The organism is Mangrovimonas yunxiaonensis (assembly GCF_000733475.1).
Lineage (GTDB): Bacteria > Bacteroidota > Bacteroidia > Flavobacteriales > Flavobacteriaceae > Mangrovimonas > Mangrovimonas yunxiaonensis.
In genome coordinates, this window is record NZ_JPFK01000008.1 from 1 (window position 1) to 57,671 (window position 57,671).

General features: G+C 37.9%; 50 protein-coding genes (1 of these 50 running past the window's edge). 20 read left to right on the forward strand and 30 right to left on the reverse strand.

The window, feature by feature from the left end:
- Window positions 1–1,713 (forward strand): T9SS type A sorting domain-containing protein (locus IA57_RS12650; RefSeq protein WP_036123467.1); only part of this gene is annotated, 1,713 nt, incomplete at its 5' end.
- 78 nt (window positions 1,714–1,791) lie between these two features.
- Here the strand turns inward: IA57_RS12650 and IA57_RS10905 are convergent.
- On the reverse strand, window positions 1,792–3,180 hold the full coding sequence (locus IA57_RS10905; protein WP_036123471.1) for a T9SS type A sorting domain-containing protein: 1,389 nt from the start codon (window positions 3,178–3,180) through the stop codon (window positions 1,792–1,794).
- A gap of 296 nt (window positions 3,181–3,476) precedes the next feature.
- Between IA57_RS10905 and IA57_RS10910 the strand changes: the two genes are divergently transcribed.
- From IA57_RS10910 to IA57_RS12665, 3 genes are all read left to right on the forward strand, one after another.
- Entirely contained in the window at window positions 3,477–4,700 is a 1,224-nt protein-coding gene (locus IA57_RS10910) for a class I SAM-dependent rRNA methyltransferase (RefSeq protein WP_036123474.1), read from the forward strand.
- Between the two features lie 94 nt (window positions 4,701–4,794).
- Complete coding sequence (locus IA57_RS10915; protein WP_036123478.1) at window positions 4,795–5,745, forward strand: NAD(P)H-dependent flavin oxidoreductase; 951 nt, start codon at window positions 4,795–4,797, stop codon at window positions 5,743–5,745.
- Window positions 5,746–5,843: 98 nt separating this feature from the next.
- A complete protein-coding gene (locus IA57_RS12665) occupies window positions 5,844–6,020 on the forward strand; it encodes a hypothetical protein (RefSeq protein WP_036123482.1) in 177 nt (58 codons plus the stop codon).
- 69 nt (window positions 6,021–6,089) lie between these two features.
- On the opposite strand, the gene IA57_RS10925 is transcribed toward IA57_RS12665, so the two are convergent.
- From IA57_RS10925 to prfB, 3 genes are all read right to left on the reverse strand, one after another.
- A complete protein-coding gene (locus tag IA57_RS10925) occupies window positions 6,090–8,567 on the reverse strand; it encodes an outer membrane beta-barrel family protein (RefSeq protein ID WP_036123485.1) in 2,478 nt (825 codons plus the stop codon).
- A gap of 107 nt (window positions 8,568–8,674) precedes the next feature.
- Complete coding sequence (gene arsC / locus IA57_RS10930; RefSeq protein ID WP_036123488.1) at window positions 8,675–9,016, reverse strand: arsenate reductase (glutaredoxin); 342 nt, start codon at window positions 9,014–9,016, stop codon at window positions 8,675–8,677.
- Between the two features lie 17 nt (window positions 9,017–9,033).
- Window positions 9,034–10,144, reverse strand: a protein-coding gene (prfB, locus tag IA57_RS10935) for a peptide chain release factor 2 (protein WP_117595851.1) whose coding sequence is annotated in 2 segments (ribosomal slippage) — window positions 9,034–10,080 and window positions 10,082–10,144 — 1,110 coding nt in all. Because the reading frame shifts where the segments join, the coding sequence is not laid out codon by codon here.
- Window positions 10,145–10,231: 87 nt separating this feature from the next.
- Here prfB and IA57_RS10940 point away from each other — a divergent pair.
- Entirely contained in the window at window positions 10,232–11,245 is a 1,014-nt protein-coding gene (locus IA57_RS10940) for a threonine aldolase family protein (RefSeq protein WP_036123494.1), read from the forward strand.
- Here IA57_RS10940 and IA57_RS10945 read toward each other — a convergent pair.
- Window positions 11,238–11,561 carry a YbaB/EbfC family nucleoid-associated protein gene (locus IA57_RS10945; RefSeq protein WP_036123497.1) on the reverse strand — a complete coding sequence of 108 codons (324 nt, stop codon included), beginning with the start codon at window positions 11,559–11,561 and terminating at the stop codon, window positions 11,238–11,240. The genes IA57_RS10940 and IA57_RS10945 overlap by 8 nt on opposite strands.
- An 84-nt stretch (window positions 11,562–11,645) precedes the next feature.
- On the opposite strand from IA57_RS10945, the gene IA57_RS10950 reads away from it, so the two are divergent.
- From IA57_RS10950 to IA57_RS10960, 3 genes are all read left to right on the forward strand, one after another.
- Window positions 11,646–13,709, forward strand: coding sequence for a S9 family peptidase (locus tag IA57_RS10950; protein WP_373283077.1), 2,064 nt, complete (start codon window positions 11,646–11,648; stop codon window positions 13,707–13,709).
- Window positions 13,710–13,772: 63 nt separating this feature from the next.
- Complete coding sequence (locus IA57_RS10955) at window positions 13,773–14,813, forward strand: PLP-dependent cysteine synthase family protein (protein WP_036123500.1); 1,041 nt, start codon at window positions 13,773–13,775, stop codon at window positions 14,811–14,813.
- A gap of 139 nt (window positions 14,814–14,952) precedes the next feature.
- A complete protein-coding gene (locus IA57_RS10960) occupies window positions 14,953–16,212 on the forward strand; it encodes an aminotransferase class I/II-fold pyridoxal phosphate-dependent enzyme (protein WP_036123503.1) in 1,260 nt (419 codons plus the stop codon).
- A 69-nt stretch (window positions 16,213–16,281) separates the two neighbouring features.
- Here the strand turns inward: IA57_RS10960 and IA57_RS10965 are convergent, their stop codons facing one another.
- Complete coding sequence (locus IA57_RS10965; protein ID WP_036123506.1) at window positions 16,282–17,409, reverse strand: hypothetical protein; 1,128 nt, start codon at window positions 17,407–17,409, stop codon at window positions 16,282–16,284.
- A 35-nt stretch (window positions 17,410–17,444) separates the two neighbouring features.
- Complete coding sequence (locus IA57_RS10970; RefSeq protein WP_036123508.1) at window positions 17,445–18,437, reverse strand: transporter; 993 nt, start codon at window positions 18,435–18,437, stop codon at window positions 17,445–17,447.
- A 102-nt stretch (window positions 18,438–18,539) separates the two neighbouring features.
- Here IA57_RS10970 and IA57_RS10975 point away from each other — a divergent pair, with 102 nt between their 5' ends.
- The 4 genes from IA57_RS10975 to IA57_RS10990 are packed head-to-tail and all read left to right on the forward strand — an operon-like array spanning window position 18,540 to window position 24,000.
- Window positions 18,540–18,815, forward strand: a complete 276-nt coding sequence (locus IA57_RS10975) for a DUF4834 family protein (protein ID WP_036123510.1) — start codon at window positions 18,540–18,542, stop codon at window positions 18,813–18,815.
- A 29-nt stretch (window positions 18,816–18,844) separates the two neighbouring features.
- Complete coding sequence (locus IA57_RS10980; protein WP_036123512.1) at window positions 18,845–21,265, forward strand: YfhO family protein; 2,421 nt, start codon at window positions 18,845–18,847, stop codon at window positions 21,263–21,265.
- A complete protein-coding gene (locus IA57_RS10985) occupies window positions 21,243–22,547 on the forward strand; it encodes a glycosyltransferase family protein (RefSeq protein ID WP_036123514.1) in 1,305 nt (434 codons plus the stop codon). The genes IA57_RS10980 and IA57_RS10985 overlap by 23 nt, the downstream gene beginning before the upstream one ends.
- A 1-nt stretch (window position 22,548) precedes the next feature.
- Window positions 22,549–24,000, forward strand: a complete 1,452-nt coding sequence (locus tag IA57_RS10990) for an oligosaccharide flippase family protein (RefSeq protein WP_036123517.1) — start codon at window positions 22,549–22,551, stop codon at window positions 23,998–24,000.
- 76 nt (window positions 24,001–24,076) lie between these two features.
- On the opposite strand, the gene IA57_RS12405 is transcribed toward IA57_RS10990, so the two are convergent.
- Complete coding sequence (locus tag IA57_RS12405) at window positions 24,077–25,102, reverse strand: hypothetical protein (protein ID WP_051881054.1); 1,026 nt, start codon at window positions 25,100–25,102, stop codon at window positions 24,077–24,079.
- A 231-nt stretch (window positions 25,103–25,333) separates the two neighbouring features.
- Window positions 25,334–25,978 (reverse strand): hypothetical protein, encoded by a 645-nt coding sequence (locus IA57_RS11000; RefSeq protein WP_036123520.1) that lies wholly within the window; start codon window positions 25,976–25,978, stop codon window positions 25,334–25,336.
- Between the two features lie 203 nt (window positions 25,979–26,181).
- Between IA57_RS11000 and IA57_RS11005 the strand changes: the two genes are divergently transcribed.
- Window positions 26,182–27,243, forward strand: coding sequence for a DUF3667 domain-containing protein (locus IA57_RS11005; RefSeq protein WP_036123523.1), 1,062 nt, complete (start codon window positions 26,182–26,184; stop codon window positions 27,241–27,243).
- A 9-nt stretch (window positions 27,244–27,252) separates the two neighbouring features.
- On the opposite strand, the gene uvrA is transcribed toward IA57_RS11005, so the two are convergent.
- On the reverse strand, window positions 27,253–30,036 hold the full coding sequence (gene uvrA / locus IA57_RS11010) for an excinuclease ABC subunit UvrA (protein WP_036123526.1): 2,784 nt from the start codon (window positions 30,034–30,036) through the stop codon (window positions 27,253–27,255).
- A 246-nt stretch (window positions 30,037–30,282) separates the two neighbouring features.
- On the opposite strand from uvrA, the gene IA57_RS11015 reads away from it, so the two are divergent.
- The gene (locus tag IA57_RS11015; RefSeq protein ID WP_036123653.1) at window positions 30,283–30,867 is read left to right on the forward strand and encodes an RNA polymerase sigma factor; all 585 of its coding nucleotides are present in this window, start codon (window positions 30,283–30,285) and stop codon (window positions 30,865–30,867) included.
- 230 nt (window positions 30,868–31,097) lie between these two features.
- Here the strand turns inward: IA57_RS11015 and IA57_RS11020 are convergent, their stop codons facing one another.
- A complete protein-coding gene (locus IA57_RS11020; protein ID WP_036123528.1) occupies window positions 31,098–31,757 on the reverse strand; it encodes an endonuclease III domain-containing protein in 660 nt (219 codons plus the stop codon).
- Between the two features lie 34 nt (window positions 31,758–31,791).
- Between IA57_RS11020 and bcp the strand changes: the two genes are divergently transcribed.
- Window positions 31,792–32,244: a thioredoxin-dependent thiol peroxidase gene (gene bcp / locus IA57_RS11025; protein WP_036123531.1), complete on the forward strand. Its 453-nt coding sequence runs from the start codon at window positions 31,792–31,794 to the stop codon at window positions 32,242–32,244.
- A gap of 50 nt (window positions 32,245–32,294) precedes the next feature.
- Here the strand turns inward: bcp and IA57_RS11030 are convergent, their stop codons facing one another.
- Window positions 32,295–33,746, reverse strand: coding sequence for a hypothetical protein (locus IA57_RS11030; protein ID WP_036123534.1), 1,452 nt, complete (start codon window positions 33,744–33,746; stop codon window positions 32,295–32,297).
- Between the two features lie 92 nt (window positions 33,747–33,838).
- Here IA57_RS11030 and IA57_RS11035 point away from each other — a divergent pair, with 92 nt between their 5' ends.
- Together IA57_RS11035 and IA57_RS11040 are read left to right on the forward strand one after the other, a co-directional pair.
- Window positions 33,839–34,600, forward strand: a complete 762-nt coding sequence (locus IA57_RS11035) for an MBL fold metallo-hydrolase (RefSeq protein WP_036123537.1) — start codon at window positions 33,839–33,841, stop codon at window positions 34,598–34,600.
- Window positions 34,600–35,136 (forward strand): hydrolase, encoded by a 537-nt coding sequence (locus IA57_RS11040; protein ID WP_229730280.1) that lies wholly within the window; start codon window positions 34,600–34,602, stop codon window positions 35,134–35,136. The genes IA57_RS11035 and IA57_RS11040 overlap by 1 nt, the downstream gene beginning before the upstream one ends.
- Window positions 35,137–35,141: 5 nt before the next feature.
- On the opposite strand, the gene IA57_RS11045 is transcribed toward IA57_RS11040, so the two are convergent.
- From IA57_RS11045 to IA57_RS11085, 9 genes are all read right to left on the reverse strand, one after another.
- On the reverse strand, window positions 35,142–36,863 hold the full coding sequence (locus tag IA57_RS11045; RefSeq protein WP_036123540.1) for a hypothetical protein: 1,722 nt from the start codon (window positions 36,861–36,863) through the stop codon (window positions 35,142–35,144).
- A 4-nt stretch (window positions 36,864–36,867) separates the two neighbouring features.
- Window positions 36,868–38,058: a DUF4249 domain-containing protein gene (locus tag IA57_RS11050; protein WP_036123543.1), complete on the reverse strand. Its 1,191-nt coding sequence runs from the start codon at window positions 38,056–38,058 to the stop codon at window positions 36,868–36,870.
- 1 nt (window position 38,059) lies between these two features.
- Window positions 38,060–40,810, reverse strand: a complete 2,751-nt coding sequence (locus IA57_RS11055; protein ID WP_117595852.1) for a TonB-dependent receptor — start codon at window positions 40,808–40,810, stop codon at window positions 38,060–38,062.
- Between the two features lie 14 nt (window positions 40,811–40,824).
- A complete protein-coding gene (locus IA57_RS11060; RefSeq protein WP_036123546.1) occupies window positions 40,825–41,556 on the reverse strand; it encodes a hypothetical protein in 732 nt (243 codons plus the stop codon).
- Window positions 41,557–41,617: 61 nt separating this feature from the next.
- Window positions 41,618–42,256, reverse strand: a complete 639-nt coding sequence (locus IA57_RS11065) for an alpha/beta hydrolase (RefSeq protein WP_036123549.1) — start codon at window positions 42,254–42,256, stop codon at window positions 41,618–41,620.
- An 18-nt stretch (window positions 42,257–42,274) separates the two neighbouring features.
- Complete coding sequence (locus IA57_RS11070) at window positions 42,275–42,601, reverse strand: DUF4870 domain-containing protein (protein ID WP_036123552.1); 327 nt, start codon at window positions 42,599–42,601, stop codon at window positions 42,275–42,277.
- A complete protein-coding gene (locus IA57_RS11075; RefSeq protein WP_036123556.1) occupies window positions 42,598–43,860 on the reverse strand; it encodes a dihydroorotase in 1,263 nt (420 codons plus the stop codon). Before IA57_RS11075 ends, IA57_RS11070 begins: the two co-directional genes overlap by 4 nt.
- Complete coding sequence (locus IA57_RS11080) at window positions 43,857–45,776, reverse strand: BatA domain-containing protein (RefSeq protein ID WP_036123558.1); 1,920 nt, start codon at window positions 45,774–45,776, stop codon at window positions 43,857–43,859. Before IA57_RS11080 ends, IA57_RS11075 begins: the two co-directional genes overlap by 4 nt.
- A 70-nt stretch (window positions 45,777–45,846) precedes the next feature.
- Window positions 45,847–46,857: a glycosyltransferase family 2 protein gene (locus IA57_RS11085; RefSeq protein WP_036123561.1), complete on the reverse strand. Its 1,011-nt coding sequence runs from the start codon at window positions 46,855–46,857 to the stop codon at window positions 45,847–45,849.
- 107 nt (window positions 46,858–46,964) lie between these two features.
- Between IA57_RS11085 and IA57_RS11090 the strand changes: the two genes are divergently transcribed.
- Window positions 46,965–48,854, forward strand: coding sequence for a M61 family metallopeptidase (locus tag IA57_RS11090; protein WP_036123564.1), 1,890 nt, complete (start codon window positions 46,965–46,967; stop codon window positions 48,852–48,854).
- Between the two features lie 50 nt (window positions 48,855–48,904).
- Here IA57_RS11090 and IA57_RS11095 read toward each other — a convergent pair whose 3' ends face one another.
- The 3 genes from IA57_RS11095 to IA57_RS11105 are packed head-to-tail and all read right to left on the reverse strand — an operon-like array spanning window position 48,905 to window position 51,908.
- A complete protein-coding gene (locus tag IA57_RS11095) occupies window positions 48,905–50,395 on the reverse strand; it encodes a S10 family peptidase (protein ID WP_036123569.1) in 1,491 nt (496 codons plus the stop codon).
- A 26-nt stretch (window positions 50,396–50,421) separates the two neighbouring features.
- Entirely contained in the window at window positions 50,422–51,186 is a 765-nt protein-coding gene (locus IA57_RS11100) for a TIGR02757 family protein (protein ID WP_036123572.1), read from the reverse strand.
- 56 nt (window positions 51,187–51,242) lie between these two features.
- The gene (locus IA57_RS11105; protein ID WP_036123574.1) at window positions 51,243–51,908 is read right to left on the reverse strand and encodes an ABC transporter ATP-binding protein; all 666 of its coding nucleotides are present in this window, start codon (window positions 51,906–51,908) and stop codon (window positions 51,243–51,245) included.
- 99 nt (window positions 51,909–52,007) lie between these two features.
- Between IA57_RS11105 and folE the strand changes: the two genes are divergently transcribed.
- Both folE and IA57_RS11115 read left to right on the forward strand, forming a co-directional pair.
- Complete coding sequence (gene folE / locus IA57_RS11110) at window positions 52,008–52,604, forward strand: GTP cyclohydrolase I FolE (protein ID WP_036123577.1); 597 nt, start codon at window positions 52,008–52,010, stop codon at window positions 52,602–52,604.
- 184 nt (window positions 52,605–52,788) lie between these two features.
- Entirely contained in the window at window positions 52,789–53,040 is a 252-nt protein-coding gene (locus tag IA57_RS11115) for a hypothetical protein (RefSeq protein WP_036123580.1), read from the forward strand.
- 52 nt (window positions 53,041–53,092) lie between these two features.
- Here IA57_RS11115 and IA57_RS11120 read toward each other — a convergent pair whose 3' ends face one another.
- From IA57_RS11120 to IA57_RS11145, 6 genes are all read right to left on the reverse strand, one after another.
- On the reverse strand, window positions 53,093–55,348 hold the full coding sequence (locus IA57_RS11120) for a TonB-dependent receptor (RefSeq protein WP_036123583.1): 2,256 nt from the start codon (window positions 55,346–55,348) through the stop codon (window positions 53,093–53,095).
- A 43-nt stretch (window positions 55,349–55,391) separates the two neighbouring features.
- Window positions 55,392–55,724 (reverse strand): hypothetical protein, encoded by a 333-nt coding sequence (locus tag IA57_RS11125; RefSeq protein WP_036123585.1) that lies wholly within the window; start codon window positions 55,722–55,724, stop codon window positions 55,392–55,394.
- Window positions 55,724–56,212, reverse strand: a complete 489-nt coding sequence (locus IA57_RS11130; protein WP_036123587.1) for a DUF6787 family protein — start codon at window positions 56,210–56,212, stop codon at window positions 55,724–55,726. The genes IA57_RS11125 and IA57_RS11130 overlap by 1 nt, the downstream gene beginning before the upstream one ends.
- Before the next feature lie 26 nt (window positions 56,213–56,238).
- Window positions 56,239–56,670 carry a DUF6146 family protein gene (locus IA57_RS11135; protein ID WP_036123591.1) on the reverse strand — a complete coding sequence of 144 codons (432 nt, stop codon included), beginning with the start codon at window positions 56,668–56,670 and terminating at the stop codon, window positions 56,239–56,241.
- Window positions 56,671–56,784: 114 nt separating this feature from the next.
- Complete coding sequence (locus IA57_RS11140; RefSeq protein ID WP_036123594.1) at window positions 56,785–57,426, reverse strand: DUF937 domain-containing protein; 642 nt, start codon at window positions 57,424–57,426, stop codon at window positions 56,785–56,787.
- Between the two features lie 87 nt (window positions 57,427–57,513).
- A protein-coding gene (locus IA57_RS11145; protein ID WP_036123596.1) for a D-2-hydroxyacid dehydrogenase crosses the window boundary here: on the reverse strand, window positions 57,514–57,671 show its 3' end. 793 nt of this gene lie beyond the right edge of the window; only the last 158 of its 951 coding nucleotides appear in the window; its start codon lies off the right edge, out of view; the stop codon is at window positions 57,514–57,516.

A 57,671-nucleotide genomic window follows, 5' to 3' on the forward strand; every position in this document is an offset into this window, starting at 1 on the left:
AGCGTAACGGATGATTGTGGCAACAGTGCTACCGAGACCGTGCGTGTATCTAGAATGTACGATGAGACCGATCCAACGATAGCCGATATAGACGACTATATGTTACCGGGTTGTAACACAGCGTGGCCAGATGATTTAACCACGAGCTGGAGTGACAACTGTTCCGATGGTGGTTCAATCGATTCTGATGGCGGTGTTGCCGATGGTTCAGATGGATGTATCCAGTACAGATTGTATACGTTCAGCGTAACGGATGATTGTGGCAACAGTGCTACCGAGACCGTGCGTGTATCTAGAATGTACGATGAGACCGATCCAACGATAGCCGATATAGACGACTATATGTTACCGGGTTGTAACACAGCGTGGCCAGATGATTTAACCACGAGCTGGAGTGACAACTGTTCCGATGGTGGTTCAATTGATTCTGATGGCGGTGTTGCCGATGGTTCAGATGGTTGTATCCAGTACCGCTTATATACGTTCAGCGTAACGGATGATTGTGGCAACAGTGCTACCGAGACCGTGCGTGTATCTAGAATGTACGATGAGACCGATCCTGTGATTACATGTCCAGAAGTGCCAAATGTGTGTAATGGCGAATTCCCTTCATTAACAGCAACTTGGTCAGACAATTGTTCTGCAGGAGGCACCTTAACCCTTGATGCGCCAAGTCGCATTGAAATGGGAGAAGATGGTTGTAGTGAAATTGGATACTACGATTTTGAAGTAACAGATGATTGTGGTAATACGGCAACTGAAACCTGTATTGTTGTTAGGGAGATTGATACCATTGATAACTGTGAAACAGCTTTTGCTAGAGCTGATGAAGGTGCTCAATGTTTTATTCCTGACTTTAGCAGATGGGGTTGGACAAATTATCTTCCATGTAAAGGGAAGTACACTATGGATCTGTGGGCCGGAGCAGCACATTGTAATGTAGATAACGGTGCCTTGGTAGGTACGGTTACGGTAAATTACTCTAATGAATCGGTTGTAGTGACGTATAACATAAATCAAGGTTATGTTATGAGCGAGGCTCACGTATATGTAGGTTGTGATCCTTATCCAATTCATAGAAATGGTAAGCCAACAGTTGCACCAGGACAGTTTCCATTTAATGCTTCGTACAGTGGTAACGTACAAAGTTACACTGTAGAGATTGATAATCTAGATGCAGATAACCATGGCGGTATTTATGTTATAGCACATGCTGTAGCTTGCGAAATAGCGTGTATGTGTAGCCCATCTGAAGATGATATGTGTTCTGATGACAATGGATATTCTACAACATATTCTGGAGAGTTCTATTGTGAGCCTGATTTAGATGGAGATCTGGTAGAAACTGCATGTGATGTTTGTCCAGAAGGTAATAACAATGATGATGCCGATGGTGATGGCACACCTGATGTGTGTGACGATACACCAGATGGCGGTGCCGGTCTAGTAGGCTTTACAGCTTATCCTGTACCATTTGAGTATGAAGTGAACATTGCTTATTACTTCGACTATAGTACAGATGTGACTATAGAGATATTCGATACAAAAGGTGCGTTAATCCGAAAAATTGTAAATCGTAGCTACATGCCTGGAACTAAAGGATTGGAGACGATAGACATGTCTAGAACAGATAATCAATTGTTCTTTGTAAGATTGAGCACAAATAAAGGCTCGTTGGTTAAGAAGATAATATCTTCTAAAACACAGCCGTAATATTTAATAACATTTTTAACTAAAAATAAAAGCCCAGCATTTGCTGGGCTTTTAATATTGGAGTGGTTAGTCTATCGTTTAATTTTTAATAAACTTAAAGGTATAGTTATAATCTTTCATGGTTAGCATGTACACCCCATTTTTTAAGTTAGATACATCTAACTTACCGTGGGTTGTAGTAATTTCTTTTGTAATGACTTGTTGCCCTAACACATTATAAACATTTACTGTAATAGGAGTAGTACTTGCAGTTTTTATGTTTAAAACGTCTTTGGTGGGATTAGGGAATATTGAAAAATCAGTTATGTTATGTGTTTCGTTTGATAGTGTTGAGCTATACGTATTATTTTCAAACCAATTTAAGTGATTTTCGCTAGAAGATATGGTAGCCATATCGAGATCACCATCGTTATCAAAGTCACTTAAAGTAAAGCTAAAAACATCATTCTGCGAATTGTCTATAACAATTTCGCTATTTGGATTGGAGTTTTCAAACCAAGTAACGGCATCTGTAGTATTGCTTCCAGAGTAACCAAAAGCAATATCATTTATCGAATTGTCATCTAAATCTGAAACTCTTGCAATTGCGGTGTATGATGAACTATTAGAGTTTGAATAGATGGTTTCGCTAAAGGTGCCATTACTTTGTTTATCGTAAACAGCAGCATTAGAATAAGCATCAACTTTTACAATTTCTAAATCGCCATTGTTATCTATATCACCAAAAGAAACATCTGTTAGGAAGTAATTTCCAGAGGATACATTATTGGTTTCCGATGTAAAGGTTGGGGTGTTTGTTTGCGCTAAATTATTGTTAAACAGTTTAACACTAGGTATTTGTCGGTAACCAATAACAATGTCTAAATCGCCGTCTTGATCATAATCACCAAGATCTAAACATGCTGGGGCCGAGTTGCTAATGTTGCTAATAATGTTTGCAGCACCAAAAAAACCAGAGCCATTGTTTGCATACCAAACAGCTTGATGGTTGTCTTGAACGGCAACGGCTAGATCAATATAACCATCGCCATTAATATCTCCAGCTTTTACTGATCCTGCTCTTGCTAGGCCATTGGCAATGATTTGTTCTGAACCAAAATTTCCATTACCTAAATTTTCAAACCATACTAGTTTATTCATGGTTTCAGAGCTAGCAACAATATCCTTGTCGTTGTCGCCATCTAAATCGGCTAAAACCAAGCCAGATATCATAGATAGGTTTGCGGTAATTAAAGGTTGTGCCGAAAACGTGCCATTACCGTTATTCTTGTACCACTCAATAGTATTGCCAATAGAAGTTCCTATAACAATATCAGGATACGAATCGTTGTCCATGTTTCCAGATTCAATTAATTTTGGAAAGGTTCCCGTATTTGTGGAAATGTTTTGTTTTGCTCCAAAGGGGCTTTGGCTAAAACCCACAAATACAGTTAATAAGTAGGCTAATGATAGTAGTATTTTTTTCATAACTAATTAAATTGTGTTGGGGTCAAACATAGATAAAAATGGTAATTACATCGAAAAAAAGTGTATTTAACCGATAAAATACATTGAAATGTAGTGCAAGACTTACTCCATAAAAAGTGTTTTCTTACAAAACGAATAATTTGATTATCAAAATGTTAATGGTAAAACCGATGCAGTTTTAAGTTAAATTAAGTAACATATTATGGCATTTTTTAGCAAAATGAGTTTTTTGTTTTAGGCTTTAGGGCATTAAAATCGTTAAAAAAGCAATATTTTTACCTTCCTAAACCCTTCACATGGATTTTTCACAAAAAATACAGCCCACCCATATTCCAAAACGATTAGCGGTAAAATTAACGGTTCAAGGCGAGCAATCGGTTGTTAAAGGGCATCCGTGGGTGTTTTCTAATAGTATTGTTAAAGTTGCAGATGAATCTAAAACCGGAGATCTAGCCATTATTTTTAGTAAAAACAAGAATAAATTAATTGGTTTGGGGCTATACGATCCATTTTCACCCATAAGAATTAAGGTGCTCACCAATACGCCCAATACCATTAACGAAGATTTTTTTAAGCAACAAATAGATTTAGCATTTCAAAAGCGAGCACCGTTGTTAGCAACCCAAACCAATAGTTACCGGTTAATTTTTGGAGAGAACGATGGGTTTCCTGGGTTTATTGCTGATGTATACAGCACAGTTTTGGTGGTGAAATTGTATTCGGAGATTTGGCAGCCTTATTTAACCCAAATACTACCATATTTAAGGCGTGTATCGAATGCCAAAACGGTTGTTATTCGGTTAAGTAGGCAGTTACAGAATTCTAAAACTATTCAATTAAAAGATGGTGATGTGGTATTTGGTGTATTGGAAGATGAAAATGTTGAATTTGAAGAGCATGCTGTAACGTTTTCTGCCAATGTTATTAAGGGCCATAAAACAGGGTACTTCTTAGATCATCGTGCTAACAGAAAGCAAGTAGGTGAGTGGAGCACAGGAAAAGATGTTTTAGATGTGTTTTCGTATGCTGGCGGGTTTTCGGTGCATGCTTTGTATAATGGCGCTAATAGCGTTACTAGTCTGGATATTAGTAAACAGGCTTTAGAAATTGCCCTTAAAAATGGCAAGTTAAACCCTTACACGGGTATTCATAAAACCATAGCCGGCGATGCTTTTGAAGAAATGCAAAAACTCATTGCCCATAACAAACGTTTTGATGTGGTGGTTATCGATCCGCCAAGTTTTGCTAAACAAGCTTCAGAAATTCCTTTGGCCAAAAAAAAGTATGCCCAATTAGCCGAACTAGGCGAGCAGTTAACCGCCAAAAATGGCCTTCTCGTTTTGGCTTCCTGCTCTTCTAGAGTTGCTGCCCAAGCGTTTTTCGATATAAATAAACGGGTTTTAAAAAACGCTAACAGACCCTTCGACATTATTTTAAAAACCGGTCATGATCTAGATCATGTTGTAAGTTTTACAGAAGGCCATTATTTAAAGTGTGGTTATTATCGGTTTAAGGCCTAGTATAACGTAAAAGCTAGTTTTTATGTTAAAACAGATGAAATTAATGTTATGCGTGCATACTAATTAAGTATATTTGTAGAACAAGCAATTTTATATGGTACAAACAGAACTTACCAAAATGTTAGGGATTAAACACCCCATAATTATGGCACCAATGTTTTTGGTCTCAAACACCGAAATGGTTAAACAAGCCATGCAAAATGGTATTGCAGGCTGTATTCCGGCATTAAACTACCGAACGTTAGATGAGTTGCGCACGGCAATAAAAGCATTAAAAGCGGCAAAACCAGAGGGCGGTTCGTTTGGCTTTAATTTAATAGTGAATAAGTCTAACCCCAAAGCATCAAAGCAGTTAGAGGTACTATGCGAAGAAGGTTGCGATTTTATTATTACATCGTTAGGAAACCCAAAAGAAACTATAGATAAAGCCCATGAAGTAGGCATAAAGGTGTTTTGCGACGTGACCGATTTAAAGTTTGCCAAAAAAGTGGAGCACTTAGGAGCCGATGCCGTTATTGCCGTTAATAGCAAAGCAGGGGGGCATAGAGGCAACCTCTCGCCAAAAGATTTAATTGCGTTACTAAAGGCCAATTGTAACATACCTATTATCTCGGCAGGAGGTGTAGGTAATAAAAACGAACTGGACGCGATGTTGGCTTACGGTGCCGTTGGAGTTTCTGTTGGGAGTCCGTTTATCGCATCAATAGAAGCCAGCGTTACAGACGAATATAAGCAAGCTTGTGTAGATTACGGCGCAGAAGATATTGTTGTTACCGAGCGTATTTCGGGGACGCCTTGTACCGTAATTAACACACCTTACCAACAAAAAATAGGGACTAAATCGCCGTGGATAGAACGTGTGTTGAATAAAAACAAAAGTTTAAAAAAATGGGTGAAAATGTTTCGGTTTTATATAGGCATGAAGGCCACCGAAAAGGCAGCTAAAAAGGCAACCTACAAAACGGTTTGGGTAGCGGGCCCAAGTATAGAACACACTAAGGATGTATTGCCAGTTAAAGAGATTGTAAAAAAACTCACGTCCTAAGTTTTAAAAAATGTTGATAAAGCGGTTAATAAAACCATATTTCATATTGTAAAACAGTTTGCTTTATACTATCTTTGCGATGTTATAAAAAATAAGCCATGTTTGAATTTGACCAATATTTAGGATTTTTAGCATTTTTAACCATTTTAACCATAGGGTTTTGGTTGATGATTTTTTTATTAACTTTCGTAGTACCTTACTGGATTTTTGGTTCAGCTATGGAGCGTTTAAAAGAAATTCGCGAAGAGAAAAAAGCTAAAAGAGCTCAAAAATAAATATTGTTTTTATAAAAAAATTAAAGGAAGCCATTGGCTTCCTTTTTTATTGTCTAGAAGTTAGAGGGACTAGCCCTCAAACTCCATATCCATGCCATTGCCATTTTCTCCTCGGCGTTGGCGTTGCTTTTGTTGATTGAATCTGTAGGTAAACGATAGGTTAAAACTACGTTCTCTCCATTGGAATTCGCTATAGCTATTAAACGTGTCTGTAAACGTGTCTGATTGACGTTTTCTGGTATTGAACAAATCGTTAACATTAAAGGCAATTGAAGCCCTTTCTGAAAATAAATCCTTACTAAAAGCTAAACTGGTCGAGAACATGCCTTTAGACTTGTTTTGAGCATCTTCTCTTGGTCCCATATAAAACAAACGGGTTTGCCAATCGATATTTCCAGGTAAGGTGTATTTGTTGTTTAACCTTACAAACCAACTTAGGTTTTCGTTGTCGTAAATAACATTGTTGTACGAGCCTTCGGTTTTAGAGTGGAAAAAGTTAAAGTTACCATTCATGTTCCACTTTTTAGTAGGTCTATACGTTAATGTAAACTCCAAGCCAAAGCGATCTTGCGAGGCTAGGTTAATTGGCCCACGTCTTACAACGGGAATGGGGTCCGGGTATTGGGACAGTAAGTTGTTAAAGTTAGGGTCGTTTTCGTTTACGGTAGCATTTATTTCTTCAAAATAGTAATTGTCTGTCTCTTGCGAAACAAAGTTGAAAATATCTGTTGCATGTTGAAAGTATACCGATGTGTTTAATGTAAGTTTACCAAACTTGTTTAAATACCCTAAATCGAAAATATTGGAGTAGGTAGGATCTAAATCTGGATCTCCATGAAACACACTTGTAGCACTACTTCTAGAAGGGAAAGGGTTAATAAACCTTGATCGTGGTCTTCTTATACGTCTGTTATAGCCTAAAGTAAAGCTTTGACCTTCCGAAACTTCATAGCCCAAATTAACGGTAGGGAAGAGTCCAGTATAATTTTTCTTGCCAAAATCGCCGCTTGTTTCTTGATCGATGGTAATACGTGTGTTTTCCATACGCAATCCTAAAAGGTAGGAGAACTTATTCTTTATTTTACTACCAAATTGGGCATAAACAGCGTTTATATGTTCTTTATAAATTAAATTGTTGCTAACCCCAGTATTTAGCTCAAAGCTACCATTTCTGTACTCTTCAAGTGCATAGTCGGTTTCCATGGTATTAAAGTTTCCTCTATAACCTAGCTCGAACTGGCTAGCTTCTCCTAAGGGGTGCACATAGTCTGTTTGAAGCAAGATTTGGTCTTGGTCTTCTAGAATAACCACCCTTTCAGAGTCTAAATTTCTTTGCTTTATTAACGCAAATTCGTTTTCGGTGCTGTTTTCGTATTGAAAATCTGCGGTTAATTTATGTTGGCTATTATCGTTAAACTGCTTATCAAAATTAAGGGCGTATTGTATGTTGGTATCTTCTTCTTCTTCAAACTCTAATCTGGTGTACTGGTCGTAAGCGGTTTCACTTATTTCCTTAATAGTATTTGTAGTTAAATCGTCGTCATTACTATCTCTATAAACCACAGATCCTGTAAGGGAAGCCGATTCTGTTACGTACCACTCAATACCAAAATTGGTTGTAAAGCTGTTTCTTTCTCTATCGAAATCCCGATCCTCAATTTGGAATAAGCTTGGTTGCCCATCTCTAAAATACTCGGTTTCGGTAAAGGAGTTTCCTGGCGCTTCCCGGTGGTTGTAACTGGTTGTGTTAAAGAAGTTAAAATTGCCTGTTCTGTAGTTAATATTACCAGAAACTCCAGCATTTTTTGGGTATCCAACGTTTGTGGTTATGGCTCCGTTAAGGCCTTGCAGTTTGCTTCGTCTTAGAATTATATTTAAAATACCGGCCGTTCCTTCGGCATCATAACGGGCAGAGGGCGAGGTAATAACTTCAACACGCTCTATAGATTCGGCTGGGAGCTGGCGCAGGGCATCTGTAGAGTTAAGCCCAACCAAGCCCGAAGGTTTGCCGTTAATAAGAATACGCACGTTGTCTTGGCCGCGCAGGGCGACATTGCCTTCAACATCTACAGAAACAGAAGGCACGTTATCCAGAACATCGCTTACGGTACCACCTCTTACCGTAAGGTCTTTCCCTACGTTGTATATTTTTTTGTCTAATTTCACTTCAACCGTAGTTCTTTCGGCAATAATTTCAACTTCATCTAGGGCTTCTGTACTAGCGGTAAGCGAAATGGTTCCTAAATTGGTATTTTTAGAGAGGTCTTGGTTCTCAAAAGTTTTTTTGTTAAATGAAATAAACTCTACCGATACATCGTAGATACCGCTTTTTACGGGAATACTAAAATTACCATCCATATCGGTAATCCCACCGGTTACGATGCGGTTTTCTGCTTTGCTAAAAAATGCTACGGTGGCATACTCTAAAGGCTGATTGGTGTTTTTTTCAATAATCTTTCCAGTTACTGTAACGTCCTTATTGTTTTGGGCTTGCATGCCTATTAAGGAAACAAAGACAGTAGCAATGGTAAAAAAGAGTTTATTCATGAGTTTTGGTTTCTATTTAAGACAACAAAACTATGCTAAGGTTTAGTAGGTATTGGTTAAATGTTTGTTAAATAAAAAAGCCCTGAGAACAGGGCTTTTTAAGGGGTTTACAAAATAGTTTTAATAGTTTCTGGCGGTCTTCCTATTACCGCTTTTTTGCCATTTATCACTATGGGGCGTTCAATTAGTTTTGGGTGTGAGACCATAGCTTGAATAATGGCTTCGTTAGACAGGTCTTTTCCTTTGAACTCTGTTTTCCAAATTGCTTCATTTTTTCTCACCAAATCTATTGGGGCAATACCCAGTGTATTAATTAAGGCCTCTAGTTCTGCCTTAGAAGGGGTGTTGTCTAGGTATTTTATAATTTCGAAATCTTTACCCGAATCTTCTAAGATGCCTAAGCCTTCTCTAGATTTGCTGCATCGTGGGTTGTGATATATTTTTATCATAACGTGTGTTTTAAAGGTTATAATGTTTCATTTTCTTCGGTCTGTTGACCCATCATCATAAGGTAGGCTTTTAAGAATTCTTGTAAGTGACCATCCATTACGGCATCTACATTTCCGGTTTCTTGGCCGGTTCTAACATCTTTTACCAGTTTATAGGGGTGCATAACATAATTTCTTATTTGGCTGCCCCATTCAATTTTCATTTTTTCGGCTTCGATATCTTCACGTTGTTCCATGCGTTTTTGGAGCTCGATTTCATAAAGCTGCGATTTAAGCATTTGCATGGCTCTAGCGCGGTTGTCGTGTTGCGACCGCGTTTCTGAACAGGAAATTTGAATGCCCGTAGGTTTGTGTGTTAGCTGAACCTTGGTTTCAACTTTATTTACGTTTTGCCCTCCAGCGCCACTAGAGCGTGCTGTGGTAATTTCGATATCGGCTGGGTTAATATCAATTTCTATACTGTCGTCTACCAGCGGATACACATAAACCGATGCAAAACTGGTATGGCGTTTGGCATTGCTGTCGAAGGGGGAGATGCGTACCAAACGGTGCACGCCATTTTCGCCTTTAAGCCAGCCAAAAGCGAAATCGCCCTCAATTTCGAGGGTAACGGTTTTTATGCCAGCAACATCGCCTTCCTGGAGGTTAAGTTCTTTAACCTTAAAGCCACTTTTTTCGGCATACATAAGGTACATGCGCATAAGCATACTGGCCCAATCGCAACTTTCTGTTCCTCCGGCACCGGCGGTTATTTGAAGTACAGCACTTAAGTCGTCGCCTTCGTCTGAAAGCATGTTTTTAAATTCTAAATCCTCAATTAAAGTAAGGGCCGAGCTGAACCTGGATTGCACATCCTCGGCGGTGGCTTCGTCTTCTTTGTAAAACTCGTAAATCACTTCTAAATCTTCTACAAGTGTTTTAGAAGCATTATAATCCTCGACCCATTTTTTCTTGGTTCGTAAGGATTTCATGATTTTTTCGGCAGCTTGCGAGTCGTTCCAGAAATTGGGATCGAAGGTTTGCTCTTCTTCGTTTTGAATTTCAATAAGTTTTCTATCTATGTCAAAGATAGTGCCTTAGTTTGTCAAGGCGGGTATTAAGATCTTTAATTTGATCTGAAGTAATCATAGGGTCTTCATTTTTCACAAAAATAACATTTAAAGTATGGGGAAAAAATAAAATCTTCCTATTAATTTAGTACTCAAAAACAAACCGATGATAGATTTACGAAGCGATACCGTTACTAAGCCAACACCAGAGATGTTGAATGTTATGATGCGAGCCAATGTTGGCGACGATGTTTATAAGGAAGATGAGACTGTTAATGCCTTGGAAGCTAGGGTAGCTAAGATGTTTGGTAAACCTAAGGCCTTGTTTTTTCCTACGGGAACTATGGCCAATCAAGTTGCTATAAAATTACACACAAACCCGGGAGAGCAGGTTATTTGCGATAAATATGCCCACATATATAATTTTGAAGGTGGTGGTATGTCGTTTAACAGTGGGGTGTCTGCTAAATTGTTAGATGGTAACCGCGGCATGTTTACGGCCAAACAGGTGGAAGACGCCATAAACCCACCAGATTTTTATCACAGTCCGTTAACCACGCTAGTGGCACTAGAGAACACCACAAACAAAGGCGGTGGTGCGTGTTGGGATTTGGAAGCAGTCAAAGCTATAAAGGCTGTTTGCGCTGCAAATCAGCTGGGGTTTCATTTAGATGGGGCGAGGCTATGGAATGCTTTAGTGGCAAAACAAGAAGATGCTAAAGTTTACGGGGCTATGTTCAATACCATTTCGGTGTGTTTAAGTAAGGGGTTAGGTTGCCCAATAGGTTCTGTATTAATAGGGGATGACGAGCTTATGCAACAGGCTATTAGAATGCGTAAGGTGTTAGGCGGTGGTATGCGGCAAGTAGGGTATTTGGCAGCTGCAGGTTTATATGCTTTAGACCATCATTTAGATAGATTAGCCGAAGACCATACAAAAGCCAAAGCGATAGGAGCGGTATTACAAACGTTAGCTGTAGTAAAAACCGTCGAGCCTATAGAGACCAACATTGTAATTTTTGAAGTAGATCCTTCACAGAACGAACGGTTTGTATCAACACTTAAAGAAAATAACATTTTAATAAGTAATATGGGGAGTGGTAAACTGCGTATGGTAACCCATTTAGATTATACCAATGCTATGCACGAAACCCTATTAAACACATTAAAAGCTATTTAAACATATCCATACCAGGAATGTTTGGCATGCCATCTTTGGCTACAGCAGCAAGTTCGGTTTCGTTTACTTTGGTTGCTTGTGCTATGGCTTTGTTTAAAGTTAGTACCAAATAATCTTCTAGCATGTCTTTGTCTTCTAGAAGTTCATCGTCTATTGCTATATTTTTAATGGTACGGTTGGCGGTTATGGTTACGTTTAACTTATTGTCGTTGCTAGACGCGTCAATAAGTACAGTATCTAAACGTTGTTTTGTCTCTTCAACTTTTTTTTGGGTTTCCTTTAATTTATTCATCATACCCATCATATCTCCAAACATAATCTTGTCTATTTTAAGTTAATCGGCTACAAAGCTATTTAAATTTTATATTTTTGCGCCTTTAAAGTTTTAAATTTCCCTTATTTGAAGATTAATAGCAACCAACCTCCAAAGGCAAAGAAAATACCTAAAGCGCTTGAAATACACGGCGATGTTAGGGTTGATGATTATTACTGGCTTAACGAGCGAGACAATCAGGACGTGCTAGATTACTTAAAAGCCGAAAACGACTATACAGAATTAAACCTAGCGCATACCAAAACTTTTCAGGAGAAGTTGTTTAATGAAATGAAGTCCAGAATTAAGGAGGACGACACTTCTGTACCTTATAAATTAAATGGCTATTGGTATATTACCCGTTTTGAAAAAGGAAAAGACTACCCCATTTACACAAGAAAAAAAGAAACCTTAGAAGCCGATGAAGAGTTACTTTTTGATTGTAACGAGATGGCTAAAGGCCTTTCGTACTTTAAGCTTGGCAGCATTTCTGTAAGCCCAGATAATACCTTGGCTGCTTTTTCTATAGACGAAGTAAGCAGGCGCCAATATGTTATTAAGGTTAAAAACTTAGTAACGGGAGAGGTGTATGAACCACAAATTAAAAACACCACCGGTAGTGTGTCTTGGGCCAATGATAATAAAACGCTATTTTATACCAAACGCGACGAGAAAACCTTGCGTGCGCACAAAATATTTAGGCACGAATTGCATACAGATGCCAGCCAAGATGTAGAAGTTTATCATGAAGAGGACGATACCTTTAACACCTTTGTGTATAAAACAAAGTCCAGAAAATATCTGGTTATTGGATCTTCAAGCACATTAACATCAGAGTATAGAATATTAAATGCCAATACCCCACAGGAAAATTTTAAGGTGTTTAACAAGCGCGAAAGAGGCGTAGAATATGCTATTGCCCATTATAACGACAGCTTTTACATTATAACCAATGGCGATGGCGCAAGTAATTTCAAACTTCAAAAAACAAGCGAAAACACCACAAGCAAAGCTTATTGGCAGGATTTAATTCCTCATAGAAAAGATGTGCTTTTAGAAGACATTGAAATATTTAAGGATTATTTGGTTTTATCAGAACGCAGCAATGGCTTAAACAAGTTGCGTATTTTAAGCTGGGATGGGGCAGAAGATTATTACATTCCTTTTGAAAGTGAAACCTATACGGCCTATACAGGCAACAACCCCGATTTTGACAGTGATGTTTTAAGGTACTCTTACAATGCCTTAACAACACCAACCTCAATAATTGATTACAACTTTAAAACCAAGACAAAAACCATAAAGAAGGAGCAAGTTGTCTTGGGTACGAATTTTAATAAGGACAACTATGCGTCCGAACGCATTTGGGCTACAGCAAGGGATGGCAAGCAAATCCCGATTTCTTTAGTCTATAAAAAAGACTTAAAATCGCCCGAAGGCAACCCGTTATTATTGTATGGGTACGGTTCATATGGCTCGACCATCGATCCGTATTTCTCCAGTATTAGATTAAGCCTTTTAGACAGAGGGTTTATTTTCGCCATTGCCCATGTGCGAGGTGGCGAATATTTAGGTAGAGATTGGTACGAGCAGGGTAAATTGCTGCAAAAGAAAAACACCTTTTCCGATTTTATTGACTGCTCCAAACATGTTATTAGCAAAGGGTATACCACCAAGGGGCATTTGTATGCCTATGGCGGATCGGCAGGAGGGCTACTTATGGGGGTAGTTATCAATGAAAATCCAGAATTGTATAATGGCGTTATTGCAGCCGTTCCTTTTGTAGATGTTGTTACCACCATGTTAGATGAATCCATTCCTTTAACAACTGGCGAGTTTGATGAGTGGGGTAACCCCAAGGAAAAAACGTATTACGAGTATATGAAATCCTATTCGCCATACGAAAATGTAACTGCTCAAAAGTACCCTAATTTACTTGTTACAACCGGATTGCACGATTCTCAAGTGCAATATTGGGAGCCTGCCAAATGGGTGGCTAAACTTAGAGAGTTAAAATCTGATACAAATTTATTATTACTGCATACCGACATGGATTCTGGTCATGGCGGTGCTTCGGGGCGTTTTGAGAGCCTAAAAGAGGTGGCTTTGGAGTATGTTTTTTTACTGGATTTGGAAGGAATTTCGGTATAGTTAAAAAAAATATGTATTTTTGCGAGGTTTTGAGCTGCTACTTGCGGCCTCTAAATAAAATTTATGGGACAAAAAAATCAAGTTTTTGATAGTGTACTAGAACTAGTAGGTAACACTCCATTAGTAAGATTAAGAAACGTAACCGCACCTTTTAAAGGGCAGTATTACGCAAAAGTAGAAGCCTTTAATCCAGGCCACTCTTCTAAAGACCGAATAGCCTTACATATTATAGAACAGGCTGAAAAACAAGGCATTTTAAAACCAGGAGATACTATTATTGAAACCACATCTGGAAATACTGGGTTTAGTATTGCCATGGTAAGTATTATTAAGGGTTATGAGTGCATTTTGGCTGTTAGCTCTAAATCTTCACCAGATAAAATTGATATGTTAAAGGCCATGGGAGCCAAGGTGTATGTGTGCCCAGCACACGTAAGCGCAGACGACCCTAGGTCTTACTACCAAGTAGCCAAGCGACTACATGAAGAAGTTAACGGCTCGGTATACATCAATCAGTACTTTAACGAATTAAATATCGATGCGCATTACGCTTCAACAGGCCCAGAAATATGGGAACAAACCGAAGGTAAAATAACGCATTTGGTAGCCTGTAGTGGTACGGGAGGAACCATTTCGGGAACCGCCAGATTTTTAAAAGAGCAAAATCCAAACGTAAAAGTAATAGGGGTTGATGCTTATGGCTCGGTAATTAAGAAATTTCACGAAACCAAAGAGTTTGATGAAAACGAAATCTATCCGTATAGAATTGAAGGACTAGGAAAAAACCTAATCCCTTCGGCAACAGATTTCGATGTTATTGATACGTTTGTTAAAGTAACCGACCAAGAAAGTGCCCATACCGCCAGAGAGATTTCACGATCAGAAGGTTTATTTGTAGGGTATACCTCTGGAGCCGCTATGCAAGCCATAAAACAACTTAATGACGAGGGTGTTTTTGGTGAAAACGATGTGGTGGTTGTGGTTTTTCCAGACCATGGATCACGCTACATGAGTAAAGTTTATAGCGATAAATGGATGGGCGAACAAGGCTTCTTTGATACCGTAAACAAAGAAGAAGCTCAAATAGTAGAGTACATTCAATAAATAAAGCATAAAAACACAAAAAGCTGACCCTAACAAGTCAGCTTTTTTTATTGTTGTTAACAATCAGGTATAAAATAATTATGTTGAGAACTTTTAAATACATAATTTTGCAAGATTGAATTGCGATTAATAGTAGAATATGAAGGATTTATTCGATAAAATTTATAGAGACAAAGGACCATTAGGAAAATGGGCTTCACAGGCAGAAGGATATTTTGTGTTTCCAAAGTTAGAAGGCCACATTTCCAATCGTATGAAGTTTCAAGGAAAAGATGTTATTACTTGGAGCATTAATGATTATTTAGGACTAGCCAATCACCCAGAGGTAAGAAAAGTAGATGCTGCTGCTGGCGAAATGTACGGCTCGGCCTATCCTATGGGCGCAAGAATGATGTCTGGACATACAGACCTCCATGAAAAACTACAAAACGAACTGGCTTCGTTTGTGAATAAAGAAGCGGCCTATTTGCTAAACTTTGGTTACCAAGGTATGGTGTCTACCATAGACGCTTTGGTTTCTAAAGACGATATTATTGTATACGATGTCGATGCGCATGCGTGTATAATTGATGGGGTTCGTTTACATATGGGAAAACGTTTTACCTATAAGCACAACGACGTAGAAAGTTTAGAGAAAAACCTAGAGCGCGCTACCAAGCTAGCAGAACAGACTGGTGGTGGGATTTTAGTAATCTCTGAAGGTGTTTTTGGTATGCGTGGCGAGCAAGGTAGACTAAAAGAGATTGTGGCGCTTAAAGAGAAATTTAAGTTCCGCTTTTTGGTTGATGATGCTCACGGTTTTGGTACTTTAGGAAAAACAGGTGCAGGCGCAGGAGAAGAGCAGGGTGTGCAAGACGGTATAGATGTTTATTTTGCCACTTTTGCAAAGTCTTTAGCCAGCACAGGAGCCTTTATTGCGGCAGACCAAGAAATTATAGACTACCTAAAATACAACCTGCGTTCACAAATGTTTGCCAAGTCGTTGCAAATGCAATTGGTGGTAGGCGCCTTAAAACGTTTGGATATGTTGCGTACCATGCCAGAGCTTAAAGACAAGCTTTGGGAGAATGTAAACGCGCTACAGAGTGGTTTAAAAGAACGTGGTTTCGATATAGGAACAACACAAAGTTGTGTGACACCAGTATATTTAAAAGGAAGCATTCCAGAGGCTATGGCCTTGGTTAAGGATTTACGTGAAAACTATGGAATTTTCTGTTCTATAGTGGTTTACCCTGTAATCCCTAAGGGGCTTATTTTATTGCGTATGATTCCAACGGCAACCCATACTTTAGACGATGTTAACGAAACGTTAGAAGCATTTTCGGCCATACGCGACCGTCTTGAGAACGGTACTTACAAGCGCTTATCTGCCGCTGTAGCAGCAGCTATGGATAAGTAGATAACGATATAAAGCAATACAAGAAAGCCCGATGGAAACATCGGGCTTTTTTATGCTTTTTTAGAGGCATTAGTTAATGATCTTTTTAAAAGTCTTTCGTCGCTTGATTACCTCGGCGTTAAAATCCTTCCATATTTGTAAGGAAGCTGTGTTGTTTATGAGTTCGGGAGTTCTATAACAGGTTTCTATCTTGTCTTTTTGGAACGTTTTATTGAATTCGTAAAAAATAACAGCAGGAACTCCTTTGTTGTGATATTTTGGGTCGACACCAATTAAATAAAAGAGCATGGTATTGCTGTGTTTTTTTGCTTTTAGGAGTTTTAAGAAACCAAACGGGAATAGTTTTCCTTTAACCTTTTGCAGCGCTTCCGAAAAGGATGGCAACACTACAGCAAAAGCAATCATTTTATCGTCTTTATCAAAAACAAACTTGATGTATTCTGGGTTGACAAAGTTGATAAACTTTTTCTTGAAATAAGCCTGTTGTTTTTTAGATATGGGAACAAAGGTCGATAGTTCTTTGTACGAGTGGTTAAACAGCTCGAACATTTCATCTAAATAGGGCATGAGCTCTTTGGTTGTGGTGTAGTTCCCGGCCTTGTACCCATAGCGTTTTACAACCAGGTCGTGAGCTTTCATAAAACGTAAATCACCAAGTTGGCTCATATAAAACCTGCTTTCTAGATATTCTTTTTCGGGAGCAAATCCTAAGGCTTCAAAATGCTTGGGGTAATAGGAGTAGTTGTACCAGGTTACCATGGTGCCAATTTCGTCAAACCCTTCGGTAAGAGCGCCCACCTTATCTAGGTTAGAAAACCCAACGGGGCCTTCAATAAACTCTAGGTTGTTTGCTTTGCCTATGTCTTCTACTTGCTTTAAAAGTGCTTTAGAAACCTCAAGATCATCAATGGTATCAAACCAACCAAAACGCATTTTCTTTAGGTTTTGTTGTTCGGTTTCAGATCGGTTTATAATGGCTGCCACACGTCCTACAATGGTATTCTCTTTATAGGCTAGAAAAAAGCGTGCTTCGGCATGCTCGAACACGGGGTTTTGATCTTTGCTAAGGGTTGCCATTTCATCGGCAATAATAGGAGGGACCCAGTATTTCGAATCTTTATATAAGTTAAACGGAAAGGTGACAAATTTTTTTAAGTCTTTTTTGCTATGAACTTCTCGAAGGGTAATGTTACTCATAAATGGATTAGTTAGTCTGCCTAGTGAAAACAACCTTAGTCGTTAAAATCGACATCGATATTTTTCTTTCTTTTGTTGCGCTGTTTTCTATTGTTGCCTTTGGCGTTTTCTTGTCGTTCTAGCTCGTCTTTGGCCGAGGTGCCATTGTCAATTTTCTTGTCGGTATGAAAATCCAGGCGATAAGAAGCTCCTAATGTAACGCCAAAAACAGAAGGCGTGTCTTTGGTGTTGAAGGTTAAAGCGGTATCCAACTGAAAGTTTTTGCTCCATAAATAGGCGCCTCCAAACCGAATTAAATTATCGGCATAAAAATCACTGCTAATACCTTGCGTTTCGCCAAAAAGCACCCATTGGTCAAAAATAGACTTGGTTAAGGTAAGAATGTAGCTAAAATCTGACTGGTCAGTTTCTATTCTATCCAGCATAAAATTGGTAACAAACACCCAGCCGCTAGCAAAATTATTTTGTGTTGCTAGCATTACTTTTGGGCTAAACCCTTCTACGTTGGGTGCAACAAAAGGATTGTCTTTAGTGTCGTAATTAACGCCAGCATATACAGAAACTGCCGGAATTAGGTCTTTCCATCTAAATCCATGATTGGCTTTCCAGCTATAGATGTTAGGTTTTTCTTCACCGGCATTTTTATAAGGATCGTAAACTAGATATTTAGCACCTAAGGTTAGCGATTTAAAGTTACTATAGTTGGTTTCGTAAGGGGTTAAGGCATTAACGTAGGTGCGTTTTGTAGATTGGTAGGCGCCTTCTAGATTAAGTTCTAGTTGTGGCCATAACAGGCCATATCTTACGGCAAAATCGGAGCCAAAACTTCTGTCTTCGGTATTTAACAGTGCATGGTCTTCGTTTAAAATGTATGGGCCAATCTCTAACTGAACGACATTGGTGCCAACAGCGAATGCACTTTTAGAGACACCTGGCCTATTGGAGTTTATAACTTCGGTATATTGTGAAAAAGCACTTATAGAGAAAAGAAAAATACCTATAAACAGATAAGTCGTTACGGTTTTCATATATCTTAATTTGGACTTCAAATATATTGATTTTATACTTTTTTTAAGTATTTAATGTTCTTTTTAAGGCGAAAGAGTTTTATTTTTGTAAAAAATATGACTATGCTTCAATACGCTTCATTAACTGGGGTCTTAAGGGTTATTTTAATTATTTTACTGGTTTATTACGGCCTGAAGATTCTATCACGAATTTTTGCACCTGTTTTGGTCAAGTATGTGGCAAAAAAGGCAGAAGAGCGTTTTGGCGCAGCAAATTCGCAATACCAAGGGCAGAAGCGTGAGGAACGAGAAGGGGAAGTTACAATCGATAAGGTGCCTAACACCAAAACTTCTAATAAAAATGTTGGCGAGTATGTAGATTACGAAGAAATTGATTAATTTTCGCAATCATTTTCTAAAACACATACATGCAACTTTCTTTTAAGAAATTCCTGCCACATATTGCAGTCCTTGTTGGTTTTATTGCCATATCCTTATTGTACTTTAGTCCTGTTTTACAGGGAAAAGCCATTTTTCAGAGTGATATTATGCATTACATTGGGATGGCCCAACAGCAAAACGATTTTCGAGCAGCTACAGGCGAAGAAACCTATTGGACCAACAGTGCTTTTGGCGGCATGCCAACCTATCAGCTAGGGGCAAAATACCCGCATAATTACATTAAAAAATTAGATTTAGCCCTGAGGTTTTTACCAAGACCAGCCGATTATCTGTTCTTATATTTTATAGGGTTTTACATTTTACTATTATCGCTTAAAGTCGATTTTAGACTTTCAGCACTTGGGGCTTTAGCCTTTGGATTTTCAACTTACTTGATTATTATTCTTGGCGTAGGGCATAATGCCAAAGCGCATGCTATTGCTTATATGCCGTTAGTGCTAAGCGGAATTATTCTAACCTTCAGGCAAAAATATATATTAGGGTTTTTAGTCACTGCCGTAGGAATGGCTTTGGAACTGGTTGCAAATCATTTTCAAATGACTTATTACTTACTGTTTTTAGTACTCGTTTTAGGTATTGCCTATTTGGTAGATGCCTATAAAAAAGAAATGATTCCTCAGTTTTTTAAATCGGTTGGGTTATTGGTATTAGCAGTCATTCTAGCCATTGGGTTAAACGCTACAAATATTATGGCAACCCAAGAGTATGCCAAAGAAAGTACCCGTGGGCAAAGTGAATTAACCATTGCCCCAGATGGCTCGCCAAAGGTGGCAACCTCAGGATTGGACAGAGACAAAATTACCGAGTATAGTTATGGTTTTTTAGAATCGCTTAACTTGTATATACCAAGACTTATGGGTGGCGGTAGTCTTGAAGATGTTGGGAAAAACTCAGCTTCTTACGATTTCTTTTTACGTTTAGGGGCTACGCCATTACAAGCTGCCGAGCAGGTTAAACGCGTGCCAACTTATTGGGGCGATCAGCCTATATTGGAAGCACCAGCTTATGTTGGGGCTGTTAGTCTCTTTTTATTTGTGTTTGCCTTATTCTTGGTAAAAGGGCGCTTAAAATGGTGGCTTGTTGGAGGAACTGTATTATCGCTATTGCTTTCTTATGGTTATAACTTAAGTGTCTTAACCAATTTCTTTATCGATTACGTGCCACTTTACGACAAGTTTAGAGCGGTAACCTCCATACAAGTTATTCTGGAACTGTGCATTCCTGTTTTGGCTATTTTTGGATTGGTTAGGCTATTTAATGATTTTGAAACGGATGATAAGAAGCTCAAAGCCTTAAAATATACGGTATTAATTACTGGTGGTTTAGCGTTACTGTTGCTTGTGTTTAAGTCGTCGTTTAGTTTTTCAGGTGGGAATGATGCGTTTTACCGTCAGAATTATGGCGAGCAATTTATTAATGCCATAAAAGAAGATAGAAAAGCATTTTTTACTCAAGATACCCTAAGAACCTTGGTGCTGGTCTTGCTTTCGGCAGGAGCAGTTTTTATGTTTTTAAAGCGAAAGCTATCTCAAAACATGACCATTGGTGTTTTTGCAGCATTAATTTTATTTGATTTGGTGGTTGTAGACAGGCGCTATGTTAATAACGAGAACTTTGTGCCAGCCATTAAAATGGAAAAGCCTTATCAGGCTTCTAAAATTGATAGCGAAATACAACAGGACACCTCAAATTACAGGGTGTTGGACATCCATTCAAGACAACCAGCTAGAGCGTCGTATTTTCACAATTCCGTTAGTGGTTATCATGCGGCAAAATTAAAACGCTATGATGAGTTATACGATTTTCATATAGCACGTAATAACATCGAGGTATTAAACATGCTTAATGCAAAATACATTATTGCAGAGGGCGAAAACCAGCAGCCGTTCTTGTATCCAAACCCAGAGGCTAATGGAAATGCGTGGTTTGTACAGCGTTTAAAGCCTGTTGAAACGGCTAATAAAGAAATCTTGGCCTTAGATAGTTTAAATACCAAAACAGAAGCTGTTTTTAATAGTGTAACGTTTGGAGATGTGGTTAAAACCAATTTTACGGTCGACTCTACAGCAACCATAAAAGTTAAAGAATACGAACCAAACTATATTAAGTACGAAACCTCTAACTCTAATGATGGTTTTGCGGTGTTTTCAGAAGTTTATTACAAGCAAGGATGGCAAGCTTTTTTAGACGGAAAAGCAGTGCCACATATACGGCTAAATTATGTTTTACGTGGCATGCAAATTCCAAAGGGTAATCATGTGGTCGAGTTTAGGTTCCAGCCATCTGTTGTTAAAACAGGCAGTATCATAGCCTTGGCAAGTTCTTTGCTTTTTGGGGTGGTGTTGTTAGGCGGACTGTTTTACAATGTTAAAAGAAAGCAAGAATAAGGTGCGTAAAAAAGCACTCATAGTAGCATATTATTGGCCTCCGGCAGGAGGGCCTGGCGTGCAACGTTGGCTTAAATTTGTAAAATACTTACCAGATTATGGTATCGACCCCATTGTTTATGTGCCACAAAACGCTCACTACCCTATAGTAGATGATAGTTTGGTTGAAGAGATACCCAATACAATAAAAGTCATTAAACACCCCATTAAAGAGCCATATGGTATGGCGGGCTATTTTTTTAAACGTAAAACGCAAACCATAAGTAGGGGCATTATCACCTCACCAGACAAGCAGCGCCCAATAGAAAAATTAATGTTGTTTATTAGAGGGAATTTTTTTATCCCAGATGCCAGAAAATCATGGGTTAAGCCCTCTGTAGGCTTTTTAAAGCAGTACGTCGAGCAAGAAAATATAGATACGGTAATCACTACAGGGCCGCCGCACAGCTTACATTTAATAGGCTTAAAGTTAAAAGAAAGCTTAGGTCTTAGGTGGTTGGCAGATTTTAGGGACCCTTGGACAACCATAGGTTACCATAAGCAATTAAAGCTATTGCCGTTTGCCCAAAAAAAGCATTGTAGGCTAGAGCAAATGGTTTTAAATAACGCCAACGAAATTATTGTTACAAGTTTTGCCACCAAAACTGAATTTTCGGCCAAGACAGAGGTGCCCATTTCGGTTATTACTAATGGTTATGATGTAGAAATGTTTCAGGAGCATGTGCCGTTAGATGCTAAATTTAGCATTTCGCATGTGGGTTCGTTGCTATCAAAGCGCAATCCGGAAATTCTATGGCGCGTACTCCATGAATTAGTTGAAGAAGTTCCTGGTTTTAAAGCCGATTTTCAACTAACACTGGTTGGGCATGTTAGTGATGACGTGATGGAATTTGTAAAAAAGTATAATCTAAGTGATAGTTTAAATAATATAGGGTATTTGAAACATAATGAATCTATTAGGTTTCAGAAAAAATCACAAATCTTATTGTTGCTCGAAATCGATTCGCCACAAACCGAAGCCATTATCCCAGGCAAACTTTTTGAGTACTTAGCCACTAAAAGACCCATAATAGCCATAGGCCCTAAGCGTTCGGATGTGAAATCCATTTTGTTAGAAGCCCAAGCTGGAACATATTTTTCGTACCAAGATTTTACAGCGCTTAAGGAGACCATTTTAAAGCACTATAATGCTTTTAAAAGTGGTGATGTTATGTTAAATTCGGTTAATATTGATAAATACAGTAGAAGAAACCTAACCAAAACGCTATCGGAGTTAATTTAACATGGGAATTGTAGTTAAACAGTCGGTAAAAAACACTGTGGCCACGTATTTGGGGTTTGCCATAGGAGCGGTTAATGTATTGTTTTTATACACCCAGTTTTTAAGCCCAGAATACTTCGGGTTGATTTCCTACATTCTTTCTACAGCAAATATACTCATGCCCTTAATGGCTTTTGGGGTTCATAATACCATCATTAAGTTTTATTCGTCTTTTAGAAGCAAGCAATCGCAGAATAGTTTTTTACTGCTCATGCTGTTGTTGCCGTTTGCCATTATTATTCCTTTTGGCTTTATTGGTTGGTTGTGTTTTAACGAAATAGCCCTTTGGCTGTCTGCCGATAATGTTATTGTTACAGATTATGTTTGGTTAATATACGTAGCAGCCATTTCGTTTGCTTATTTCGAGGTGTTTTACGCCTGGTCGCGTGTGCAGTTTCAATCGGTTTTTGGGAACTTCATGAAAGAGGTTTTCCATCGGCTATGTATTACGGTTTTATTGGTGTTGCTGCATTTTGGCTACCTATCTGTTGATGGACTAATTTATAGTATTGTAGGGGTTTATGTGCTTAGAATGGTCATTATGAAAGGGTATGCCTATAGCCTTAGATTTCCGTCGTTTAAGTTTACAAAATTAACCAATACCGTTTCTATTATAAAATACACCTCGTTAATTATTCTTGCGGGCTCTGTAGCTAATATTATTTTGGAGATCGATAAGTTTATGATTAATAGATACGTTCCTATAGAACAGGTGGCTTATTATAGCGTGGCCATTTATATTGCTACGGTTGTTGGTGTGCCAGCGCGTGCTATGCATCAAATTGTAAGCCCAATTACGGCCAAGTTGCTTAATGAAAAGAACAAACAGGAGCTGGTGGTATTGTACAAAAAAAGCTCGTTAAATTTATTTATTGTTTGCGGCTTTGTTTTTTTACTTATCGTGCTTAACATCAATCAGCTTTATGTTATGATAGACGACAGGTACGCTAATGGGTTACTGGTTGTTTTTGTTGTAGGCTTTTCTAAATTAATGGAAGCTCTTTTAGGCAATAACAACGCCATATTATTTAATAGCGATTATTACCGTATGGTGCTGTTTTTAGGGGTGGTTTTGGTTGTTCTTGCCGTATTTTTAAACATGTATTTTATACCCAACTTTGGTATAAATGGCGCCGCTTTTGCTACGTTTATTGCTTTTTTAATATACAATGTGGCTAAGATAGGCTTTGTTCATAAGGTGTTTAAGATGTGGCCTTTTTCGGCAAACACCGTTAAGGTTTTAGTCCTGCTTTTAATAAGTTTAGGGGCCTTTTATTTTTGGGATTTTAAATGGCATCCCATAGTAAACATCGCGCTTAAAACCGCCTTGTTTGCAGTATTTTATGGCGGAATTGTTTATGCCATGAAACTCTCAGAAGATATTAATCGCATCATCCATCGGTTGTTGCGATAAATAGAAAAATCCCACGATGTTGCTTTGGGGCAAACTTAATCGCAGGACTTTTCAACTAACCAACCAAAAAGTGTTTTTATCTTCTATCTCTTGAAGCAACACGGTTGCTTTTGTGAGGTCTTGTAGTATATTTACGAGTATTTTGTCTGTTTGGTTTTCTTACACTCGAGTTTTTCCTATATGTGGTATTTTTAGACACATTTCTTTTTGTTTGCGTTACCTTTCTTGAAGGTCGCGTTACGGTTTGTCTATTGGTTTTAGATCTAGGTGAATTAACTTGGGTTCTCTTGTTAACACTTCTTCTAGGGCTTTCAACTTGTTTAGATCTACCAGGTGCCGAAGTTACAGTACGATGATTTCTATTTCTATCAACAGTTCTTCTATTTTGATTATGCGTTGCAGTTCTATTTCTAACAACAGGCGTTCTTGTAGCAAGATCTTGACGTCTTGTAATGGTGTGCCCGCGTCTTGAAGCTACTGCTGTTGTGCGTCTGTAGTTATTTCTATACGGACTGGTAAAATGGTGACGTTGCGGCTTGTAATGTTTTCTATAAGGCTTGTGATAAACAACACAATGCGAAGCCGAAGGTACTACATAATGTCTGTGCCATGGTCTGTAAACATAATGTCTGTTATACACATTAATAAAACCAGTATAATGAGAGAATACCCTGTTTCTGTAATGTACATATAGTCCACCTACACGAGAAACAAAACCAAAACCATTGTAGTTAATGTAAATGTTTCCAATTCTATTCACACGGCCATAAAAGTCGTAAAAAACAGGAACGTGCTCAATTTGAACAATGGCGCCATACGCATCGTACTGTACATAACCATTATAGTCGTACCCAGAGTTAAAGCTAATACTTACACCGGGTGTGTTTATGGCAACATTTACATTGGGGCCGTATTGTGGCATGTAAAAATCGAACTGCCCATCTGGAAATATTGAGAATTCTATGCCTCCTTCTACAAATATGAAAGAATTACCATATCCGCTATAATTTGCCGTTGCTACATTGTTGTCTAGATTGGTGGTTGCATTTACGGCAAAACTGCTACATAGTATTGCGGTAAATAAATAAATAAGTTTTTTCATGATTATAGAATTTGTGATTCGTTTAGAATAAATCAAACAACATGCCAAAAAATGTTAAAGCGATTTCAGTTATTGATTATCAGTGTTTTATAGATTTCTTAAGCGAAGACTTTGGTTGTAGATTAACAAACCATTAAAGCATGTTTTTTGAAAATAGGTTTTAAGAAACGCTTTTACCATCAAAAAAAAATCCCCAAACACTTGGGTTTGGGGACATTTATGAGTCGTTAATTATTTGCTTTTTTTAACCTTGTCTTTTTTGGTTTTATAGTAGTATACATCGTCATCGTGCCATGTGTCATGGCCAAAGTCATCGTCAGATATGTAACTAAAACCTGTGTTGTATTGGTTTATAGCACCTCGGCTATGTACCAATTCGCCTTGACCATTAAAACGCACTGTAAGTCCGCCTATTTGAATCAATCTTCCATTGCCTCGTTGGTAGCTCATGTAAACAGAACCAGCACGTTTTATTCTACCTTGTCTATCGTAGTTGATAAAAACATTGCCAATACGTCTAACCTTACCATCCCTGTCGTGTTCAACAATAACGCCGGCTTGTGGTTGCGAGTAGTGTATGTGGCCACTAACCGCAGTTCTTGGAGCGCCAAAAGTTACATTAACAGAGCTTCTTCGGGTTCTGTAATAAACATCGCCTTGGTCGTTATTACCTCGTGTGTGCGTGTTAAAATCGAAGCTACCATCAGGGAAAACTAAAAACTCAATACCACGCTCTAAAAACATAATAGGTTGGGCATGAGAATAGCGTGTGTTTCCATCTAAAGTTTTAGCTTGTTTTACAAAATTGCTTTCAGCTGCGCTAGCAAATGCTATACCTAATAGCATGGCTGCAAATAAAAGTCCTAGCTTTTTCATAATAATTAGAATTTAGATTTTGCCTACTCTTTAGCTTTTCGGCTTACGCTATGCCAAGAGTTTTTCAATTAACGTGCCAAAAATGTAACACGCAGTTTTTGAGTTGTTTATGTGTTTTAAAGTGTTTTTTTAGGCACTCTAATTATAGCAAACAAACAAAATACATGTATTTTTTACTATTTTTAGATTAATAAAACAACATCATGCCAACCCATTTAAAGATTTGCGAAAATTGCGAGGCGCTTTTCAATGAGGATTATACTTACTGTCCTTATTGTGGGCAAAAATCTAAAGATGAACTTACGTTAGGGGTGTTGTTTAATAACACGATTAGCAATTATTTTTCGGTTGATGCCCGCTTTTTTAAGAGTTTTATTCCTTTAATGTTTAAGCCAGGGTTTTTGGCTAAGGAATTTGTTAAGGGCAAGCGGTTGTTGTATTTGCATCCGGCGCAGATGTATTTGTTTGTTGTTGTTGTTTTCTTTTTTATCTTTTCTTTTAATGTGCGGGAATCTCGAGCTTTTATTGATGATGCCATGAAGAAAGATATGGTAATGGAACAAAAAGAAATAGATTCGTTATTAAATCTGAAGAAAAACTCTGCTATAAAAACACTCGATAGCTTGGATATAGAAGCACTGTCTGAGCGTGATAAAGAAGCCCTATCGAAAGTGAACATTACCATTAGCGATTCGTTAAACACCAAGCATGTAAGCAGTCTGTTTCAATTTAATAAGAAGCAAGTAGATTCGCTTATAAGTATAAATGCAGATCCAGAATTGATTTATAAAAGCATGGGCATGGATGACGATGCCGGTTACTTTAAACGCAAACTGTATATGCAGGTTTTAAAATTTTACAAAGACCGCGGGCTGGGAGCCATATACCAAACGTTTATAGACAGCATTCCCATCGCCATGTTCTTTCTTTTACCCATTTTTGGGCTGCTGTTAAAATTGTTTTATTATAAAAAAGGGCGTTATGCCCACCATTTGGTGTTTAGTTTTTACTTTTTTTCCTTCTTGTTCGCAACATTTAGTGTGCTGCTGCTGTTTAACTATTTAGTTTACGATATGCCAGATGCTGTAGATTGGTTAATTGTATTCTCGTCTATTGTTTACTTGCTAATGGCACTCAAGCGTTTTTATGGCCAGCGTTTATGGGTAACCATGGTTAAATGGTGTGCTATGAGTAGTTTGTTTTTATTATTAATTGTACCTATTGCTACTGCTATTGTAGGGATGTTTGCCTTTTTATATTATTAGCAGTTGGCTTTAAAATTCGTTTTTAAGGTATGTTCCTGTTACAGATTTTGGGTTGTTCATGATGTCTTCTGGGGTGCCTTGAGCCACTAATTGCCCCCCTTTGTCACCGCCTTCTGGTCCCAAATCAATAATGTAATCTGCACATTTAATGAGTTCCATATTGTGTTCTATTACAATTAAAGCATGCCCTTTTTCGATGAGTGCATTAAACGATTTTAAAAGTTTTTTAATATCGTGAAAGTGAAGCCCTGTTGTGGGTTCATCAAAAATAAATAAAGTACTATCGTTCTTGCCGCCTTTTCCTAAAAAGGTGGCTAGTTTAATGCGCTGCGCTTCACCACCAGAAAGGGTAGAGGAGCTTTGCCCCAAAGTAACATAACCCAAGCCCACATCCTGTAAGGGCTGTAGTTTGTTTTTTATTTTTGTTTGCTTGTGCGTTTCAAAAAAAGCAATGGCATTGTCTATGGTCATGTTTAGAATGTCATCGATGTTTTTGCCTTGAAAAGCTACTTCTAAAACTTCTTTTTTAAAGCGTTTTCCATTACAGGTTTCACAGGTTAAATGCACATCTGCCATAAACTGCATTTCTATGGTAACTTCACCTTCGCCTTTACAAGTTTCGCACCTGCCACCATCTACATTAAACGAAAAGTGCTTGGCTTTAAACCCTCGTATTGTGCTTAGTTTTTGCGAAGCGTATAGGGCTCTTATATCATCGTAAGCTTTTATGTAGGTTACTGGGTTAGAGCGCGACGATCTGCCTATTGGGTTTTGGTCTACAAACTCAATTTGCTTTAGATGTTTAAAGTTGCCTTCAAGCGATGAATATTGCCCGGGCTTATCGCCAAACCCTGTAATGTGTTTTTGCAGTGCCGGGAACAATATTTTTTTAATTAAGGTACTTTTTCCACTACCAGATACTCCTGTAACAACCGTAAGCATGTGTAAAGGAAAGCGCACATCGATGTTTTTTAGGTTGTTCTCTCTGGCGCCAAGCACTTCAATGTAGTATTTTGAAGTTCTTGGGGTTTTATTGGGGGCAATGGTTAGGCTGCCATTTAAGTAAGCAGCTGTAAGCGATGTGGCGTTTAGTATGTTGGTGTAGTTTCCTGTGGCAACAACTTCGCCACCTAAGGTTCCTGCTTCTGGACCAATGTCTATAATGTCGTCGGCAGCTTGCATGATGTCTTTATCATGCTCTACAACAATAACAGTGTTGCCTAAATCACGAAGCGATTTTAACACGTCTATTAAGTTTTCGGTGTCTTTTGGGTGAAGTCCAATACTAGGTTCATCTAAAATATACATCGAGCCTACCAAACTACTGCCTAGCGAGGTGGCCAAATTAATACGTTGGCTTTCGCCACCCGATAGAGTGTTAGATTTTCTGTTTAGGCTAAGGTAGTTAAGGCCTACTTTTTCGAGATAGGACAACCTATTGTTTATTTCTTTTAACAGCCGTTTTGCAACATCTAATTCATGTTGGGATACCTGTAGGGTTTTAAAAAAATGACTGAGGACGTCTAAGGGCATATCAACCAAATCTGTTATGGTCTTCCCACCAACTTTTACATAGTTTGCCTCTTTGCGCAGACGCTTGCCATGACAGGTTTTACAGGTAGTTTTGCCACGGTATCTAGAGAGCATAACCCGGTTTTGAATTTTGTACGCCTTGGCTTCCAGGTCTTCAAAAAAGCTATTAAGCCCTTCAAAATATTGGTTGCCTTGCCAAATAAGTTGCTTTTGGGATTCGGTTAATTTAAAATAGGGTTTGTGAATTGGAAAATCGAATTTATGGGAGTTGTTTACCAATTGGTCGCGGTACCAACTCATGCTTTCACCTCGCCATGGGAAGATGGCATTTTCGTAAACCGAAAGTGCCGTATTTGGAATTACCAATGCTTCATCTATACCAATAACATCGCCATAACCTTCGCATTTAGGGCAAGCACCATAGGGGTTATTAAAGCTAAACAGATGCACGTTTGGCTCTAAAAATGCCATGCTGTCCAGTTCGAATTTATTGCTGAAGACCTGCTGTTCTGCATGGGGTAGTGTTTCAATAATACACGTACCTTTACCTTCAAAAAAAGCTGTTTCAATGGCATCTGCAAGGCGGTTGTAAAAATCGTCGTCGTCTTTAACAATAATTCTATCAACTACCAGAAAACTGTTTTTATCAACATCTACCGCAGCAATTTCATCAAGACGTTTTACACCGGCTTGGGTTTTTATTCTGGCATAACCTTGTTGCTGTAAGACTTTAATTTTGTCTTCCATTTTTCGACCTTCTTCCAGAATAATGGGCGCTAATAGCAGCAACTTTTCACGCAAGTCAAATGTTTTTATGTACTCGAGAACATCTGCTACGGTATTTTTTTTCACCTCGTTTCCAGAAATGGGTGAGTAGGTTTTCCCTATTCTGGCAAAAAGCAGTTTAAGGTAATCGTATATTTCTGTTGTGGTGCCTACTGTAGATCTTGGATTGGTAGAGTTTACTTTTTGCTCGATGGCTATGGCGGGGGCAATTCCCTTAATGTAATCGACCTTGGGTTTGTTTAACCGGCCTAAAAATTGCCTAGCATAGCTAGACAGACTTTCTACATAGCGGCGTTGGCCTTCGGCATACAAGGTGTCGAATGCCAGACTGGATTTTCCAGAGCCAGAGAGCCCGGTAATAACAACAAGCTTGTTTCTAGGGATAACGACATCGATATTTTTTAAATTATGGAGTTTAGCTCCTTTTATAATAATGTTTTCTTTAGGATTTACTTTTGAAACATCTGCCACCATAGGTTGTTGAAATAATAATTTAGCAAAGATACAATTTGATTTTCAGGATTTAAAGCCCGTTTACTTTTGATTTAAATGTTAAAAAAGGAACCCATGTTTGCATTTTAAGTATTATTGTTGTTATATTTGGGCATATTAACCTAAAAATCACCTTTGTAGCCTATAGCATAATTTTACTTTTTAACATCTTAACCCCAGCATAGCTAGTTATACCATTAATTTTAACTATGCAAAAAAGTAATGATTATGCAAAACGAACTTATCACAGACGCTACATTAGTTAAGCAATACATACATGGTGATGAATCTGCATTAGAGCAACTCATTTTACGCCATAAGCAACGCATTTACGGCTTTATTTTTTCTAAAGTTTACGATCATGAGGTTACCAACGATATTTTTCAGGATACCTTTATGAAGGTAATAAGAACCATAAAAAAAGGAAAATATAATGAAGAAGGGAAGTTTTTACCTTGGGTAATGCGTATAGCACACAATTTGGTTATCGATTATTTTAGAAAACATAGCCGCATGCCAAAATTTAATAACAGTGGCGATTTTAATATTTTTTCGGTTTTAGGGGATAGTGCTCTTAATGCCGAGAAAAAAATTATAAAAGAGCAGGTTGCAAGCGACATAAGACGCTTAATTAACGAACTACCAGAAGACCAAAAGCAAGTATTGGTTATGCGCATGTACAACGATTTGAGTTTTAAGGAAATATCAGAAAAAACAGGCGTAAGCATTAATACGGCCTTGGGCAGAATGCGTTATGCATTAATAAACATGAGAAAAATAATTGATAAACACAACATTATATTAACCAATTAAACAATAAAGTGTAAACGAAGTCGTTAAGTAATAAGAAACACAACAAAATTCTATTTAATGGCAAAACTTTACTCAAAAAAGAATCCCCAAAAAAAGCAAGTCCAATTGAACCCTAAGGATGAAACTGTGAAGTTTCTCCTAGATTATTCGAAGGCTTTAAGTGTTATAAATTGTAATAAAATGAAGTTTGAAGCACTTCTAAACTAAACTTTGAAAGCCCTGATTAGTCATCAGGGCTTTTTCTTTTTCAGGTAATCGTAAATCACAGATTTCCTGCCAATGGTTTTGGTAATAATGTCTTTATCTAAATTCCAGCCACGAGCAGGCGAATACTCTCTGCCATACCAAATAATCTGAAGGTGCAAATCGTTCCAAAGGGCTTCTGGAAATAGGCGTTTGGCATCTTTTTCTGTTTGCACAACATTTTTACCATTGCTCAACCCCCAACGGTACATTAATCTATGAATGTGGGTATCTACAGGAAAAGCAGGAATGCCAAAAGCTTGCGATAACACTACAGCTGCGGTTTTGTGGCCAACTGCAGGCAAGGCTTCTAAAGCCTCGTAAGTTTTAGGAACCTTTCCGTTGTGCTGCTCGATAAGAATTTTAGATAGCCCATGTATGCCTTTACTTTTCATGGGAGACAGGCCTACGGGTTTAATAATCTCTCTAATTTCATCAACAGTAAGTTTTACCATATCGTAAGGGTTATCTGCTTTTTTAAATAAAAGCGGCGTAATTTGATTTACACGAACATCGGTACTCTGTGCCGACATTAATACGGCAATAAGCAGGGTGTAGGGATCCTTGTGATCTAGGGGTACGGGAATGCTAGGGTAGAGGTCTTTTAAGGTTTTTATAACAAAATCTACTTTCTCTTGTTTGGTCATAGTTGTATTTTTACAAAAACCAAAGTTAAGAATTATGACAGAATTAAAACCAGGTGACCAAGCACCAGATTTTACAGCAAAAGATGAACAAGGGAATGCGGTTTCTCTATCGGATTATAAAGGAAAAAAACTAGTATTGTTCTTTTATCCAAAAGCCAGTACGCCAGGGTGTACTGCCGAAGCTTGTGATTTAAACAACAACTATGAGCGTTTTAAAGCAGCGGGATACGATGTGCTAGGGGTAAGTGCAGATAGCCAGCGTAGGCAAGCTAATTTTAAGAGCAAATATAATTTTGCCTATCCGCTATTGGCCGATGAGGATAAGCAGCTTATACAGGCTTATGGTGTTTGGGGACCAAAGAAATTTATGGGAAGAGAATATGATGGCATACATAGAACAACATTTGTAATTGATGAAAACGGTGTAATTGAAGATGTAATTAAGAAGGTAAAAACTAAGGAACACACCCAACAGATTTTAAAATAAACAAAAAGGCGGTTAAAAACCGCCTTTTTTAAATATGATAATGTACTGCTTTATTTGTCTTTATAGATTTCTTCGGTTTCGCAGCCAAATAAGTTTTTTTCCTTTATAAGCTTAGCAACCCCTTGAGGGAGCATGTCTTCCCAACCGTCTTCACTTTCTGTAATCATTTTTAATACCATTCTGGAGAATACATTTAGGTTCTGGGGGTCGTAGTCTGTAATATCAACTACTTTTCCGTTGTATTTAAAGAACTTGTAAAGCTCTTTCATTCTAGGATGCACCTTTAAGTTTTCGCTAGTGGTTAAAGAGCCATCTTCATTTTCCATGGGGTATAGGTACACGCGTAAATCTTTAAAAAACAATTTACCAAAGGCCTCTAGAATGCCCCCGCTTAAATGGCGATAGTATTTTTCATCAAAAATATCGACCAAGTTGTTTACGCCCATACACAGTCCCATACGGTTTTTGGTATACTGCGAGAAATATTCAACTAGCTTGTAGTATTCTTTAAAGTTAGAAATTAAAACCGTTTGCCCTAAGGAGCATAAAAGCTCGGCACGGTCCATAAAGTCCTGTTCGTCAATCTCGCCTTCGGCACGAAGGTTAGAGAGGGTAATCTCGAAAAGCACTTGGGTTCTGTTGGCCTCGACTTTATTTTCTTTAATAAACATGTCGTAAGATTTCTTAAACATGTCCATATTTACTCGGGTAACAGGTCTAAAGCTACCTCTTAGGGCTAAAATATTCTTTTTGTAAAGCACGGCTGCTGGTAATACATTGTTCCCGTCAGGGGCAAACATAACAGCATCGGTCATACCGTTTTTAACCAGTTGCAAGCTCATGAGGCGGTTATCGACATCTTCAAAAACAGGGCCGCTAAAATTAATGGTATCTATTTCCAACTGATCTTTGTGCAAGTGGTCGTACAAATACCTTAACAGCTTTCTGGGCTCGTTGTATTTATAAAAGGCCCCATAAATTAAGTTGGTACCTAAAATACCTAAGGTTTCTTGTTGTAGCCTAGCGTCGTTTTCCTTAAAGCGGATGTGTAACACTATTTCGTTGTACTCCTGTTCTGGATCGATTTGATATTTAATACCAATCCAGCCATGGCCCTTGTATTTTTTTGCAAAATCGATGGTGGCAACTGTATTGGCATACGAGAAGAATAGTTTGTTGGGATGCTTGTCGCGCGGAAGGCGTTCTTCTATTAAATCGACCTCGTGGTTAAGCATTTTTCTTAATCGCGCCTCTGTAACGTAGCGCTTATCGTCCTCAATACCATAAATGGCATCGCTAAAGTCTTTGTCGTAGGCCGACATAGCTTTAGCAATGGTTCCTGAAGCTCCTCCAGCTCTAAAAAACTGTCTTACCGTTTCTTGTCCTGCACCAATTTCGGCAAAAGTACCATAAATGTTTTCGTTTAAATTTATGCGAAGTGCCTTGGTTTTTATTGAAGGAACATCATCAAACTCTTTGTCTCCTTTTAAGGTGATTTCCATGGTTTTGTTCAGGATTAACTTTACTACAAAGGTATAAAATCGACTATGAAACAAAAAAAATAAGCTTACTTTTGTTGTTAAAATAAACAGCGTTGAAAGTAACTTTTTTAGGTACAGGAACCTCCCAGGGCATACCAGTAATAGGTAGTGACCACCCTGTATGTTTAAGCGATAACCCCAAGGACAAACGCTTGCGGGTCTCGGTTATGTTAGAGTGGGAGGGGCATACCTATGTGATAGATTGCGGACCGGATTTTAGACAGCAAATGCTGCAGGCCCGTTGCACTAAAATAGACGGAATTCTCTTTACACATGAGCACGCCGACCATACTTCTGGACTAGACGACATAAGGCCGTTTTATTACAAACAAGGCCCAGTGCCTATTTACGCCCATAACCGGGTAATTTCGCAACTTAAAGACAGGTTTTTTTATCTTTTTGATAGTGATAATGGGTATTTAGGAGCTTCTGGAGTGGTTGTAAACCCAATAGAAAACAACCCGTTTTGTATTGCGAATAAAACAGTAATTCCAATAAACGGAACGCATTACAACCTGCAGGTATTTGGTTTTAGAATAGACAACTTTGCGTATTTAACAGATATGAAAACCATAGCCAATGATGAAATTGAAAAGCTTAAGGGGGTAGAGGTGTTGGTTGTAAATGCCCTTAGAGAAACGGCACATCCGGCACATTTTAATCTAGCCGAAGCATTGGCTTTAATAGACAAGGTAAAACCAAAAAAAGCGTATTTAACCCATATAAGCCACATGTTGGGCTTTCACGACGAGGTAGAAGCCCGTTTGCCAGAACACATTCACTTAGCATACGATAATTTAAAAATACAGATATAATGAAAAAACATCTTTTTATGTACCTCTTTCTTTTTACATTACTTTTTGTAGTGTTTCAATATGTAAACTCTAAAAAAATATTAGAGGGGTACGAAGAAAAAATAACCACATACAAAGCGAAAATAGATGTTTTGGATGGTGAATTGCAGGAACAACAAAAAACCTTAGAGGTGCTTAATGACCAGGTGTTTAACCTGTCGCAGTTTACTTTAGAGGATAGCGATCCTGCCATGAGTTATCTGGAAGACCAAGGCCATAGAATAACAGAATTGGTGCCATTTATTAAAGACCAATTGCATGACATGAATTTTGCCGAACGCGATGAGCATCCCATAATTCCTTATGCCCCAATGACCGATGGTAAAATGATGATAGATGCCATACGTATTTTAAACCACAAATGGATTATTGCCAACTTTTCTGATGGCAAACACTGGGGCGAGCTGTTAATTTCTTATGAAATTGATGAGGATAAAAAATTGGACTTTGAGTTGATTAAATCTTTTTTATACCCAATAGAAATACCTGCTAATTAAGGGGTTTAGTTAACCGCTAAATAGGCTTTAGAAACAATATAATTGCCAGTATTAGAATAGCCCTCTAGGGTTATTTCGAAAGTCCCTTCAACATCTGAAGTAAAAAACGATAAGGTTTTATTTTTACCAATAAGTTCTACTTTGGGGTTCCAGAATAGCTGTGTTCTGTAGTCTGGAATGTTCGCATTTTGTGTGCTATGTGTGTATTGGGGGTGGTAATATGTTTTGTTAGGTAAAGGCTTGTCTATTGTAATTTCTTTAATGTTGCTGTTGTTGCTTTTTAATGAAAACGCGCTGTCAAAGGTTTTAATAGCAATAATGCCGTCGTACACCTTAGATCCTAATACGTATTGCCCATTTACAACGTCTATATATTCTATTTTATTTGAATCGTAATAGTCAACTAGGTCGTTTAAATCCTGCACCAAAATACCATCAAATAGTATGAGCGGTGGGATGCTTTGTATGTTAGAATGTGTGCTAACCTCACTTAGGTCTCTTACATGAAACATGTACTGCCCTTTATTTTTAGTTATATAAGCGTTGCTTATAATTTCTGTAAAGGTTTCTTTAATGGTGGGAAACCGGTTGTAATCATCTAAAACAAACCGCTTAGCTAATGGGTGGTAAAAAACAGGTCTTGGGGAAAAAGCTACAATGCTATCTTGCTTTGCTTGATAGTAAGCATTCTCTATTTGGTTTTGAATACTTTTGTTTTTTAAAACTTCTGAAATAGATTCATCTAATTCTATTGATGAAAAAGTAAGCTGGTCAAATTCGGTAAAGGTTTTATCATTTATTGCTATGCTATAGTTTTCTCTATCATTTTCTTGTATTTGAAAAATGGCATTTTCTTGCGAGTAACTCTCATCAATTACAAAATAAAAAGTCCCGTTTTGGTTGGTTGCTGCATTTTTAAATAAAAAGTTTTTGGCAGGAAAGCTTAATGAGACCGTTTTATTAACCGCTTTTTGGTTTGTGCTACTGTTTGTAACTATGCCCGAAATAATCTCGCCGCGAAGCTCCGGAAGATAGTTAACGGTTTTTTTAGCATTAAGATAGGTTGTGTTTGGGTAGTTTGTTTTAATTTGAATAGCATCTAACTTTCTAACCGATACAGAAAACGAACCAAAAATAGCACTACTGTTAGCAATCGTTACTTCTACGTGTTCTCTTTTGTTATAATTGTCTTTAGCTAATGTAATAAGATTGTTCTCTAAGTTTTTCTTACGGGCAAGAGAATTGCTAGAGCTAATTTTTATGGTGTCTTTTGGGGTTGTTAAGGCTTGAGTTTCTGTAGTAAATGGATTAATGATGTAAATATTTTTAACCGCATAAGACTTTATGGTGTTGTTTTTAGACCAATTGCTGTAGCTTATTAATTTATAATGTCCTGTTTTTATTGAAGCAGGAATAAAAAAATCGCCTGTGGCATTGTTGTTTAAAACGGTAATTTTATGGTTGAAAACAATGGTGTTGTTGGCTCCAATTAACGATACGTAAACCATTTTACTAATATCGCTAGGGACGTTGGAGTTTAGGTTTAGGGTAGCAGCTTTATATTTAAGATATTCTCCTGCGAGCAACAAGTTCGCGTTAGTTTGCAAATAAATTTTCTCTAAAGGAATATTGGCTTGTAAATCCTCGAGTTGTTTGTTGGAGATTTGGCCATATTGCTTAGTACAGATTGCTAGAAGGGCTACTAGTATAAAGATGTGATTTTTCATAATTTTATTCTTCCCAAAAATCAGGTTCTACACTTGAAGAAAACGATGTGCAGTCGCCACATTCTGGATTTACTATGGTGTAAATGTTTCCGCCGCTAAAATGTAACAATTTATACCCTAAATTATACCTTTGTGACAGTAAAAGCCTTTCGTTAGGAAAATCGTATGCGGCATAATCATAAGTCCAGATGTCGCAGGCATAAAGATAGGCTGGCTTTTCGTTGCTATATAGGGTATGGTCAAAGTATATTCGTTCGCTGTCTAGGGTGGTTACTTCAAAAAAGCCCAGCACTCTTTTTTCAGGATTATTCTCTAAGCTAATGTTTCCTTTTATATACCCTGGTTGGTTGGGAGATAGTATGTCTCCTGTGTTACCTAACTCGTTTAGGGTGTTGTAGTAATTATAAGCACTTTCATTCTGAACAAATTGTTTAACCAGTATGCTGTAGCGTTCTCGGGTTAAGCTTAGGTCGTTTTCATCGAGAATCCTAACCGGAAACCTAAAAATATTATTAGTTTCCAGATCCTTTGTTGATGTTTGGATTATTCCTGTCGAGTTGATTGTTGAATAACACACCCGTTCATTAGGGTCACGCTGATTGAACACAATATCATAGCTAATAAAATCGGAATTATAGGGGTCGGTTTCAAAATTGATAATCTCAAAATCTATATCGTACCAATGTGGTACAATAATCTTGTACGTTTCTATATATTCATACCTAAAGAATTTTGCTGTTTCATTGGTAATGTTAGCATCTAGAAGAATGTTTATCTCATTTTCATTGTTGTTATATTCTGGGTATAGTGTTGTAATTTCGGCGGTTGGTGGGGTACTTACTTCTTCAGAGGTATACAACTCGCCGTTGGGGGTAGAGATAAAAAGTTGGTAGGTTTTGTTTTGTTCTGCCTGAAAAGCAATCTCCGATTCGTAAATGCCATTTTCTGTATAAGAATAGGTGTGTGAGACACCGGTATCGTCTTCAACCCAAACCGTGGCATTATTTACATACGGACTATTGTTTTCTGTTAGCTCATAGGTTTTCGATAACGTTATTTGTTGCTTTTTTAATTCGTTGGTTAAATTGCCCTCGACAACTAGATAGCTTTCAAAGTCGTAGGATTTTGGCTCAAATGGCTCTTTGCAGCCAACCAAATAAAAACAACAAACAAGTAGTGTTATTATCTTTTTCATTTTAAAACTTAAAATTATAGGTTATGGTTGGTATTGGCACAGCAAAAACTGATGTTTTGTAAGCCTGAACATGACCATTTTCGTTAACAAAGAATATAGAATACGGATTAGCTCTGCCCAGTACATTGTAAATTGAAATGTTCCAGAAACTGTGTGCTAATTTCTTTATTTTATGATTTCCTTCTATGTTAAAACCAATATCCACTCTAAAATAATCTGGAATTCGGTATTTATTTCTATCACTATACACAACCTGTTCTTCTCCTGCAAACATATATTTGCCAATGGGGTAGGTTATAGGTCTTCCTGTTTGGTAGGCTACATTGGCAGAAAAGCTATAGCGGTGCGTTAATTTATAATTACCCACCAAGCTAACGTCATGGGGCTTGTCGTAATTTGCCGGAAAATAATCGCCATTGTTTACTTTATCGAAAATAAACGGGCTATCAAGTTTGGTAAAAGCTCTTGAATAACTGTACCCAAACCAACCATTTAAACGGCCTTTCTTCTTTTCTAATAAAAACTCTATACCATAGGCTTTACCCTTACCTTGTAGGAGTACTTGTTCGATGTTTTCATTCATAATAATATCGCCACCAACCCTATAGTCTAGAATGTCTTCCATAGTTTTGTAGTAAGCTTCTAAACTTAACTCAATGTTATTGTCTTTTAGGTTTTTATATACCCCTAGAGCAAACTGGTTGGCTTTTTGAGGCTTAATGTTATAGTCTGATAATTTCCAGGTATCGGTAGGCGACTCGGTTGTATTACTAGACAATAAATGAATGTATTGGGCTGTACGGTTATAACTGCCCTTTATGGAAAACCCAGAATTAAAAAGGTATCTAAAAGAAATACGTGGTTCAAAAACGCCATAGGATTTTATAGATTCGTTTTTTCCAAATTCTTTAACTTCACTAATCGAAGTTGCTATTCTAGGTTTGTCGTTCTCATAAACATTTACAGTAGCTTTTCCTAAAGCGCTAAAGTAAGAGTATCTTAAGCCAGTATCGATGGTTAAATTTTTATTCAATTTAAAGATGTTGGCTACATATAGAGCAGATTCCAAACCTTTTTCTTTTTGTAAGCTTTTGGTTTGAATGTTCGAATTTGCACCAATCGGGGATATTTTTCCAGGGTTTGTGTTGTATAGTTTACTGCTTATACCGTAATTAAATTTATGCTTTTTATTGTGAATGTAACCAGCATTTAACTTGATTTGGGTTTCGTTTACTTTATAACCAAAATCAAAGTTGCGATTGGCATTACTTTCATAGTTAACATCGTACTTGTATTGGCTATTAACAAGTATGGCATCTAGGGTGTTTTTTTCGTTAAAGGTGTGGTTCCATTTTAGGGAAATAAGTTGGTTGCTGTTTTTTAAAATAGAATCGTTCGAGATGCTAAAAGCATCTTTACTGTAATAATACGTACCTTGTATGTTGTTGTTGTCGTTAATTTGGTGGCTGTATTTGGCTAAACCATCAAAAAATGAGGCTTCGCTGTCTTTAAGCGAGGCTTCGTCTATTAAGTTTAAAACCCAATCTGAATACGTTGCTCTAGCACCAACAATTAACGACGATTTTTCTTTTATAATGGGCGTTTCTAGAGTTAAATTGGCGGTAACTGGCCCCAATGCACCTTCGCCAGAAAACGTTTTGGTATTTCCGTTTTTAGATTGAATATCGAAAACAGACGATAGTCTCCCGCCATATTCTGAAGGAATACTAGCCTTATATATGTTAAGGCTTTTGGTTGTATAGGGATTAATAGCAGAGAAAAAACCTAAAAAATGCGAAGGGTTATAAATAACGGCATCGTCCAGTAAAATTAAATTTTGATCGGTTCTGCCTCCTCTAACATTAAAGCCAGACGAGCCTTCACCAGTTTTTTTAATACCAGGTTTTGTTGTAATTACTTTAAAGATGTCACGCTCACCAAGTACAACAGGAACATTTTTTAGGCCAACAACATCAATAGTTGTTAGGCCAACAACGGCAGATTTAACATTGGCATCCCTTTTGGCATCAATCAAAACTTCATCTAATTGCTCGGCATTCTCGCTTATACTAAGGTCCATGCGCCCATTTCCGTAAACAATTAATTCTTTAGAAACATTGTCATACCCCATAAGTTTGGCCTCTAATACATTATAACCCGAGGGGACTATAATTTTAAAGTAACCATTTTTGTCGGTTGTTGTATAGGTGTTGGAGTTTTGTAGGGCAATAACCATGTTGTATATAGGAGCTCCCGTATTATCGTTTTTTATCACTCCCGTGATAGTACATTCTGTTTGAATAGAATTTTCATTTTGTTTCCCAATTATAATCAGGTTTTTTTTAGAGCGTATTGCCTTATCATACTCATTGTAGAAAATGGCAGAATTGTCGTTATAATTGTTGTTAGATGCTTTAAAATAATTTAAAGGCAAATCTTTATACACAACACTGTTATTAATTAGGATAACAGCATTGTTGTAAACAATAAAATTAAGCGTTGTTTCTTCTAAAATATCGTTTAAAATATTTTTTAAGGTTGCCTCGTCAAATTTTTTAGAAACGATTTTGTTTTCTATCCAATAATCCTGATAATAAAATTTAATACCTGTTTTTTTTTCTAAAACGCTAAAAGCTTCTTTAAGGGAAACACGGTTAAAGTTAACAGACAATTTGTCGCTGCTTTGTGCAAGAATTAATTGTGGAATGCAGATACATATTAATAATATGATAATTGCTTTTTTTATTGCCATATTACTACTGCTTATTATTTTAAATTATTGTCGATAAATGAGATTAACTTCACCATAAATTTGTCTTCATGTGCTTTATAAAGCGAATGGTTGCTGCTGTAAAAATCGTTAAGAGCTTTCTTTGTTATGAGATGCAAAGATTTTAAATGTCTTTTAGAGCTAACGTTATAAAAAACACCATCCTTTAAAAGGATGTAAAGACTCTTTTTATTGAATAAGTGATTGATTTTTTTGTTTTCTAGCTCTTCTCGTTTTGGGGTGTAATGTTTTATGTACAAAGAGACCCGTTCTCCAATATAAGCTTGCTCTAAATAGCCGTTTATACCTATTTCAGCTAAGCTTTTGTTATCATGAAAATTAATAAACTTGTGGTTTTCTATGTTAAACTCACTAACATTAAGGGGAGTAAATACCATGTTAAAGTAATCCTTGTCACCATTTAATCTGGTAATTAAAACATCTTCATACAAATCGTATTTTAAATCAAGATTAAAATAAGGTTGTCCATTATAAACAACATTCCCTTTTAAAAAATCGTAATGCTTAAAGTAACGATGCTTTTCTTTGGTAGCTCTAAACGCATCAACATAACGCAACCCATTGTAAAGTGGCGTGTTTTCGTGAGAGATAATAGCATCAAAAGCAGCGTAGTAGCTATTAACATCATTATTTTGTGCAGCAGTTGGCAGGCAAAATAAAACAGCAAGCATAATAGAGCTGTTAAGGAAGGTAAAGCGAGGTTTCATTAAAATATGACTAATAAAAACGCCAAGATAATGAACTCAACCTGTTTAATCTAATAAAACGTTATTTTCTTGTAAGAAAACTCTTTAACTCATAAAAATTACTTGGGGCAACACCGTGGCCTACAGGAAATTCGCTATATAGGTGTGTTATGCCTAAACGCTCTAGTATTTTAGGCGACTGTCTGGCCCAGGCTACAGGAATAACCTGATCTACACTACCGTGCGAACAATAAAAACTAAGGTGACTGTAATCCATTTCGTTGGTGTTTTCTGGAATGAGGTTTTGGTTTATATAACCACTTAAAGCCACCACCCGATTAACTTTTTGAGGATAGGTAAGAGCAACAGCATAACTTAATATGGCGCCTTGGCTAAAGCCCAATAAAGTAACGTTGTTTTTATTAACGGGGTATTTGCTGCAAGCATCATCAATGAAAGCAACAATTGTTTCCATTGAAGCTCGTGCTTGCTCATCGTCACTCCATTTGCTGTTATCGGCATCAAAATTTATGGCGTACCATGCATTTCCGTAGGGCTGTAACGGGTAGGGGGCACGAACAGATATAATAAAGAGCTCCTCGGGCAATTCAGAAGCAAAAGAAAACAAATCGTTTTCGTCGCTGCCATAGCCATGAAGCATAATAAGTAAGGGTGCGTTTTCTTTTAATGTAGAAGGTCGGGTGATATAAAATAAACTCAAGGGACTGTTGTTTTTTTATTACTGAATATTTTTAAACCATTCTTGAAATTTTTCCCCCAGCAAAGGAATAGGTCTAGCTTCGCCTTTAATGGCATAAAACAGACCAAATAACCAACATACAAATGTAATGGTCCATAAAATGGTACCTGCCAAACTGTTAATGTACGCTTCGGTTACATTAGAAACAATTAGCATTAAAATTAACCCAAGCATTTGCCGGATGTGGAAAAATGTAAATGGGTTTTTACGTTCCATATTCATTAAAACAGCAATGATAAGCCCAATAAAAGTTAGGTAGCTTACTATGGCAAGGGACTTACCTTCGTTTATGGTTGCGTTGTTCATGGTTGTGATTTTAATACAAGTTGGTTGTTAGAAATAACACCATAGGCATGGCCTTTTAAGGTGTGACCTTCAAAAATAGCATTTTTAGAGGTCGAAATAATATGGTCTTTGGTAAACGTTATTTTTCCGTTAGGATTAAATAGGGTGATGTTCGCTTTTTCTCCTATGGCAACAGGATGCGTTTCAGCGCCAAACCGCTGTTTTCCTTTGGTAAGAAGGTCGATGGTTTTTTTGGTGCTAAAAACAGTATTTAATGCACCAAATGCAGATTCTAAACCAATGGCACCGTATTTAGCGTGGTCAAACTCTACTTTTTTATGCTCAACATCAATAGGGTTGTGGTCTGATGTAACCATATCTATCGTACCGTCCTTTAATCCTTCAAGTAGCGCATCAACATCGCTTTGGGTTCTTAAAGGGGGCATGACTTTATAATGGGTGTTAAAGTCCTTTAGAACCTCGTCTGTTAGGCAAAGGTTGTGTATGGCTACACTACAGCTAACATCTAAATTTTTCTTTTTTGCCTCTCTAATAAGCGCTACCGATGTTGCTGTGGATATAGTAGGAATGTGCAGTTTGCCGCCTGTATACTCCAAAACAAAAAGATCTCGGGCAAGTTGTAAGTCTTCTGCTAAATTAGGAATGCCCTTTAACCCAATAGAGGTACTGGTTATGTTTTCGTTCATAACACCTTGTCCGCTAACGTCCTTATTAAACGGAAAGCTGTGCACCAAAGCATTAAACCCTTGGGCGTATTGCAATGCGATTTTTAAAATATTGGGGTTACTTATGGGGTTTTTATAATCGCCAAAAGCTACGGCTCCTGCGTTTTTCATGTCGAACAATTCGGCCATATCCTTTCCTGCACTAAGTTTGGTTAAGGCTCCAATAGGCAGTAGCGAAACGGCATTGTCTTTTGCCCTGTCTTTAATAAAGGCAATAGCCGAAGCCGTATCTGTTACAGGGTAGGTGTTGGGGTTTAACGCCACTTGCGTAAACCCAGAAAGTGCAGCGGTTTTTAAGCCATTGGCTATTGTTTCGCGCTCTTCGTAACCGGGCTCACCAAAACTCACGCTACTATCAAACCAACCTTGCGATACATGTAGGTTGGGGTAGGTAATTTCTTGAAAATTGTTCGTGTTTTCAATATGGTAATCCATGTTTTTAATAAGCCCGTTTTCAATTAAAATATCGACGGTTTTATTGTGAAAATCACTTTTAGTATCAACAATTGTAGCAGATTTAATTAATGCGTTCATTTAAAATATTTTAGTATGAGCATTTCTATGAGGACGAAAACCAATGCAAAAATAACAAACCATTTCCATAGCACATTAATATTGGTTTCACTTTTTATAACATTAAACACATGGGGTATCGAATTGTATACTTCAATATCGTTAAAATTCGATAAATCCTGGTAGTGCAACTTACTTTCGTCGCGATCGTAATTATAGCTTACGTGTTGTACCAACTCGTCCTTGTTGTAAAGGCTGTAAATACCTGCCTGGTTTAAATAATTAGCTGTTGTAAGGGTAACTTTATTGCTATAAGCTTGTTGTTGAGGTATCATGTTATTGTTGTCTAGGGCCATGGTTAACACGGCATCTTGTTGTAACGATACGGGTACATCAAACGAAACCTGCTGCCCTAAACTGTAGTAAAGCTGTGGCATTTTTAAACTTTGCTTTCCAATATTGTATAGCGTTGGAACAATTAAGGGAGAGTGTTGAAAATTTGAATTGTCCTTATTTATCGCACCCGAAAACACATATAAATTTTTAACCTGAGCCAAGAATGGCGATTGATCTTCCAGCTGCAAAATGTTAGCATACGATTCTAGTTCCAAATTAAAATGACGCTCAATCTTAGGATACTGAAAATTATGAACCCGGTTATTAAAAACGTTTTCGAATAAAGGGTGATCAAAGTTAATTTGAGTAAGGTGTTTTGGGGTAGGACTCAGATCGTTAAACCTCACACCAAAAGCCGAAACAAATGAGTTGTAACTGTCTTTAGATAAGGTGTTAGATGGAATGATAACAACACTTCCGCCGTGCTGCATAAACGTTAATAGCGCATTGGCTAACGCACTTGGTATTTGATCCAATTCATTTAAAACAATAAGGTTTTGATCTTCTATGGTGCTGTAATTTAAAGCATTTTCGGCAACTGTGGTTAACTCAAACTCGTCTTTGGTAAAAATACGAGCTATAAAATCAGCTTGGCCATTGGTAATGGCTAGTACATTGATTTTTTTTGACGGATTGATGTTAAAAAACAAATCGTTGTCAAATTGCAAACCGTTATCGGTAATAGAGACTCTTCCGTTTATGGGAAGGTTTCTATCAATAGAAAACACAGCAGTTCCATCGGGAGCGAGACTTGCCGAGGTCTTGGCCAACAGCTTTTCGCCGTCGTATAAAGAAATAGGCATGTTTTCGGTTTGGGCTGTATTGCTGTTTACGTTTACTGTTAGTTCTAAAACGGTTGCTGTTTTATTTGAAACATAAATTGAATCGATAGAAACATTGGTCACATTTTCGGGTTTTAGGCTTACAGCACTAAAGTTTATTGCCGTTTCTTTTTTGGGCGTGAAATGGTTTTTCTTTTGTTGAAAATCAGAAATAAAAATAAAATTTTTAAGATGACCGGCTTGGTTAAATAGGTTTTTGCCTTTTAAATAAGCCGCGTCGTAACTTAAAGGGGTATTGGTATAATCTAGGTTTAACAGATCATTTTTTATGGCAGATACGGTTGTGTTTTTAAACGTCCTGTTATTAGTAAATAGCGACAGGTTTTGGTTCTCAGGAATTTGTGACACCAAGTCTTGCACAGCGCGTTTAAAAAGCTCTCCCTGTTTTCCTTTGGCCTGCATGCTAAACGAGTTGTCTAAGTAAACAACAGTTTCTATGGGTTTGTTTAAAACATTGGTTTTAGAGGTGTAGGGTTGCGCAAAGGCCAAAATTATGGCGGCAAACAAAAGCAATCTCGTGGCCAAAAGCAGCCATTTTTTTAATTGGGCACTTTTTCTGGTTTGTAATTTTACCCGTTTTAAAACAGCAACATTGGTAAAAGTCTGTTTCTTAAAGCGCCTTAGTTGAAACAAATGAACAATAATAGGAATAATAAGCGCAAAAAGGGCGTAGAGAATTTCTGGGTATTTAAACTGCATTCCTATATGGGTTTCTTACAAAAATAATGTTTAAAGAGAAAAAGAAAACCTTTTAACAACAAATTAGTTACTAGCAGAAAAAAAAGTAATCTGTCATAGCGGTCATGTTTAAGTCGTTAAAATACTGTTTTATCATTTTCTGTTGCTTGCCATTAGCCACTGTAATAATACTTTGTGGGTGTTCTAGCTGTTTAAGATGCTCAAAAGATAAGAGTGGTGCTTGGTATATTTTTTTATTGATTTTGTTTGGGTTGTTGCAAATCCAATAAAACGGTATGTGCCTTTCAATTAGGGCTTTTGCTATGTGCTTTCCTTTAAAGCCAGCTCCCCAAAGGGCCAGAGGCCTATTGCTATCATAATCCAACTCTAAAAAATAATGCAGCTTAAGTTCTAAAAAGTAGTTGTGGGCGTAATGTTCGTGCGTTCTAGATGTTCTGGTCGAGTAGTCGCGCCAATGGTGAAGTACCGTATCGCAAGGTATACAAGTAAATCCGTGTTTATAAAACCTAAAGGTTAAATCGTAATCTTCAGGATACCTATCAAGGTTAAAAGCGCCACAGGCCATCAAATCGTTTTTATGAACCATCCAACAGGGCGAAGCTATAACACATTCTTTATATATTTCAGAAAAATTAGCACCTTTCATAGTTAATCTGTTTAACCATTTCTCGTATTTTATATAACCATTGCTTACGCCATGGGTGGGGTTAAAATACCTTACCAATCCGGTTGCTACATGTTTTTCGCCATGCTTTTTAAGGTTGTTATGTAGCATTTCTAGCTTATAGTTGGGCATTACATCATCGCTATCCATACGGGTTATGTACTTGCCAGACGCCTGTTTTAAGGCAAAACGTAAGGCTTTAATAATGCCTTTTTCGGGCGCTTTAAAGTGTTTAATTCTAGCATCTAGCTTGGCATATTGTGCAACAATTTCTGGGCTTTCATCGGTTGAGCCATCATCTACAATAATAAGTTCCCAGTTTTTATAGGTTTGCGTTAGGATAGAATCGATGCATTCTGGTAAAAATAGAGCTGTATTTTTAAAGGGGGTAAGTATACTTATTAGGTCGTTTTGCATGTTGCGAAGATAGCAAATTGTGTTTTTAACAAAATCTTAAGGAAAGTATCTGTAACACATAATTATTTTGAGCGTCAATCTATCAAGACTAAAAAAAAACAAAAACCATGAAGAAAACGTTCGCCACTTTAGGCATGAGTATGTTATTAGCAGCATGTGGCTCGTCTGGTACAACAACAGACGATCTAGCGCAAAGCGTACCAATTATGACAAAGGTCGACCTAACAAAGGTTGAAAACGATCAGGTTCCGGTAACAGTTAACCCTGGACGCTTTACCACACAAACAGCAACTTACCGCCTGCCTAGGGTTGTTCAAGGTACATATTCGGTTAGTGATTTTGGAAAATACATCGACAACCTTAAGGCGTTCGATTACGATGGAAACGAACTTGCAGTATCTAAAACCGATACCAATACATGGACCATTGCCAATGCCACCCAATTAGATTATATCACTTACTTAGCCAATGATACTTTCGATCAGGAAATATCTGGTGGTATAGGGGGAGACGCGCCATTTTCACCTGCAGGAACCAATATCGAGCCAGATAACTATGTGCTTAACTTGCACGGCTTTATAGGATATTTCGATGCGTTAAAAAACAACCAGTATAAACTAGATGTGGTTTCTCCTGCTAGCTTTAACAGAACGTCAGCTTTACAGGATGTAGCCCAAGTAACTTCTGAAGACGGTAAAACCGTAACCACAAGCTATTTTGCTGCAAGGTATTTCGACATAACAGACAACCCCATGTTTTATGGTAACCTTGATGTTGAAGAATTTCAAGTAGGCAATATAAAAATTGTTTTAAGTGTGTATTCGCCCAATAAAATCCACTCGGCAAAACAGATTAAAGACGTTATCGAAACCATGATGCAGGCTCAAAAAACCTATTTGGGAGATATTGATAGCACGCCGCGTTACGACATTTATTTATATTTATCTAAAGGTGAAGACGACTCTCCAAAGGGATTCGGAGCACTCGAGCACCACACATCAACCGTTGTGGTTATGCCAGAAGCCATGCCTTTCGAAGCTCTTGCCGAAAGCATGACAGACGTGGTGTCGCACGAGTTTTTTCATATTGTAACTCCGCTAAGCGTACATTCTGAAGACGTGCATTATTTCGATTATAACAACCCAACATTCTCTAAACATTTATGGATGTACGAAGGCGTAACCGAATATTTCGCTACGCTATTTCAAGTGGACCAAGGCTTGGTAAGCGAAGCAGATTTCTATAGTAGAATCATGGATAAAATCCAAGTATCTAGAAGCCTTGATGACACGATGAGTTTTACCATCATGAGCGAAAATATTCTTGACGAGCCTTATGCAAGTAACTATTACAATGTGTATCAAAAAGGTGCCTTAATAGGCATGTGCATTGATATTTTAATGCGGGAAGAAAGCAATGGTACGCGAGGCATATTATCCCTTATGAAAGAACTTTCCATGAAATATGGCAAGAACAACCCGTTTGAGGATGATAAACTAATCGATGAGATTGTTGCGATGACGTACCCTTCAATAGGCGATTTTTTTAACACCCATGTTATTGGCGATGTGCCTATTAATTACAATACGTTTTTTGAAAAAGTTGGTTTAGAAGTAGGAGAGACCCGCGTAAAAACAAACTATATTCAAAATAATGGTGCTTTAATTGTTGGTGCAAACCCACAAACGGGTAGCATTTATTTTACCGATGCCGTAACGGAAAACAGTTTCTGGAACGAACACGGTGTAAAGCCTAACGATGTTATAAAATCTGTTGGCGGGGTAGACGTGTCGTTACAGAACGCCAATAGTATTTTTCAAAAAGTATACATGTGGCAGCCAGGTACAGATATTGAAATGACTTTATTGCGAAATGGCGAAAAGGTTGTGATAAAAGAAACGCTAAAACAATCGTATACAACCGGTAGAACCTTAAAGGAAAAAACCAATGCAACCAATGCCCAAACAGCATTGCGTAAGGCTTGGTTAAAGGGCTAGATTAATACGCTAGTTGATAAAAAAACCACGCAAAAAGCGTGGTTTTTTTGTTAGTATTTGGCCGATTTTCCTGTAGCCGATGTTTTAGTAATAAAGGCCCTTAAATCGTCGTTGGCCTTAATAAGATCTTCGTGCCTTAGGTACATCATATGGCCACTTCTGTAGCCTTTAAAGGAGAAGCGGTCTTTCATTTTTCCGCTAGGATCTATTTGCCACATGGTATATTTGGCATGAAAATAGGTTGTGGCACCATCGTAATACCCCGATTGGATTAACACATTTAAGTATGGGTTGGCAGCCATGGCTTTGCGCAAGCGTTCTCGGGTGTTGTCGTTTTCCCTGTTCCAAGGGTGCACATCGCCAAACATGTTATACTTAAGGTCTGTTTTAAAGTTTAAATGGGTTTTAATGTAATAATTTATTGCCGGGGTAAACGAGTGCAACCACGAGCTCAGCTCAGCATTGTAATCTGGTGCTATACCAGCTTCGTTTTTATCTATCCCTAAGTATCTCGAATCTAATCGGCCAATGGTATGCCCACTTTTTTCCCGCAATAGTGTTTTCCAAAAGAACGCAGGAGGGACATTTAAGTTATGTTGTAAAATCTCTTTTTTCGAGATGCCAGAGTAATAGGCCATTTGTTCTGCAATGGCTTGTTTTTCTGTCTCTTGAATAAAGCCCCCTTTGGCGAGTGCTGGCAACAAGGTATTTAGGCTAAAGGCTTCTGCTTCGGGTAAAATATCTAAGAGGTCTTTTTGCTGAAGCTCGCTAGGTAACATTTTATGGTGCCATGCTGTAGCCGTAAAATAGGGGAGATTTAAGGCAGAATCATTAGGGTTACCACGATAAAGCACTTTGTAATCGGCTGGCGAAACCATGATTACGCCATTAAGATACATCCATTGGTTGTTTTGGAGTTCTTCGGCAAGTCCCATAACTCTTGTGCCACCGTAACTCTCGCCAATAATGTATTTTGGTGATTCCCAACGGTTGTTTCTGCTAACAAATGTGGTCATCCATTCGGCTAAATATTTAATATCGGCATTGATGCCAAAGAAATTCTCGCGCTCGGGGTATTGGCCCTCTTCATCTTTTATCATGCGGGAATACCCAGTATTTACAGGGTTTACAAATACAATATCGGCTACATCTAAAATAGCATTTGGGTTGTCTTTAACGCCATAAGGCTGCACGGGGTAACCTTCGCTGTCGATGTTTAGGATTTTTGGTCCGGTATAGGCAATATGCATCCATACCGAAGCAGAGCCAGGGCCACCGTTAAATGAAAAGATTAAAGGGCGCTGCGACGATTTGTTAACATTGTCGCGTTTGTAATAGGTATAGAATAAGGAGGCAATAGGGGTGTTGTCTTCATTCCATACGGGCTGCATACCCGTTTTGGCGGTATAGCTAATCTGTTGCCCATTAATATTAATACGGTTGGTGGTAACAACGGCTGTATCGGTTGCAATACTTCGCTGTTGTGCTTGAGTGCTTACCCCTAGGAAACCGCACAGAAGTAATATGAAAGGTATTTTCATGTTGAGTTTTTTGTAAAGATATAGAATTAAAATCTTTCAAAAACACCTAAGCCAAAAAGCGCAAAATCGTATTTAACCGGATCGGTTGGGTCTAGTTTTCTTAATGCTGTATCTAGTTCTAGTAAAGCTTTAGCATCATTCTGTTTGCGTTTTAAAAGGCCTAATTTTCTAGCGACATTTCCGCTATGTACATCTAAGGGGCACGACAATTGCGAAGGGGATAAGCTGTTCCAAATACCAAAATCTACCCCTGTGGTGTTAGGTCTTACCATCCAGCGTAAATACATGTTAATGCGTTTGGCAGCAGAGTTTTTTAATGGATCGCTAACATGTTTTTGAGTTCTTGGTAAATGCTCAATTTCAAAAAAATGTGATTTAAATTGGCTTATCGCCATTTGTAGCGATTCATTATTAGCTGTTTTATTAAACACGGCTTCTAACCCTTCATGATTGTTATAGATATGATTTAATGCTTTTATAAACGTGATAAAATCGGTACCATTAAAGGTTCTGTGTACGAAGGGCAACAAGGATTCCAGATCTTTTTCTTGATGGTTTTTTACAAAATCGTAAGGCGAGTTATCTAATAAGGCCATCATTTGCGTGGCATTGTTTATAATGCTCTTTCTATTGCCCCAAGCAATGGTAGCCGTTAAAAAACCCGAAATCTCGATGTCTTCCTTTTTATTGAAAAGATGAGGGATTTGAATGGGATCGCTTTCTATAAACTTGGTGGTATTGTATTGCTCGACCTTTTCGTCTAAAAAATCTTTTAATTCGTTTTCGTTCATAAAAATCAGTCTATCGGTAAATAATGCATAGCGCATGGGCTAACGCTAAGTACACCCTATGCGGTTACAATATTGCCATCGACCATGGTTAGTTTTCTGTCGGCCATATTGGCAAGGTCTTCATTATGGGTTACCAAGACAATGGTTTGGCCAAACTCGTCGCGTAGCTTAAAAAATAAATTGTGGAGGTTTTCGGCACTTTCGCTATCGAGGTTTCCCGAAGGCTCATCGGCAAAAACAACTTTAGGGCTGTTAATTAAAGCCCTAGCAACAGCAACACGTTGTTGTTCGCCTCCCGAAAGCTCGTTGGGTTTATGGTTGTAGCGGTCTTTTAAACCGAGAAAGTCCAACAACTCCAAGGCGCGTTTTTCGGCATCTTTTTTTGAGGTTCCTTTAATAAATGCAGGAAGGCAAACATTTTCGACTGCTGTAAATTCGGGCATTAATTGGTGAAACTGAAAAATAAACCCAATATGTTCGTTTCTAAATTTGGCCAAGGCTTTATCCTTAAGCTTAAAAACATCTGTTTGGTTGATAATCAGGCTGCTTTCTTCTTTTTTTGACGCTTTATCTAAGGTGCCTAAAATTTGCAATAGGGTGGTTTTTCCTGCCCCGGAAGCCCCAACAATCGAGACCACTTCACCAGGTTTAATGTTTAGGTCAACACCTTTTAAAACATGTAGGGTGTTATAGTATTTATGAATGTTTTTTGCTGTTATCACGATGCTCTTAACTTTGCCGTGAAAATACAATTTTATGTAAACATAATATATTTTTGAATTTTATTATTCTATTTTTAACCTTTATAAGAACCACAAGACATGCCATACAAACATTTTGAAGAATATAACATGCAAGTTACAGACGATGTAAAAGCACGCTATAAAAGCATTATAGAAGATTTAGGAGAGGACATTAACCGCGATGGCTTACAAAAAACACCCGAGCGTGCCTCTAAGGCCATGCAGTTTTTAACACAAGGCTATCATCAAGATGCTGCCGAAATATTAAAAAGTGCCATGTTCAAGGAGTCTTATAACGAGATGGTCATAGTTAAGGACATTGAACTATACTCCTTATGCGAACACCATATGTTGCCTTTTTTTGGAAAAGCCCACATTGCTTACATTCCCAACGGAAAAATTGTAGGTTTGAGTAAAATTCCAAGAATTGTGGATGTTTTTGCTAGACGCCTACAAGTACAAGAACGCCTAACCGAACAAATTTTAGACTGTATTAACGAGACTTTGCAGCCACAAGGTGTTGCTGTGGTTATAGAGGCCTCGCACATGTGTATGATGATGCGCGGTGTACAAAAACAAAACTCGGTAACCACAACATCTGGCTTTAGGGGGCAATTTGAAAAGAGTGAAACCCGTAACGAGTTTTTAAAGCTGATAAGCGAAAAACTTTCCTAGAAAGAGGTATCAATATTGAAGATATAAAGTTTACTAGCTGCAGTCCAATTTATTTAAATACTATTGAGAAAGCACTGAAAACTAGCACGGACAAGTAATGGCTTAATTTTAGGTGCAAACAAAAAACCTTGGTGTTTGGTGCGGTTTTTGTTTAATAGTATGCAGTAAAAAACACTACTGATATATGACAAAATATAAAAAGTTAGGATTAAGCTTGCTCTTGGATGCCTGTGGGTACATTTCTTTTGTGTTTCCACCATTCGATTTTGTTTGGGCACCGCTATCAGCTTGGATCATGACCAAACTATACAAAGGAAAGCAGGGTAAAATTGCTGCAGTAATTTCGTTTGTAGAAGAGGCGCTTCCGTGGTTGGATGTTATTCCTACATTTACCTTAATGTGGTTGTACACCTATGTTTTTAAACCAAAACCTTAATCCCGCAATACCCCATTAAAAGGGGCAGCTAAACAGCTGCCCTTTTTTAATTTTAAATGGTATAGTTTAAACCAATAATAACATTTCTGCCTGTGTTATAAATACCATCTGGTTTAAGACGTGACAAATGGTTTATATACGTTTTATCGGTTAGGTTGGTTCCCGAAACCGTAAGGTCCAGCGAACGCCCAAACAGCTTAAACGTGCCGCCAATACCCGCACTTAACAAATTGTATCCGGGTGTTTCTGTTTCAAAAGCACTGACATGGTTTTGTTTGAAGGTCGATTTTAACCGAACAAATGCAAACCCTTGATCTAGCCAATTGGTAGTGTATTCAACACGCAAAGTATTGTTTACAGAGTTTGCAGGTATTAAAGGCAGGTAACTGCCGCTATCTTGTTTACCGGTAACCGTTTCGAAACTGCTTTCTAAGTGCAACCAGTGAATGGGGTGTGGGTGCAGGTGAAACCCAATTTCACCACCATAAAGCTTCGCATGGTCCTGTACGTAATTGTAAACAGGGGCGTCATGTATTGTAGTGCCATCTGGCGCTAGGAATATATAATTGTTAATACGGTTAAAAAAACCGTTTACAAACAGCTCTAAATGCTTGCTTTCATATTCCAGATTTAAGTCAACTTGAAGGTTTTGTTCGTTGTCTAAATCAATATTTCCTATTTCATAGCGGTTAGAGCCATGGTGCACTCCATCGGAGGTTAGTTCGGCTAAATTAGGCGCTCTAAATCCTGTGGCAACATTTAATCGTGTGGTAATGGCTTTAAGCAAGGTTGTTTTAAACCCAAGCGCCCCATTAAAACTATTGAAGTTTTTGTTTACGGCCTCATCGTACAAGGCAATTTTTCTATTGTCGTACCGCGCGCCTAGCTGGATATCCAAATTATTAAAATGAATATGGGTCGTGGCTAAAACACCCACATCATTGGTGGTGGCATCGGGGATTAACCTCTCCTCTCCATAGTTTGTATTCACCTGATGCATGCCTTGAACCCCTACAATGGTTTCAAATTTCCCCATTATCGGTAAATGGTATTTGGTATCGTAATTAAAGGTTTTTAACTTCATATGAAGTGCCGGATGCGCGTCCTCGTGATTTTCTTCATCATGATGCGCTTCCTCGTCCTCGTGGTTGTCTTCGGTTTCATGGCCATGGTCGTGGTCGTGATGGTGCTCTTCTTCAAACTCTTTACGGTCGTTATAGGTGTAGCCTAAATTAATCTCCAGACTAGAGTTGTTAAAAAACACGGTTGATTGCGAGCTAAACACATGGTTAGTTAATTGCTGGTAAGGCAGTAGTGGCGTGACATTGGTAGACGACTCGCCAATCTCCTCTGGAATACCAACTTTAGCGGCATTAACATTGTAGCGCAATGCTGTTTTAAACTTATTGGATTGGTACCCTAATCCCGCTTTAAAATCTTTTTCAACAAAGCGTGTGTTGGTTACTCTATAATCTGAGGTGTTATAATCGGCATGTTCTGCGAGGCTTCCTCTAAAAAGGGCTTTAAACTTTTTTCCTGAAGCTTTATAAGCAGCTGTTGTATTAAAGCCTTTGGTATTGGAAAAATAATTCCCCGCGATATTGGCTTGCGACGCGTTGGGGTTAGCAAACTTTTCTGGGTTTAAATACAGTACGCCGCCCAGGGCATCGCTACCGTAAAGCAAAGACGAAGGGCCTTTAATAACTTCAACACTTTCAATTCCAGCGTCGCTAATGCCAAGTCCGTGCTCGCTTCCAAATTGTTGGTTTTCCAATCTTACCCCTTGGGTGTAAACCAGCACCCGATTGGCACTTAGCCCGCGAATAACAGGTTTTCCTATGCCAGCCCCAGTGGTAATGCTCTCAACACCGGCTATATCGGTTAGGCCCTGACTTAATGTAACGGCACCTTTTCGTTTAAGGGTTTTTACATTGGCACGCTCAACTTTCATAACGTTTTCGCTTTGTAGCTTATGAAAAGGAGTAGAAATAATAACTTCTTCCATTTCTATGGCAGAGGCCGTTAAACTAATGTTTAAGGTATCTTTTAAGGGTAAGGATATTATTTTTGAAAAGGTTTTGTACCCAACAAACGAAACAACAATTGTGTAGTTTCCCTGAGGGAGGTTTGTTATAGTAAAATGGCCATTTTCATTGGTTGTGGTGCCTTTTTCTAATTGTGGCAAATATATGGTTGCAAAGGCAATAGGCTGCGAGACAGTATAATCTGTTACCTGCCCTGTAATCGTGTTTTGTGCATACATGCTTGGTAATGCCAATAATAGCATTACACTTAAAAATAATTTCATGAGTTAATTTTAAATGATTAATCTTTTTTTTTAAAAACTAAGGTTAATCATTGTAAGGTGGCCCGCGAAGCGAGAAAGGAAGTTTTTGGTAATCGCTTATAAACGCGTATTGCGAAATAATAGGGGTAAAGTCCGCATTCGATTTAATTAAGGTATAGGTGTGTGTTATGGCAGTAAAATCGGTGTTGATTTTAAACTTGTAAAATTCACATTCTACTTCGTGGCTGTGAATATGGTCTTCGCCTTGGCTCGTGCAAACCTCGTGTTTATGACCGCTAAAGGCATGGGCAAGTTTATGCGCTGTGGGCAATAACAGCGTAACGACCAAAAGTAAGGTGGTTAGTTTAAACCCGGTATTTTTTTTAATACAATGCACTAATTAATAAACCTTTTCATTCCAAACCGGCGGAGCATCTTTTTTTCAAACTCCCAAAAGAATTTGAACTGTCCGAAAAGCCACCCAAAGCTAACAAGCAGGATTTGGTAAAAAATGAGGCCAATAATAATAAAAAGTAGCCAATATACGATAGGGTTTAAGTTTTCTTTAGTAATTCCCAGTAGTTGCAAAAGGGGTTTGCCTATATAAGCCGATGTAGATCCTGTAAGGGCAAATACAATAAATACCCTAATCATTTCCCAGCGGTATTGCAAAATCCATTTGCGCTCTAGTTTTTTAAACAGCCATAGCGTTAGCTTGATAAGTAAATAGCCAACAGTTAAAATACCAAGGACCTTAAGGTAGGTGTTATTGGTAAATAGGGCTGTTAGTTTGTAGGCGCTGTAAGCAATTCCCAATATTCCTAGGAAAGGAAAAAGAAGCTGCCAGTTTTTTTGGATGTCCCAACGTTTTTTAAATCTCTCCATAACTTTTTTACCAATGCAAATATACGTTATATCCGCGGGATAAACTGTGCCAATTGTTGCTTGTATTTTAATTGAAAATAAATAAAGTAGTTATACAGTTTATAATTTACCTCATAACCATAATCTACCCCTTTTTCGTAGTTTATAGGCATTTCATAAAGGCTATTGTCGTATTGTAGTGGTTGGAGCACGCGTTGGTTCCATTCGGTAGCATAAATCCAGTTTCGGTGTTCTAAAAAAGTTTTTGAGTAGTACCCTTCCGGTCTTGCTGTAGAGATTAGCCAAGCATTAAAACCGGGTTCTATAATTAAAATTTCGTATGCTGTGTTGGCATTGGAAATTCTAACCGTATCGTTTTCTACTTGCGTAAGCGCATCGTTACTTTTCGATGCTGTTTTTGAAGCGTTACAGCCAATAACCAATAGGCCAATTACTAATGCTAAGCACCATGATTTCATGATTAATGGTTTCTTATAAAGATACGAAATATGCCGTTAATAATAGGAGGTAGGCGAGCAAAATAAAAAAGCCAAACTTTAAGTTTGGCTTTTTTTAATGCTTGTATTAACGTGTTATTTTTTTCCTAAAAAACCACCCAGTAAGCCACCTAGGCCGCCTTTCTTTTTGTTTCCGCCGAGTACCATACCGGCAACATCATCTATAACACTACCATCGCCATCGGCATCTAAAATGGCTTCTAAAAAGCTTTGTTCTTGCTTAGGCGAGTTTCCTTGTAACAAGCCGCCTAACAAACTTTCTAGTCCAGACGAGCTGTTTACATTTTGCTGTCTGGTTTGCTTGCCTAGAAAACCAAGGAGTATGGGCGCAGCAACTTTTAAAATCTCTGAAACAGCACCAGCGTCTAAACCAGATTTTGCACCTAAGGCATTGGTAACGTTTTGTTCTTTATTACCCAAAACGTGTCCTAAAATCTTGCTGCCATCGTTTAAAACACCAGCATCTACACCACCACTAAAAAGGCCGTCAAGATTATCTAAAATACTTCCGTCGTGCTTGTTGTTGCCTAAGGCGTTCATAAGGCCTTCTGCTCCTTGTGGGGTTTGGGCATTTCGTTTCATGGCCTGCATTAAAACAGGTAGTGCCATGGTTAGTACATCTTGGGTTTTGCCTTCCGGCTGGTTGGTTTGTTGCGAAACCCCATTGATGATTGCTTTTCCGGCTTTGCTATTTAATAAATCTAAAATTCCTGACATGTCGTTTTGTGTTTTGTGCGTTAAATTACAAAAAAATTCTCGGCTCTTTTGTAAATAAGACTCAATTTTTACATTTGAGTCACTGGTTTAGCTTAGTAAATTAATAATCTGTTCTGCTAGTTCTACACCAATTCTGTCTTGGGCTTCGTTGGTGGCAGCTCCAGTATGCGGGGTTAACGATAGGGCGGGGTTCATTAAAAGTTGGACTTCTGGGGTGGGTTCTTTTTCAAACACATCCAAAGCTG

What these genes read in the sequence shown, in the direction of transcription:
- IA57_RS10905 (WP_036123471.1), bottom strand. Translation starts at nt 3,180, where the DNA reads ATGAAAAAAATACTACTATCATTAGCCTACTTATTAACTGTATTTGTG.
- IA57_RS10910 (WP_036123474.1), top strand. Translation starts at nt 3,477, where the DNA reads ATGGATTTTTCACAAAAAATACAGCCCACCCATATTCCAAAACGATTA.
- IA57_RS10915 (WP_036123478.1), top strand. Translation starts at nt 4,795, where the DNA reads ATGGTACAAACAGAACTTACCAAAATGTTAGGGATTAAACACCCCATA.
- IA57_RS12665 (WP_036123482.1), top strand. Translation starts at nt 5,844, where the DNA reads ATGTTTGAATTTGACCAATATTTAGGATTTTTAGCATTTTTAACCATT.
- IA57_RS10925 (WP_036123485.1), bottom strand. Translation starts at nt 8,567, where the DNA reads ATGAATAAACTCTTTTTTACCATTGCTACTGTCTTTGTTTCCTTAATA.
- arsC (WP_036123488.1), bottom strand. Translation starts at nt 9,016, where the DNA reads ATGATAAAAATATATCACAACCCACGATGCAGCAAATCTAGAGAAGGC.
- IA57_RS10940 (WP_036123494.1), top strand. Translation starts at nt 10,232, where the DNA reads ATGATAGATTTACGAAGCGATACCGTTACTAAGCCAACACCAGAGATG.
- IA57_RS10945 (WP_036123497.1), bottom strand. Translation starts at nt 11,561, where the DNA reads ATGTTTGGAGATATGATGGGTATGATGAATAAATTAAAGGAAACCCAA.
- IA57_RS10955 (WP_036123500.1), top strand. Translation starts at nt 13,773, where the DNA reads ATGGGACAAAAAAATCAAGTTTTTGATAGTGTACTAGAACTAGTAGGT.
- IA57_RS10960 (WP_036123503.1), top strand. Translation starts at nt 14,953, where the DNA reads ATGAAGGATTTATTCGATAAAATTTATAGAGACAAAGGACCATTAGGA.
- IA57_RS10965 (WP_036123506.1), bottom strand. Translation starts at nt 17,409, where the DNA reads ATGAGTAACATTACCCTTCGAGAAGTTCATAGCAAAAAAGACTTAAAA.
- IA57_RS10970 (WP_036123508.1), bottom strand. Translation starts at nt 18,437, where the DNA reads ATGAAAACCGTAACGACTTATCTGTTTATAGGTATTTTTCTTTTCTCT.
- IA57_RS10975 (WP_036123510.1), top strand. Translation starts at nt 18,540, where the DNA reads ATGCTTCAATACGCTTCATTAACTGGGGTCTTAAGGGTTATTTTAATT.
- IA57_RS10980 (WP_036123512.1), top strand. Translation starts at nt 18,845, where the DNA reads ATGCAACTTTCTTTTAAGAAATTCCTGCCACATATTGCAGTCCTTGTT.
- IA57_RS10985 (WP_036123514.1), top strand. Translation starts at nt 21,243, where the DNA reads ATGTTAAAAGAAAGCAAGAATAAGGTGCGTAAAAAAGCACTCATAGTA.
- IA57_RS10990 (WP_036123517.1), top strand. Translation starts at nt 22,549, where the DNA reads ATGGGAATTGTAGTTAAACAGTCGGTAAAAAACACTGTGGCCACGTAT.
- IA57_RS12405 (WP_051881054.1), bottom strand. Translation starts at nt 25,102, where the DNA reads ATGAAAAAACTTATTTATTTATTTACCGCAATACTATGTAGCAGTTTT.
- IA57_RS11000 (WP_036123520.1), bottom strand. Translation starts at nt 25,978, where the DNA reads ATGAAAAAGCTAGGACTTTTATTTGCAGCCATGCTATTAGGTATAGCA.
- IA57_RS11005 (WP_036123523.1), top strand. Translation starts at nt 26,182, where the DNA reads ATGCCAACCCATTTAAAGATTTGCGAAAATTGCGAGGCGCTTTTCAAT.
- uvrA (WP_036123526.1), bottom strand. Translation starts at nt 30,036, where the DNA reads ATGGTGGCAGATGTTTCAAAAGTAAATCCTAAAGAAAACATTATTATA.
- IA57_RS11015 (WP_036123653.1), top strand. Translation starts at nt 30,283, where the DNA reads ATGCAAAACGAACTTATCACAGACGCTACATTAGTTAAGCAATACATA.
- IA57_RS11020 (WP_036123528.1), bottom strand. Translation starts at nt 31,757, where the DNA reads ATGACCAAACAAGAGAAAGTAGATTTTGTTATAAAAACCTTAAAAGAC.
- bcp (WP_036123531.1), top strand. Translation starts at nt 31,792, where the DNA reads ATGACAGAATTAAAACCAGGTGACCAAGCACCAGATTTTACAGCAAAA.
- IA57_RS11030 (WP_036123534.1), bottom strand. Translation starts at nt 33,746, where the DNA reads ATGGAAATCACCTTAAAAGGAGACAAAGAGTTTGATGATGTTCCTTCA.
- IA57_RS11040 (WP_229730280.1), top strand. Translation starts at nt 34,600, where the DNA reads ATGAAAAAACATCTTTTTATGTACCTCTTTCTTTTTACATTACTTTTT.
- IA57_RS11045 (WP_036123540.1), bottom strand. Translation starts at nt 36,863, where the DNA reads ATGAAAAATCACATCTTTATACTAGTAGCCCTTCTAGCAATCTGTACT.
- IA57_RS11050 (WP_036123543.1), bottom strand. Translation starts at nt 38,058, where the DNA reads ATGAAAAAGATAATAACACTACTTGTTTGTTGTTTTTATTTGGTTGGC.
- IA57_RS11055 (WP_117595852.1), bottom strand. Translation starts at nt 40,810, where the DNA reads ATGGCAATAAAAAAAGCAATTATCATATTATTAATATGTATCTGCATT.
- IA57_RS11060 (WP_036123546.1), bottom strand. Translation starts at nt 41,556, where the DNA reads ATGAAACCTCGCTTTACCTTCCTTAACAGCTCTATTATGCTTGCTGTT.
- IA57_RS11070 (WP_036123552.1), bottom strand. Translation starts at nt 42,601, where the DNA reads ATGAACAACGCAACCATAAACGAAGGTAAGTCCCTTGCCATAGTAAGC.
- IA57_RS11075 (WP_036123556.1), bottom strand. Translation starts at nt 43,860, where the DNA reads ATGAACGCATTAATTAAATCTGCTACAATTGTTGATACTAAAAGTGAT.
- IA57_RS11080 (WP_036123558.1), bottom strand. Translation starts at nt 45,776, where the DNA reads ATGCAGTTTAAATACCCAGAAATTCTCTACGCCCTTTTTGCGCTTATT.
- IA57_RS11085 (WP_036123561.1), bottom strand. Translation starts at nt 46,857, where the DNA reads ATGCAAAACGACCTAATAAGTATACTTACCCCCTTTAAAAATACAGCT.
- IA57_RS11090 (WP_036123564.1), top strand. Translation starts at nt 46,965, where the DNA reads ATGAAGAAAACGTTCGCCACTTTAGGCATGAGTATGTTATTAGCAGCA.
- IA57_RS11095 (WP_036123569.1), bottom strand. Translation starts at nt 50,395, where the DNA reads ATGAAAATACCTTTCATATTACTTCTGTGCGGTTTCCTAGGGGTAAGC.
- IA57_RS11100 (WP_036123572.1), bottom strand. Translation starts at nt 51,186, where the DNA reads ATGAACGAAAACGAATTAAAAGATTTTTTAGACGAAAAGGTCGAGCAA.
- folE (WP_036123577.1), top strand. Translation starts at nt 52,008, where the DNA reads ATGCCATACAAACATTTTGAAGAATATAACATGCAAGTTACAGACGAT.
- IA57_RS11115 (WP_036123580.1), top strand. Translation starts at nt 52,789, where the DNA reads ATGACAAAATATAAAAAGTTAGGATTAAGCTTGCTCTTGGATGCCTGT.
- IA57_RS11120 (WP_036123583.1), bottom strand. Translation starts at nt 55,348, where the DNA reads ATGAAATTATTTTTAAGTGTAATGCTATTATTGGCATTACCAAGCATG.
- IA57_RS11130 (WP_036123587.1), bottom strand. Translation starts at nt 56,212, where the DNA reads ATGGAGAGATTTAAAAAACGTTGGGACATCCAAAAAAACTGGCAGCTT.
- IA57_RS11135 (WP_036123591.1), bottom strand. Translation starts at nt 56,670, where the DNA reads ATGAAATCATGGTGCTTAGCATTAGTAATTGGCCTATTGGTTATTGGC.
- IA57_RS11140 (WP_036123594.1), bottom strand. Translation starts at nt 57,426, where the DNA reads ATGTCAGGAATTTTAGATTTATTAAATAGCAAAGCCGGAAAAGCAATC.